49 protein-coding genes and 2 pseudogenes (1 of these 51 running past the window's edge) are annotated in these 56,423 nt (G+C 71.6%); 27 read left to right on the top strand and 24 right to left on the bottom strand.

Features of this window, described 5'->3' with window-relative positions; genetic code table 11:
- Positions 1-130: 130 nt before the first annotated feature.
- The 3 genes and pseudogenes from U8525_RS16075 to U8525_RS16085 all read right to left on the bottom strand — a co-directional run.
- Positions 131-259, bottom strand: a pseudogene (locus U8525_RS16075) (IS3 family transposase); the annotation flags it as partial.
- Positions 260-580: 321 nt separating this feature from the next.
- On the bottom strand, positions 581-2,524 hold the full coding sequence (locus U8525_RS16080; protein WP_374266526.1) for a serine/threonine-protein kinase: 1,944 nt from the start codon (positions 2,522-2,524) through the stop codon (positions 581-583).
- A gap of 203 nt (positions 2,525-2,727) precedes the next feature.
- Positions 2,728-4,572: a serine/threonine-protein kinase gene (locus U8525_RS16085; RefSeq protein WP_374266528.1), complete on the bottom strand. Its 1,845-nt coding sequence runs from the start codon at positions 4,570-4,572 to the stop codon at positions 2,728-2,730.
- A gap of 385 nt (positions 4,573-4,957) precedes the next feature.
- Here U8525_RS16085 and U8525_RS16090 point away from each other — a divergent pair, with 385 nt between their 5' ends.
- The 4 genes from U8525_RS16090 (at position 4,958) to U8525_RS16105 (ending at position 11,024) form a co-directional block, all read left to right on the top strand.
- Positions 4,958-7,318, top strand: coding sequence for a GMC oxidoreductase (locus tag U8525_RS16090; protein ID WP_374266530.1), 2,361 nt, complete (start codon positions 4,958-4,960; stop codon positions 7,316-7,318).
- 12 nt (positions 7,319-7,330) lie between these two features.
- Positions 7,331-8,878 (top strand): FAD-dependent oxidoreductase, encoded by a 1,548-nt coding sequence (locus U8525_RS16095; protein WP_374266532.1) that lies wholly within the window; start codon positions 7,331-7,333, stop codon positions 8,876-8,878.
- On the top strand, positions 8,868-9,974 hold the full coding sequence (locus tag U8525_RS16100) for an alpha/beta fold hydrolase (RefSeq protein ID WP_374266534.1): 1,107 nt from the start codon (positions 8,868-8,870) through the stop codon (positions 9,972-9,974). Before U8525_RS16095 ends, U8525_RS16100 begins: the two co-directional genes overlap by 11 nt.
- Before the next feature lie 141 nt (positions 9,975-10,115).
- On the top strand, positions 10,116-11,024 hold the full coding sequence (locus tag U8525_RS16105; RefSeq protein ID WP_374266536.1) for an NADP-dependent oxidoreductase: 909 nt from the start codon (positions 10,116-10,118) through the stop codon (positions 11,022-11,024).
- Between the two features lie 9 nt (positions 11,025-11,033).
- Here the strand turns inward: U8525_RS16105 and U8525_RS16110 are convergent, their stop codons facing one another.
- Positions 11,034-12,665: an RluA family pseudouridine synthase gene (locus U8525_RS16110; protein WP_374266538.1), complete on the bottom strand. Its 1,632-nt coding sequence runs from the start codon at positions 12,663-12,665 to the stop codon at positions 11,034-11,036.
- Positions 12,666-12,959: 294 nt separating this feature from the next.
- Between U8525_RS16110 and U8525_RS16115 the strand changes: the two genes are divergently transcribed.
- Entirely contained in the window at positions 12,960-14,276 is a 1,317-nt protein-coding gene (locus tag U8525_RS16115) for a glycoside hydrolase family 2 TIM barrel-domain containing protein (protein WP_374266540.1), read from the top strand.
- A gap of 263 nt (positions 14,277-14,539) precedes the next feature.
- Here the strand turns inward: U8525_RS16115 and U8525_RS16120 are convergent, their stop codons facing one another.
- The 3 genes from U8525_RS16120 to U8525_RS16130 form a co-directional block, all read right to left on the bottom strand.
- A complete protein-coding gene (locus U8525_RS16120; protein WP_374266542.1) occupies positions 14,540-16,678 on the bottom strand; it encodes an FUSC family protein in 2,139 nt (712 codons plus the stop codon).
- Positions 16,679-16,845: 167 nt separating this feature from the next.
- Positions 16,846-17,922, bottom strand: coding sequence for a hypothetical protein (locus U8525_RS16125; protein WP_374266544.1), 1,077 nt, complete (start codon positions 17,920-17,922; stop codon positions 16,846-16,848).
- 133 nt (positions 17,923-18,055) lie between these two features.
- Complete coding sequence (locus U8525_RS16130) at positions 18,056-18,616, bottom strand: DUF2378 family protein (protein ID WP_374266546.1); 561 nt, start codon at positions 18,614-18,616, stop codon at positions 18,056-18,058.
- A gap of 237 nt (positions 18,617-18,853) precedes the next feature.
- Between U8525_RS16130 and U8525_RS16135 the strand changes: the two genes are divergently transcribed.
- From U8525_RS16135 to U8525_RS16145, 3 genes are all read left to right on the top strand, one after another.
- On the top strand, positions 18,854-20,296 hold the full coding sequence (locus tag U8525_RS16135) for a hypothetical protein (protein ID WP_374266548.1): 1,443 nt from the start codon (positions 18,854-18,856) through the stop codon (positions 20,294-20,296).
- 94 nt (positions 20,297-20,390) lie between these two features.
- Positions 20,391-21,257 carry an ATP adenylyltransferase gene (locus U8525_RS16140; RefSeq protein WP_374266550.1) on the top strand — a complete coding sequence of 289 codons (867 nt, stop codon included), beginning with the start codon at positions 20,391-20,393 and terminating at the stop codon, positions 21,255-21,257.
- Positions 21,258-21,369: 112 nt separating this feature from the next.
- Positions 21,370-22,182: an SAM-dependent methyltransferase gene (locus U8525_RS16145; protein ID WP_374266552.1), complete on the top strand. Its 813-nt coding sequence runs from the start codon at positions 21,370-21,372 to the stop codon at positions 22,180-22,182.
- Here the strand turns inward: U8525_RS16145 and U8525_RS16150 are convergent.
- Positions 22,163-23,377 (bottom strand): MFS transporter, encoded by a 1,215-nt coding sequence (locus U8525_RS16150; RefSeq protein ID WP_374266554.1) that lies wholly within the window; start codon positions 23,375-23,377, stop codon positions 22,163-22,165. The two genes, U8525_RS16145 and U8525_RS16150, sit on opposite strands and share 20 nt — an antisense overlap.
- A gap of 13 nt (positions 23,378-23,390) precedes the next feature.
- Positions 23,391-23,933, bottom strand: coding sequence for a hypothetical protein (locus U8525_RS16155; protein WP_374266556.1), 543 nt, complete (start codon positions 23,931-23,933; stop codon positions 23,391-23,393).
- A 144-nt stretch (positions 23,934-24,077) separates the two neighbouring features.
- Here U8525_RS16155 and U8525_RS16160 point away from each other — a divergent pair, with 144 nt between their 5' ends.
- The 4 genes from U8525_RS16160 (at position 24,078) to U8525_RS16175 (ending at position 27,761) form a co-directional block, all read left to right on the top strand.
- Positions 24,078-24,590: an RNA polymerase sigma factor gene (locus U8525_RS16160; protein WP_374266558.1), complete on the top strand. Its 513-nt coding sequence runs from the start codon at positions 24,078-24,080 to the stop codon at positions 24,588-24,590.
- Positions 24,583-25,299, top strand: a complete 717-nt coding sequence (locus U8525_RS16165; RefSeq protein WP_374266560.1) for a hypothetical protein — start codon at positions 24,583-24,585, stop codon at positions 25,297-25,299. The genes U8525_RS16160 and U8525_RS16165 overlap by 8 nt, the downstream gene beginning before the upstream one ends.
- Before the next feature lie 113 nt (positions 25,300-25,412).
- On the top strand, positions 25,413-27,158 hold the full coding sequence (locus U8525_RS16170) for a caspase family protein (RefSeq protein WP_374266562.1): 1,746 nt from the start codon (positions 25,413-25,415) through the stop codon (positions 27,156-27,158).
- Between the two features lie 42 nt (positions 27,159-27,200).
- Positions 27,201-27,761 (top strand): sce7726 family protein, encoded by a 561-nt coding sequence (locus U8525_RS16175; RefSeq protein WP_374266564.1) that lies wholly within the window; start codon positions 27,201-27,203, stop codon positions 27,759-27,761.
- Here the strand turns inward: U8525_RS16175 and U8525_RS16180 are convergent.
- Positions 27,739-28,839: a beta family protein gene (locus U8525_RS16180; protein WP_374266566.1), complete on the bottom strand. Its 1,101-nt coding sequence runs from the start codon at positions 28,837-28,839 to the stop codon at positions 27,739-27,741. The two genes, U8525_RS16175 and U8525_RS16180, sit on opposite strands and share 23 nt — an antisense overlap.
- Before the next feature lie 194 nt (positions 28,840-29,033).
- Complete coding sequence (locus U8525_RS16185; protein WP_374266568.1) at positions 29,034-29,411, bottom strand: DUF1304 domain-containing protein; 378 nt, start codon at positions 29,409-29,411, stop codon at positions 29,034-29,036.
- A 92-nt stretch (positions 29,412-29,503) separates the two neighbouring features.
- Here U8525_RS16185 and U8525_RS16190 point away from each other — a divergent pair, with 92 nt between their 5' ends.
- Together U8525_RS16190 and dbpA are read left to right on the top strand one after the other, a co-directional pair.
- A complete protein-coding gene (locus tag U8525_RS16190) occupies positions 29,504-30,097 on the top strand; it encodes a TetR/AcrR family transcriptional regulator (protein WP_374266570.1) in 594 nt (197 codons plus the stop codon).
- Positions 30,098-30,183: 86 nt separating this feature from the next.
- Entirely contained in the window at positions 30,184-31,569 is a 1,386-nt protein-coding gene (gene dbpA / locus U8525_RS16195; RefSeq protein ID WP_374266846.1) for an ATP-dependent RNA helicase DbpA, read from the top strand.
- 41 nt (positions 31,570-31,610) lie between these two features.
- Here dbpA and U8525_RS16200 read toward each other — a convergent pair whose 3' ends face one another.
- From U8525_RS16200 to U8525_RS16210, 3 genes are all read right to left on the bottom strand, one after another.
- Positions 31,611-32,297: an abortive infection system antitoxin AbiGi family protein gene (locus tag U8525_RS16200; protein ID WP_374266572.1), complete on the bottom strand. Its 687-nt coding sequence runs from the start codon at positions 32,295-32,297 to the stop codon at positions 31,611-31,613.
- 142 nt (positions 32,298-32,439) lie between these two features.
- Positions 32,440-33,732, bottom strand: a complete 1,293-nt coding sequence (locus tag U8525_RS16205) for an APC family permease (RefSeq protein ID WP_374266574.1) — start codon at positions 33,730-33,732, stop codon at positions 32,440-32,442.
- A gap of 51 nt (positions 33,733-33,783) precedes the next feature.
- Entirely contained in the window at positions 33,784-34,242 is a 459-nt protein-coding gene (locus tag U8525_RS16210; RefSeq protein ID WP_374266576.1) for a hypothetical protein, read from the bottom strand.
- 73 nt (positions 34,243-34,315) lie between these two features.
- Here U8525_RS16210 and U8525_RS16215 point away from each other — a divergent pair, with 73 nt between their 5' ends.
- On the top strand, positions 34,316-35,560 hold the full coding sequence (locus U8525_RS16215) for a hypothetical protein (protein WP_374266578.1): 1,245 nt from the start codon (positions 34,316-34,318) through the stop codon (positions 35,558-35,560).
- On the opposite strand, the gene U8525_RS16220 is transcribed toward U8525_RS16215, so the two are convergent.
- Positions 35,544-36,593 carry a GNAT family N-acetyltransferase gene (locus tag U8525_RS16220; protein ID WP_374266580.1) on the bottom strand — a complete coding sequence of 350 codons (1,050 nt, stop codon included), beginning with the start codon at positions 36,591-36,593 and terminating at the stop codon, positions 35,544-35,546. The genes U8525_RS16215 and U8525_RS16220 overlap by 17 nt on opposite strands.
- A gap of 240 nt (positions 36,594-36,833) precedes the next feature.
- The gene (locus U8525_RS16225) at positions 36,834-37,832 is read right to left on the bottom strand and encodes an endonuclease/exonuclease/phosphatase family protein (protein ID WP_374266582.1); all 999 of its coding nucleotides are present in this window, start codon (positions 37,830-37,832) and stop codon (positions 36,834-36,836) included.
- A gap of 302 nt (positions 37,833-38,134) precedes the next feature.
- Here U8525_RS16225 and U8525_RS16230 point away from each other — a divergent pair, with 302 nt between their 5' ends.
- Positions 38,135-39,661 carry a DUF4153 domain-containing protein gene (locus U8525_RS16230; protein ID WP_374266584.1) on the top strand — a complete coding sequence of 509 codons (1,527 nt, stop codon included), beginning with the start codon at positions 38,135-38,137 and terminating at the stop codon, positions 39,659-39,661.
- A gap of 33 nt (positions 39,662-39,694) precedes the next feature.
- A complete protein-coding gene (locus U8525_RS16235) occupies positions 39,695-40,579 on the top strand; it encodes a DMT family transporter (protein ID WP_374266586.1) in 885 nt (294 codons plus the stop codon).
- A gap of 69 nt (positions 40,580-40,648) precedes the next feature.
- On the opposite strand, the gene U8525_RS16240 is transcribed toward U8525_RS16235, so the two are convergent.
- A complete protein-coding gene (locus tag U8525_RS16240) occupies positions 40,649-41,116 on the bottom strand; it encodes a hypothetical protein (protein WP_374266588.1) in 468 nt (155 codons plus the stop codon).
- The gene (locus U8525_RS16245; protein ID WP_374266590.1) at positions 41,116-41,316 is read right to left on the bottom strand and encodes a hypothetical protein; all 201 of its coding nucleotides are present in this window, start codon (positions 41,314-41,316) and stop codon (positions 41,116-41,118) included. The genes U8525_RS16240 and U8525_RS16245 overlap by 1 nt, the downstream gene beginning before the upstream one ends.
- Positions 41,317-41,445: 129 nt before the next feature.
- On the opposite strand from U8525_RS16245, the gene U8525_RS16250 reads away from it, so the two are divergent.
- The 5 genes and pseudogenes from U8525_RS16250 (at position 41,446) to U8525_RS16270 (ending at position 44,640) form a co-directional block, all read left to right on the top strand.
- A complete protein-coding gene (locus U8525_RS16250) occupies positions 41,446-41,760 on the top strand; it encodes a transposase (protein WP_374266592.1) in 315 nt (104 codons plus the stop codon).
- Complete coding sequence (locus tag U8525_RS16255; protein WP_374266594.1) at positions 41,744-42,058, top strand: IS66 family insertion sequence element accessory protein TnpB; 315 nt, start codon at positions 41,744-41,746, stop codon at positions 42,056-42,058. The genes U8525_RS16250 and U8525_RS16255 overlap by 17 nt, the downstream gene beginning before the upstream one ends.
- Positions 42,059-42,061: 3 nt before the next feature.
- The gene (tnpB, locus tag U8525_RS16260) at positions 42,062-42,427 is read left to right on the top strand and encodes an IS66 family insertion sequence element accessory protein TnpB (protein WP_374266596.1); all 366 of its coding nucleotides are present in this window, start codon (positions 42,062-42,064) and stop codon (positions 42,425-42,427) included.
- A gap of 109 nt (positions 42,428-42,536) precedes the next feature.
- Positions 42,537-43,976: pseudogene (locus tag U8525_RS16265) on the top strand (IS66 family transposase).
- Entirely contained in the window at positions 43,870-44,640 is a 771-nt protein-coding gene (locus tag U8525_RS16270; protein WP_374266598.1) for an IS5 family transposase, read from the top strand. The pseudogene U8525_RS16265 and the gene U8525_RS16270 overlap by 107 nt, the downstream one beginning before the upstream one ends.
- Before the next feature lie 1,575 nt (positions 44,641-46,215).
- On the opposite strand, the gene U8525_RS16275 is transcribed toward U8525_RS16270, so the two are convergent.
- Entirely contained in the window at positions 46,216-46,437 is a 222-nt protein-coding gene (locus tag U8525_RS16275) for a hypothetical protein (RefSeq protein ID WP_374266600.1), read from the bottom strand.
- A 38-nt stretch (positions 46,438-46,475) separates the two neighbouring features.
- Positions 46,476-47,090, bottom strand: coding sequence for a CAP domain-containing protein (locus U8525_RS16280; RefSeq protein ID WP_374266602.1), 615 nt, complete (start codon positions 47,088-47,090; stop codon positions 46,476-46,478).
- Between the two features lie 180 nt (positions 47,091-47,270).
- Between U8525_RS16280 and U8525_RS16285 the strand changes: the two genes are divergently transcribed.
- Positions 47,271-47,717: a putative toxin-antitoxin system toxin component, PIN family gene (locus U8525_RS16285; protein ID WP_374266604.1), complete on the top strand. Its 447-nt coding sequence runs from the start codon at positions 47,271-47,273 to the stop codon at positions 47,715-47,717.
- A gap of 1 nt (position 47,718) precedes the next feature.
- Here U8525_RS16285 and U8525_RS16290 read toward each other — a convergent pair whose 3' ends face one another.
- The 3 genes from U8525_RS16290 to U8525_RS16300 are packed head-to-tail and all read right to left on the bottom strand — an operon-like array spanning position 47,719 to position 49,616.
- A complete protein-coding gene (locus U8525_RS16290) occupies positions 47,719-48,546 on the bottom strand; it encodes a hypothetical protein (RefSeq protein WP_374266606.1) in 828 nt (275 codons plus the stop codon).
- On the bottom strand, positions 48,543-49,049 hold the full coding sequence (locus U8525_RS16295; protein ID WP_374266608.1) for a hypothetical protein: 507 nt from the start codon (positions 49,047-49,049) through the stop codon (positions 48,543-48,545). The genes U8525_RS16290 and U8525_RS16295 overlap by 4 nt, the downstream gene beginning before the upstream one ends.
- A 3-nt stretch (positions 49,050-49,052) precedes the next feature.
- Positions 49,053-49,616: a hypothetical protein gene (locus U8525_RS16300; RefSeq protein WP_374266610.1), complete on the bottom strand. Its 564-nt coding sequence runs from the start codon at positions 49,614-49,616 to the stop codon at positions 49,053-49,055.
- 197 nt (positions 49,617-49,813) lie between these two features.
- Here U8525_RS16300 and U8525_RS16305 point away from each other — a divergent pair, with 197 nt between their 5' ends.
- The 3 genes from U8525_RS16305 to U8525_RS16315 are packed head-to-tail and all read left to right on the top strand — an operon-like array spanning position 49,814 to position 52,840.
- On the top strand, positions 49,814-51,211 hold the full coding sequence (locus tag U8525_RS16305; protein WP_374266612.1) for a penicillin-insensitive murein endopeptidase: 1,398 nt from the start codon (positions 49,814-49,816) through the stop codon (positions 51,209-51,211).
- A gap of 15 nt (positions 51,212-51,226) precedes the next feature.
- The gene (gene deoD / locus U8525_RS16310; protein ID WP_374266614.1) at positions 51,227-51,940 is read left to right on the top strand and encodes a purine-nucleoside phosphorylase; all 714 of its coding nucleotides are present in this window, start codon (positions 51,227-51,229) and stop codon (positions 51,938-51,940) included.
- 12 nt (positions 51,941-51,952) lie between these two features.
- A complete protein-coding gene (locus U8525_RS16315) occupies positions 51,953-52,840 on the top strand; it encodes an alpha-ketoglutarate-dependent dioxygenase AlkB (protein WP_374266616.1) in 888 nt (295 codons plus the stop codon).
- A 594-nt stretch (positions 52,841-53,434) separates the two neighbouring features.
- Here U8525_RS16315 and U8525_RS16320 read toward each other — a convergent pair.
- Positions 53,435-55,570: an RIO1 family regulatory kinase/ATPase gene (locus U8525_RS16320; RefSeq protein WP_374266618.1), complete on the bottom strand. Its 2,136-nt coding sequence runs from the start codon at positions 55,568-55,570 to the stop codon at positions 53,435-53,437.
- Between the two features lie 295 nt (positions 55,571-55,865).
- Here U8525_RS16320 and U8525_RS16325 point away from each other — a divergent pair, with 295 nt between their 5' ends.
- Positions 55,866-56,423, top strand: partial view of a murein L,D-transpeptidase family protein gene (locus tag U8525_RS16325; protein ID WP_374266620.1) — the 5' portion only. The gene runs 180 nt beyond the window's last position; 558 of the gene's 738 nt are visible here — the first part of the coding sequence; it begins with the start codon at positions 55,866-55,868; the stop codon falls past the right edge of the window.

The raw sequence follows: 56,423 nt of genomic DNA on the forward strand, positions 1-56,423 counted from the left end.
CGGGGCGTGCTCGACTTCCTGACGGACTCGCTGCGCGCGCACCGCCGAGGTTTGCAGCCACCCTCACTGCTACCTCTCGCGGAGGCCCCTCAGCTCGCGCACGCAGCGTGAGCCGGTGAACGGTTACGTGGTGACGCTCCAGCAGCCCGTGCTCGTTGTACTGGTGAGCCCACAGCAGCAGGGCCCGCCGGAGTTCTTCCACGATGGAGAAGGTGTGTACCCAGAGCAGCTGCTCTTTGAGCGTGCGGATGAAGCGCTCGTTGAGCAAGCCCAGCGCCAGTTGGCCAGGGTTCCTCACAGGTTCCGTACTGCGAACTCCCAACCCTGAGCTGTCCGATTTGACGGGGGCAACTCCACGCTAGCTGAACGAGTGCGGGAGTTGTTGGACGGAGCGGGGTTGTTGAAGCCGATCCAGCCCCAGGGGCAGGCGCGTGGAGGGCCGAGCAGCGGGCGACTCGGCCCTCCATCGCAAGATTGCTCTGCTCCCCGATACGACGGACCAGTTGAAGCGTGAGAGCGTCCTTGCGGCCAAGTGTCCTGGCCCCGGAGTGGGTTCAAGTCTCCACAAGCAGGCTTCCGCTCAGGGCGGGAACCGTACCGTCAACCGCCCCTGCCACGCATCCAGCGCCTGATGGAGCTCCATGCGCTCGGTGGCGGTCTGGGCCTTCGCGGCCTCGGTGTAGAGGTCCACCAGCTGCTTCGTCAGTTCCGGCGCGATGTCCTGGTTCTGGGTGCGCTTGCGCAGCTCCGCCACCAGCTTGTCCATGCGCTGGGCCAGCCGCTGCTCGGAGGCATTGCCCTGGGGCAGGGTGGGGAGCTTGGGAATCACGAGCGCCGGGACCTGGGGCGGCTGTGGCGCCGCCGGGGCGGCGACGACCGTGACGGGAGCCGGGGGCGCGTCGTGCAGCGCGATGCGCTGGGTCAGCTCCTTCTCGATGTCATCCAGCGTGGCGTGGATCCTCGCGCGTTCCGCGTCGGTCTTCGCGTCCGCGGCGGCCCGGTACTGCTGGATCAGCTTGGCGCGCAGCGCACCCTCCGCGTCCACGTCCTTCACCCTCGCCAGCTGGAGCTTGAAGAGCCCTGCCAGCCGCTGCTCCAGCTTCTTCTCGGCGGCAGTCCCCGTCGGCAGCGGTGGCAACTTCGTGGACTTCGCCTGGGTTGCGGTCTCCGCTTCCGCCGGGGCTTCCTCTCCGGAGGGAGCCGCGAGCTCCTCGGGCGGCTCCTCGACCGGGGGCTGCGTCGCAGTGATCGGCGGGGGTTCCGCCACCGGAGGCGCGGGCCTCGCGTCCACCATCACCGGCTCGGGAGGTCGCGGTGGCGCGAGCGCCAGCGGCTGCTCCGCCTTCCCCGCCTGCGCCCCCCACCAGTAACCCACCCCCAGCAGCGCCACCCCGGCGACCGCCGCCACCGCGAGGGACACGGCCCTCGGGCGACCCGGCACGGCCACCGCGGGCGCCGGAGCCACGAGGGCCGTGGGCTCTTCCCGCTTGGGCACCTCCGGGGCTGCCTGCGATGCCGGCACCTCCGAGGCCGCCTGCGATGCCGGCACCTCCGGGGCCGCCTGCGATGCGACACCCGGCGGAGCTTCCGCCTCCTGCCTCACCGCCGCCTCCGCCTCGGGGCCCCCGGATGGCGCCGGCGGTCGCGCCAGCCCCCGGAGCTTCAGCCGCACGGCCGCCGCGGACGCGGGCCTCCTGGCGGGCTCCTTTTCCATCAACTGGAGCACCAGGTCATCGAGCTCCGGCGGGATCTCCTCCACCCGCGATGACACCCGCGGCGGGACCTGCTCCACGTGCGCGAACATCACCTGCACGTTGTCGCCCTGGAACGGCCGGGTGCCCGTGAGCATCTGGAACGCCATCACGCCCAGCGCGTACAGGTCCACGGCCGGGCCCACCTCGCCGCCGCGGATCTGCTCCGGGGCCATGAAGTCCGGCGTCCCCAGCGTGGAGCCGTCCGCCCGCGCCAGCGCGTCCTGGGCCTGCATCAGCTTGGCGATGCCGAAGTCCACCAGCTTGATCAGCGGCGCCGCGTCCGGCTGCTCCATCAGGAACACGTTCGCGGGCTTCAGGTCCCGGTGCACCACGCCCGCCCGGTGCGCGGCGCCCAGCGCGGCCAGGACCTGATCCAACACCCAGGCCGTGGTCCCCACGTCCATCCGGTCCTGCTCGCGCATCCGGTCCGCGAGCGACTGGCCCTGGAGCAGCTCCATCACCACGTACGGCCGGCAGTCCGGCAGCGTCCCGAAGTTGAAGATGTCCAGCACGCCCGGATGCCGGATGGCGTTCACCGCCCGCGCCTCCACCAGCAGCCGCTGCTCCTGCTCCGCGGACACCAGCTCCGCGCGCATCACCTTGATGGCCGCGTGCTTGCCGATCAGCGGGTGCTCCGCCCGGTAGACGACCCCCATCCCGCCCGCACCCACGCGCTCCTGGATGACGAACTCGCCGATCTTCGACCCCACCAGCGGATCCACCGACGGCGGCGTCGCCGCCAGAGCCGCCGGGAGTTCTTCGTCCGTCACCACCTCGCGTTCCTCCGCCTCTGGCAATCGTCCGTCGTCATGGAAGCGCCCATCGCGCACCGATGGTACCGGGCCGAGGCGATGCCGTCGCGTGTCCAGGCGAGCCACCTGCCCGCTCGCCCGCCGTTATATCCACGCTGCTCGGAGAATCCCGTGCTCCGAGGACGAACGAGGCAGGGACCGGCGGGGGCCGGGCTCCCTGCTCACTTCGGGAGGCGGGCGTTCAACTGCGCCTGCCACGCATCCAGCGCCTGATGGACCTCCGTGCGCTCGGTGGCCGTGGTCGTCTGCGCCGCCTGGGCGTAGAGGCTCATCAGCTTCCGCGTCAGGTCCGGCGCGACGTCCTGCCCATGGGTGCGCCTGCGCAGCTCCGCGATCAGCTTGTCCAAGCGCTGGGCCAGGCGTTGTTCGGACGCGTTGGTTCGAGGCAGCGCCAGCAGCGTGGGCAGCGTGAGCGGCGGGACCTTGGGCAGCTCCGGGACGATCGGCGCGGGCGGCGCGTCATGCTCCGCGATGCGCTCGGCCAGCGCCTTCTCGAAGCCATCCAGCGCCACGTGGATCCGCGCGCGCTCCGCGTCGGTCTTCGCGTCCGCGGCGGCCCGGTACTGCTGGATCAGCTTGCTCCGCAGCGCGCCCTCCGCGTCCACGTCCTTCGCTCGCGCGCGCAGCTGCCTGGACAATCCCGCCAGCCGCCGCGCCAGCTTCTTCGCGGACGCCGTCGTGAGCGGCAGCGAAGCGTGTCCCGAGGCCCTCACTTCCGGCTCTGGCTCCGGCTCCGCTTCCGTTCCGGCATGCTCCACCGGCACGGGCTCGGGCTCCACGACGGGAGCAGGGGCTGGCTCCACTGGAGCTGGCGCTGGAGCCGGCGCTGTCACCATGGGAGGGGGCGGCGTGGGGAGCCGCTCCTCCATCGTCGGAGGTGTCTCCGTGGGCCGTGCCAGCCACCAGAGCCCGGTGCCCAGGAGCACCAACCCCGCGCTCGCCGCCGCCGCGAACGGCACCCCCCGCCGGCGGGCCGAGAGCATCGCCGCGAGCCCCGGTGGCCGTGGCGCCGTGGGAGCCGTGGGCTCGTCGCGCTTCGCCTCCATCGGCGCGGAAGGCACCAGCCCCCCGGGAGCCCGCTCCAGCGACAGCGCCTTCAACCGCTGACGCACGGCCTCCGCGGAGGCGGGCCGCTTCGCCGGATCCTTCTCCAGCAACTGGAGCACCAGCGCGTCCAACTCCGGAGGGATGCCGCCCATCCTCGACGAGGGCGGCGGCGGCGTCTGCTCGACGTGCGCGAACAGCATCTGCACGCTCTCACCCTGGAACGGCTTCGCGCCCGTGAGCAGCTGGAACGCCATCACGCCCAGCGCGTACAGGTCCGTGGCCGGCCCCACCGTGCCGCCGCGGATCTGCTCCGGGGCCATGAAGTCCGGCGTCCCCAGCACCGAGCCGTCCGTGTGGGTCAGCCCCTCGCTCGACTGCAGCACCTTGGCGATGCCGAAGTCGACCAGCTTGAGCATGGGCGCCGCGTCCGGCCGCTCCACCATGAACACGTTCGCCGGCTTCAGATCCCGGTGCACCACGCCCGCCCGGTGCGCCGCCCCCAGCGGCGAGAGGATCTGATCCAACACCCAGACCGAGGTCCCCACGTCCAGCGGACCTCTCGCGCGCAGCACGGCCGCGAGCGACTGGCCCTGGAGCAGCTCCATCACCACGTACGGCCGGCCGTCCGGCAGCGTCCCGAAGTTGAAGATGTCCAGGATGCCCGGGTGGCCGATGGCGTTCGCCGCCCGCGCCTCCACCACCAGCCGCTGCTGCTGCTCCGCGGACACCAGCTCCGCGCGCAGCACCTTCACCGCGGCCTGCTTGCCGATGATGGGGTGCTCCGCCCGGTACACCACCCCCATCCCGCCCGCGCCAATGCGCTCCTGGACGATGAACTCGCCCAGCTGCGCCCCCAACAGCGGATCCGCCTTCGGCCCCGTCGATGCCAATGCCGCAGGCACCTCCTGCTCCGTCAGCGCCCGGTGTGCCCCCGTCTCCGGAATTTTTCGAGTCTTCATTGCAAATCTAGATTTTCTAGACAGTACAGCGAGACCTGGGGCGCCGTCGCGTGCCCCGAGGGGCAGCCCTCCGTCCGCTCGTCCAGCAGGCAACGCGGGTTTCCCCGTACTCCCCGGGAACAGCTCCCTCGCCGTCCCCCTCGTGTCACTCGCCGGGATGCCGCGTGACGCTGTCCGCCAAGGGCCTCCAGCGGGTTGGGCGCCGGTGGATACACGCTGTTCGGGGAATGCCTGCCTCCAGAGCGAAAAATGCTGATCCGCGGAGGGGGTGGGGCCTCAAGGAAACGGGGGCCACCCGTTGTAGAGTCAGGTCCGTCCTTTCCTGGACGTTCCCGGGTCGCGCTTCCGGATCCCTGCTCCCCAGGGATCGCACCCGAGGGGGAACATGGCACCGGCATACGACGCCCTGGTCATCGGCACGGGGTTTGGCGGCGCGGTGGCGGCCTGTCGGCTCGCGCAGGCGGGGCTGTCCGTGCGCGTGCTCGAACGTGGCCTCCGCTACCCGAAGGGCAGCTTCCCGCGCGACTTCGAGGACCCTCGCAACGGCTGGCTGTGGCAGCACCGGCAGGGGCTCTTCGACATCAAGCTCCTGAAGGGGATGAGCGTCGTGCAGGCGGCGGGGTACGGCGGCGGCTCGCTCATCTACGCCAACGTGCACCTGCGCCCGCCGCCGGACGTCTTCGCGTCGGGGTGGCCGGAGGGCTACAGCCGGGAGGCGTTGGATCCGTACTACGACCTGGTCGCGCACATGCTGGACGTGCAGCCCATCACGGCCTCCGCGCGCGGCCTGCCGCCCAAGACGAAGCGGATGCAGGAGGTGGCGAGGAAGCTGGGCCGCGAGGCGCAGTTCTTCTACCCGAACCTCGCCGTGCGCTTCGCCCCCGCGGGCGAGCCCCTGCCCAACAAGTTCGGCGTGCTCCAGGAGGGCTGCAGCTACTGCGGCGAGTGCGACATCGGCTGCAACCGCCGCGCGAAGAACACCCTGGACCTGAACTACCTGGCCGTCGCGGAGCAGCGCGGCGCGGAGGTCACCACCCAGGCGGAGGTCACCCGCATCGAGCCCCTGTCGCCGGGCTACCGCGTCACCTTCACCGACCACGCGAACGCCGGCATGCAGCGCACCGTGGACGCCCGCCGCGTCTTCCTGTGCGCGGGCGCGGTGAACACCACGGAGCTGTTGCTGCGCAACCGCGACGTGCTCGGCACGCTGCCGGACCTGAGCGCGCGGCTGGGGTCGCGCTACTCGGCCAACGGGGACTTCCTCGCCTTCGCCTTCGACACGAAGGAGCCGTGGGACCCGGCGGTGGGCCCCACCATCACCACCGGCATGGTGGTGGATGAAGGGGAGGGCAAGGACAAGACCTGGTTCCTCTTCCAGGAGGGCGGGCACCCGGTGCAGGCGGCGGGGCTGATGATGGCCATGGACCCCGACCGCGCGATGACGCTCCCGGCGGACCTGCTCCAGCGCGAGCTGGTGAAGGTGCTGCGCACGCGCTCCAAGGAGATGGCCTCCATCGAGAACGAGCGCGGCCGCTTCCAGGCCGTGTTCCTGGCCATGGGCCGGGACAAGTCCAACGGCCGGCTGACGCTGTCCCCCCTCACCCGCGAGCTCCAGGTGCAGTGGGACGTGCCCGCGAACCTGCCGCTCTACCGCACGCAGGAGCAGCTCTGCGAGGACGTGGCCCGCGCGCTGGGCACGCGCGCCGCCTACAACCCGCTCTGGGAGCGGCTGCACCTGCCGGTGTCCGTGCACAACCTGGGCGGCTGCACGATGGCGGAGGAGCCCGCGTACGGCGTGCTCGATCCCCACGGCGAGGTGCACGGCCATCCCGGCCTGTACGTCATGGACGGCGCGGCGCTCCCGGTGGGCGTGGGCGTCAACCCGTCCTCCAGCATCGCGGCGGTGGCCGAGCGCAACGTGGAGCAGGTCATCCGCCAGGTGAAGGACGCGCCGGGCTGGGTGGCGCCGGAGCGCACCCCGGTGCAGCCCGCGCCCGCGTACCCGCCCCGCGTCAGCATGCGGATGATGCCGGAGGTGGAGACGGCGGCCTCGCCGGTGGTGCCGGGGACGGATCCGCTGGGCGACGTCGTGATTCCGCCCGGCGGCACGGTGGCGTCCCCCACGCCGGTGGTGGGCCTGCGCTTCACGGAGCGGATGAAGGGCTTCCTCCAGCCGAACCCCGCGTCGCCGGAGGACTTCACCGGGGCGGCGAGGGCGGCCCAGCGCGCGGGGCAGACGGCGGAGTTCGTCGTCACCATCACGCTGCCGAACCTGGACCGCTTCCTCGCGCAGGAGTCCCACGGCGGCATCGTGCAGGGCACGCTGACCGTGCGCGGCTTCACGCCGCCCGGGGGGGCGCCGGTGGAGAACGGCGTCTTCAACCTCTTCGTGGGCACGGAGCGCTTCTACGAGCGGCGCATGCTGTACCTGCTGCCCTTCACCGGCGTGGACGGCCAGCCGTACCTCCTGGATGGCTACAAGGAGGTCAACGACGACGCGGGCTTCGACGTGTGGAGCGACACGTCCACGCTCTACACCGTGCTGCGCAAGGGGCACGAGCGCACCGGCCCCGTCGTCGCCGCCGGCATCATCCGCCTGCACCTGCCGGACTTCCTCCAGCAGCTCACCACGTTCTCCGTGCTGGGCACGTCCTCGCCGCTGAAGCAGGCGGACGCGATGCGCCGCTTCGGCGGCATGTTCATGGGCACGCTCTGGGACGTCTTCGCCCGCGCGAAGTTCGACTAGGGGGAACACACCATGGGCATGGCGAAGCGGTACGACGTGGTGGTGGTGGGCTCCGGCTTCGGCGGTTCCATCACCGCGCTCCGGCTGGCGCAGGCGGGCCGGTCCGTGGCGGTGCTGGAGCGGGGCCGCCGCTATCCCCCCGGCCAGTTCCCCCGGGACGTCACGCGCGCGAACGCGCTGCTCTGGAACCCGCCGGTCCGCCCGGAGGCGCGGGGCCTGTACGACGTGCGCTTCCTGTCCGGCATCGGCACGGTGACGGCGAGCGGCGTGGGCGGCGGGTCGCTCATCTACGCCAACATCCACGTGCGGCCGGACCCCATCGTCTTCGACCACCCGCGCTGGCCCCGGGGCTTCAGCCGCGAGGCGCTGGACCCGTACTACGACAAGGTGGCGCACGAGCTGGACGTGAAGCCGTTCCCCGCGTCCATCCCGCTGCGCAAGCGCGACCTGTTCCAGCAGGCCGCCGCGCGCATGGGGCGCCAGACGTTCGACCCCGACGAGGCCGTCTCCTGGACCGAGCCCTCGGCGCCCGGCCGCAAGGCGTGCCAGCGCTGCGCGGAGTGCGAGTTCGGCTGCCAGCACGGCGCGAAGAACACCCTGGACCTCACCTACCTGGCGCGCGCGGAGAAGCTGGGCGCCACGGTGTGGCCCGGCCTGTCCGTGTCCCACGTGCAGCGCGTGGCGGGCGGCTACCGCGTGCACTTCACGGACCTGGCCACCGGGGAGAAGGCGTCCGTGGAGGGCAGCCGCGTGGTGCTGTCCGCCGGGGCGCTGGGCACGGTGGAGCTCCTGCTGCGCAGCCGCGACCGGGCCCGCACGCTGCCGCTGGTGAGCGAGTGGCTGGGCAGGGGCTACTCCGGCAACGGCGACTTCCTGGGCTCGCTGCACGGCAGCCGCGAGGAGATCCTCCCGTGGGAGGGGCCGGACGTGGCCACGGTGATGCGCTTCTTCGACGCCGCGCCGCGCTTCACGATGGTGACGGCCACCTTCAACCAGCCGGCGACGGCGGTGCTCGCGGGGATGGGGCAGCCGCGGCTGGGGCCGCTGGGCGGCCTCGGCGCTCCGCTGTGGCCCAAGCTGTGGCCGCTCTTGCACGGCGCGTTCTCCAAGGGGCTGTTCAGCCAGCCGCTGGGCACGGGCGTGGACCCCTCGCGCACGAGCAACCTGTTCGCCATTGGCCAGGACAACGCCAACGGGCACATGGTGCTCAAGGGCGACCGGCTGGACATCGAGTGGGACTACGCGAACGAGAACCACGCGCTGGTCCACCGCATGACGGCGGCGATGCACGAGCTGGCGTCGCAGTACGGCGGGACGTTCGCGCCGCTCGTCACCTGGGAGGTGTTCCGCCGGCCGTTCACGGTGCACTCGCTGGGCGGGGCGCACCTGGCGGAGTCCCCGGCCCGGGGCGTGGTGTCGCCCGAGGGCGAGGTGTTCAACTACCCCGGACTGTACGTGGCGGATGGCTCCGTCATCCCCACGTCCATCGGGTTCCATCCGGTGATGACCATCAGCGCGGTGGCCGAGCGCATCGCGGAGGCGGTGGCCCATGGCTTTTGATTACCGAAGCGGCGCGGCGGTGTCGCGGACGCTGTCCCAGGACATGCGGGTCAACGGCCTGCCCGTGGCGGAGCGGTATGACTTCCTCTCGGGCGACGGCGTGCCCCTGCGGCTCACCCGCTACGTGGGGGGGACGAAGGGGCCGGTGCTGCTGGTGCACGGCGCGGGCGTGTGGAGTGGCATGTTCATGCTGCCCACGCTGAAGGAGAACTTCGTCCAGCACCTGGTGCGCCACGGCTACGACACGTGGCTGCTGGACTGGCGCGCCAGCGTGCAGCTGCCCCTGCGCCAGTTCACCCTGGATGACGCGGCGGACCACGACATGCCGGCGGCGGTGCGGCGCGTGCGTGAGATCACCGGCGCGGAGTCGGTGCAGGCGGTGGTGCACTGCGCGGGCTCGGCGGCGTTCTTCATGTCCATGGCCGCGGGGCACCTGTCGGACGTGCGCACCGTGGTGGCGTCGCAGGTGGCGCTGCACCACGACACGCCGGCCTCCACGCGCCTCAAGGCGCTCCTGCGCGTGCCGGAGCTGCTGGACATGGGGCTGGACTCGCTGACGCCGGATGACGCGTCCCGCACGCCGCTGTTCCAGGCGGCCTTCACGAAGGTGGCGGGCTTCCTGCGGATGGAGTGTGACAGCCCGGTGTGCCACCGGCTGTCGTTCATGTACGGCCGGCTGTACCGGCACGCGCGGCTCAACGCGGAGACGCACGCGCGGCTGGAGGAGCAGTTCGGCAAGTGCAACCTGCTGACGTTCCGCCACCTGGGGCAGATGGCGCGCGGCGGTCGCGCGGTGAAGTTCGACTTCGGCCGCGCGGAGAACCTGCGGCGCTACGGGCAGGCCCGGCCGCCGGACTATCTGGATCCGCAGCCCTTCCGGCGCCCCATCACCTTCGTCTCCAGCGAGCAGAACCGCACCTACCTGCCGTCGTCCACGGAGCGCACGTTCCAGTGGCTGCGCGAGGCGAACGGCGCGCGCTACTACCAGCGCCGCACGCTGCCGGGCTACGGGCACCTGGACACCTTCATGGGCAGCACCGCCGCGGAGGACACCTACCCGGTGCTGCGCGAGGCGCTGGAGTTCCAGCCCCGCTGACGGGCGGCTGCCTGTCCGTGCGCCGCCAGGGAAGCAGGAGGCGGGGCGACCGCCCGGCGCCGATGGCGACCCTCCTGCCGGTGCTTACCGTTGGGCCGACGGTGGAGTTCTCTTTCCTCGCTCGGCGACGTGGAGGCCCGGATGAAAGCGGTCGTGCTCAAAGGCTATGGGGACGTGGACGTGCTCGCGGTGCAGGAGATGCCCGAGCCGAAGGTGGGGCCGGGCGAGCTGAAGGTCCGCGTCACCGCCGCGGGCATCAACCCGGTGGACTGGAAGATCCGCCGCGGGGACATGAAGGGGCGGATGGAGCTGAAGTTCCCCACCATCCTCGGGCGGGACGTGGCCGGGGAGGTGCTCGAGGTGGGCACGGGCCTGGAGGACGCCTTCGAACGAGGCGACCGCGTGATGGGCCTGGTGAACGCGGGCTACGCGGAGACGGTGGTCGCGCCCGCGGAGTGCTGGGCCAAGGTGCCTGACAACCTGGAGCTGCAGGACGCCGCCGCGCTGCCATTGGTGACGCTGACGGGCACGCAGCTCATCGAGGAGCACGTGCGGCCCTCGAAGGGGGACACGCTGCTCGTCACGGGGGCGTTGGGGGCGGTGGGGCGCTCCGCCATCTTCGCGGCGCGGGCGCGGGGCGCGAAGATCTGGGCGGGCGTGCGGAAGAAGCAGGTGGAGGAGGCCCGGAAGCTGGGCGTGGAGGGCGTTGTCGCGCTGGATGACCCGAAGGACCTCGCGAAGCTGCCCACGCTGGACGCGGTGGCGGACACGGTGGGCGGTGAGGCCGTGGCGGCGGTGCTCGACAAGGTGAAGCACGGCGGGACCGTGGGCAGCGTGCTGGGTGAACCGAAGGGCGCGAAGGAGAAGGGCCTCGTGGTGCGCAGCTTCATGGCGCATCCGGATGCGCGCCGGCTCACGCAGCTCGCGGAGAGCGCGGCGAAGGGCGACCTGGTGATTCCCATCGGCCGGACCTTCAAGATGGACGACGCGCGCGAGGCCCAGAAGGTCGCGGAGCAGGGCGGCATGGGCAAGGTGCTGCTCGTCAACTGACGCGGCCCCTCAGAACGGGGCGGCGCGGGTGAAGGACACGCGCTGCCCCGTCGCCGGGTGCACGAAGGCCAGCGTCTCGGCGTGCAGGTGCAGGCGGAGGCCCGCGTGGCCGTACAGCGGGTCGCCCACGATGGGGGCGCCCAGGCCCTGGGGGTGGGCCGCGTGGACGCGGAGCTGGTGGGTGCGTCCGGTGCGCGGATGGAGGGCCACGCGCGTGTGGCGCGCCTCGCGGTGGAGGACCTCCCAGTCGGTGACGGCGGGCTTGCCGTGCACGGGGTCGACGATCTGCCGGGGACGGTCGTCCAGGTCCACGCGCAGGGGCAGGGTGATGGTGCCCGCGTCGCCGCGCACGGGGCCGTCGATGAGCGCGACGTAGCGCTTGGTCACGTCGCGGTGGAGGAACTGGCGTTGAAGGGACGCGTGCGTGCGGCTGTCCAGCGCGGCGACGAGCAACCCCGAGGTGTCCAGGTCCAGCCGGTGCGCGAGCAGCGGCCCCGTGGCGTCGGGGTAGCGCGCGCGCAGGCGGGTGAGCACCGAGTCCAGGAGGGCGGCATCCCGGCCCGGCACGGACAGCAGGCCGCAGGGCTTGTCGATGACGACGAGCCACGCGTCCGCGAAGACGATGGACAGCTCCGGTGTGGGCGCGGGCGGCGGGACGAAGACCCGGGGCGCGGAGACCTGGAGGCCCTCCAGCATGAACGGGAGCAGGGGGCCGCACTTGTCGCGGCACGCGGGATAGAACGCGCCCTGGATGCGCCCACCGGACGCGGGCGGCGCGCCCCACCAGAACTCCGCGAGCGCCACGGGCTGGAGTCCATGCGTGAAGGCGCAGGCGAGCAGCTTCGCGCCCGCGCAGTCACCGGCTCCCGATGGAGGCTCCGCGCCTCCGTAGAGGGAGCGCAGGGGACGGACTCCTCCTCGGGCGTTGGTGATGGCGTAGGTGTCGTGGAGCTGCTTCATGAAGCCGCGGGAGACGATGCGCCGCAGCCGGTCCAGGGCTCGCAGGCGACGCTCCGCCTTCGCGCGGGCGGGGGCGAGCAGCCGTCGGGCCTCTTCCTGGGCTGCGTCCCACCGGCGCTTCTCCGCCTTGTCGCCACGGCTCTCCTGGTCGAGTGCGTGGAGTGCCGCTGCGCGGTCGGCCTCTGGAAGCCCTGGCATGGCCATGATGGCGGCGCGGCGCTCATGCCGCTGACGGCGGCGGGCCTCGTGGCGCAGGCGCATGGCTTCGCGCTCCGTGGCCTCGCGTGCCTGACGGGCGTCATCGTCCTCGCGCAGGCGGCGCAGTTCTTCGGAGGCGCTCCAGGCTTCGGCGCGGGCCAGCAGGGCCTTCACGGTGGCCTCGGCCACTGGCTCCACGCGGGCACGCGCCTCGCGGTCGAAGACGGGGGGGACGAAGCCCGGCACGTCCCAGCGGCCCGCGAGCATCGCGGAGAATGCGCGCAGCACGCCGAACGTGCCGTCCGGCTGCCGCACCACGAGCACGCCGAACATCTTCCCGCCGTCCGGCCCCTGGAGGACGTCGCTGGCCAGCCCTGGCGCGATGAAGCCCTCTCGCAGCGTGGCCTGCAGCGACTCCGCGGCCCGGCGCGCGAGGGCGTGCGGGCCCAGGGCGTCGAAGGGGCTCGGGAACGAACCCGGCACTTCGTCCGCGTGGGGGGCGGGTTCGAGGGGGAGGACAAGCGGGGCCACGGCTTCGGGGTAGCACGAAACCCGGCGGCTGGGGACGTGGGGCTCCGGCGTGACGGTCGGCTGGCGCGGGAGAGGGCGACACCTCGGCCCATGCACCGCTGGACCTCGTCTGGGGCTCTTCGTGACGCCCTGCCTCGCCGTGCGCCATGAACGTGCTGCGCCTGGAGGGAGCCTGTTGGGTGAGCACGGGGCTGGAGCTGTCCCTCGCCCCGCTCCGGCGGAAGGCGTTCTAGACTTTTCGCCTCCATGGCCACTGCCCGCCCCGTCGCCGCAGGTTTGCTGCTGTTGACCGCGCTCCTCCTGCCCACCGGGGACGTGGCGGCCCGCACCGCCATCCTGAAGGCAGGGGAGGGATGGACGCTGGAGGTGGACGGCCAGCCCTACGTGGCGAAGGGCGTCACGTTCAGTGGCACGGGCGGGCCCGCGAGCTTCGACAAGGATTGTGAGCGGCTGCGCTCCCTGGGCGTGAACACGCTGCGCACCTGGGGCACCGGCGATGAGACGGCCGCGCTGCTCGACGCCGCGCACAAGCAGGGCCTGCGCGTGCTCGTGGGGCTGTGGCTGCGGCCGGGCCGCGCGGGCATGGAGAATGACGACGCCTTTGACTACGTGCGCGACGCGAAGGGCCGTGAGGCGCAGCTCCAGGCCACGCTCGCGCAGGTGCGCCGCTTCAAGGACCATCCGGCGGTCCTCGCGTGGGGCGTGGGCAACGAGGTCATCCTCAATTCGCCGGACGAACCCTCGAAGGTCGCCTACGCGCGCTTCCTGGAGAAGGTCGTCCGCGCGGTGAAGAAGGCGGACACCGCGCACCCGGTGCTGTCCGTGGACGCGTGGACGCTGGGCATCCCGCTCTGGGAGAAGTACGTCCCCTCGCTGGATGCGTATGGCTTGAACGTCTATGGCCGGGGCATCCACGCGCTGGCGGACGCGGTGAAGCAGGCCGGTGGGCGCAAGCCCTGGTTCATCACCGAGTTCGGGGCCCAGGGGGAATGGGAGGTCCCCAAGGACGCTCGCGGCGTGCCCCAGGAGCCGGGGGACGTGGAGAAGTACGACGTCATCGTGGATGGCTGGCGCAACGCGCTGGCGCCGCACGTCCAGGCGGGCCGGTGTCTGGGGTTGTTCGTCTTCAACTACAGCGCGGCGCTGGACCACACCGGCCTGTGGTTGGGGATGCTGTCCGGCACCTCCACGCGGCCGGCCTGGCACGCGGTGCGGGAGGCCTACACGGGCACGAAGCCGGTCCCCGCGCTGCCCGTGCCGGTCCGGCTGGTGGTTCAAGGCGTGGAGAAGGACGGCACGGCCACCTGGGCGAACGTTGCCTTTGACGTCACCTCCACCACGCCGCTGGACGTGTCCTTCGCCTACAACTTCCGGGGCGCGCCGACCCGCGCGGAGCGCGACCGCGTGACGGTGCTGGAGTCCCAGAAGGGGGCCACGCCCGGCACGTGGCGCGTCCGCCTCCCTGCCGTGACGGGCGCCATCAAGCTGTATGGTCTGGCGAAGGACGGCGCCGGGAACCTGGTCGCCGCGACCACGTCCGTGGCGGCTTCGGCTCCTCCCTGAAGCGTCGCGCTAGAGCCAGACGCCATGCGTTGGCCTCTCTTCGTTCTGTCCCTTGGGGATGGGGTGACGGGGCAATCGTCCACATCAGCGGGTGCCGCGGCGGCGCGTTCAGGGCCCACATGTCCGTGCGATTGAACGACGCCACCTCGTCCGGGGGGCCTCCTCCAGGCCCATCTGCGGGACCAGCTCGTCCTGCATGAAGCAGCGTAAGAACGCCGTGGGAGGCCAGGTCCGGCGGGAGGACGTGGCCATGCCCGGGGCCGTCAGCGCAGCGATGGGTCCTCGCTGATGCGCGCCACCGCGCCGTGCAGGATGCCCAGCTGCCGGGGCACGCGCTCCAGCAGCGCTCCCAGCACGGGGTCGTCGCTGGTGCGCGGCAGCGCCAGGGCCGGCAGGGGCGGGGGCTCGCGCCGCTCCTGCAACGCCCGGGCGAGCAGCTCCAGGCTGTCGCTGGCGCGCTGCGCGAGTTGCTGGGGCAGCACCGAGGTCGTCCTTCCCTCGAACCGCCCCGTGCCCAGCGCCGTCACCGCCAGCGCGAACCTCCTGGCGTAGGTGAGCAGCGCCATACCCGGCTCCAGGTGCCCTGGCGGGCCCCGGTACTCCGTCATCAACCGCTGGAAGGACGACTCCGCGTCCAGGAGCGCCTGGTCCAGGCGGCGGCGCTCCTCGTTCACCTCGGGGTCCGTGCCGCTGCGGTGCGTGACCAGCTGTTGCAGGTACCTGCCGTCCGCGCGCAGGGCGGAGGCCGCCGCGTCCGGGAAGCGGCGGCGCTCCGGGCTGGGCCACAGCGTCCACGAGCCCACCAGCGCCAGCGTCCCCGCGATGAGCACGCCCAGCGAGCGCTGCGACGCCACCGTCCAGTCCCCGGAGCTGAGCGTGGCCATCAGCAGGTAGTCCGGCGTGAGCAGCACCTGGAACGCGCCGAAGTTCAGCGGCAGCAGCGACACGGAGACGGCCGTCAGCCCGCTGATGACGCCGATCATCAGGGGCGGCGTGTGCACCGTGGTCGCGATGAGCGCCGCCAGGCTCGCGCCCATCAGCGTCCCCAGCGTGCGCTGGAGCACGCGCTCCTCCGTGCTGCCCGCGTAGGGCTGGAGGATGGAGATGACCACCAGGCTGACCCAGTGCGCGTCGCCCACCTGCAACGCCCGCGTCAGCCCCAGCGCCGCCGTGGCCACCATCCCCGTGCGCAGCGCGTGCCGCAGCACCACCGAGTCCCGGTGCAGGTTGTCCCGGATCGGCTGCCACACCGAGAACCCCGGCGCCTGCTTCGTGCCGCCCACCGTGCCCCTGCCCCGCGCCGACACCGGGTCGCCGAAGAGCAGGCCCGAGGCCGTCTCGTGCGCCACGCCCGCGTACTCGCGCAGCCGGTCCAGCAGCGCGGCCACGTGCGTGGACAGCGGCCCCTCCGCGCCCCGGCGCACGGGCGGCGCGGCCATCCTCGCGGGCTGCCGGTGCCGGGGCCTCAGCGCCAGCCGGGGCGGCGTGCGCATGCCCTCGTTGCGTTCCTGCTGGAGCGCGCGGGTCACCCACTGGTCCATCGCGGCGAAGGCCTCGCACAGCCGGGCCACGCGCTCGCGCGTCGCGTGCATGTGCGGGTCGCGCCCCACCACCTGCATCGCCTCCGCCAGTGCGCTGAGCAGCGCCATCATGGGCTCCGCCAGCTCCACCAGCACCAGCAGGTGCTCGCCGCGCCGCGACTCGTCCGGCCTCCCTCGCCGCGTGGCCGCGAGCACGTCGCGCGCATGCTCGATGTCCGGGCGGATGCTGGCATGGCGCCTCAGCCCCTCCGCCCAGGCCTCCGGCGAGGCCCCTTCCAGCGTGGCCCTCCGCAGCTCCTCCGCCGCGATCCCCAACCTCGCGTACACGAGCGCCACCGCCCTGCGCGCGGGGCGGTAGGGCCTGAGCGGCCACAGCAGCAGCGACAGCGTCATCGCCCACACGCCGCCCAGCAGGAGCGAGGCGCCGCGCAGCGCCGCCTCCCGGAGCGAGGACGCGGGCGCGCCCAGCGAGACGACGAAGATGACGGCGAGCTGCCCGCCCACGGAGCCCGCAGTCTCGCCATAGCAGCGCGCGAAGTTCGCCGCCGTGACGCCCAGGAGCAGCAGCGTGGCGTCCACCGTGTACGTGTGCCCCGCGGGCGCGGCGAGCATGCCGACGAGCGCCCCCAGCACCGTCACCGCGCCCATGACGCGCGCCCGCGCCCGGTAGGAGCCGCCCTTGTCCGCGAGCGTGACGAGCAGCCCGGTGAGGCCCGCCCAGCCGGCCTCCGACACGGTGAGCAGGTACGCCAGGCACAGGGGCAGGGCCGTGGCGACGGCGGCCCGGATGCCCGCCCACAGGGCCGGTCTTCCGGGCTCCACGCGGAGAAGCGACTGGAGGTGTCTCAGCAGCCGGTGCATGGGGATTCAGGGGAGCGGCGGGCCGTCACCCCAGAGGGTGGTCACGCCCGGCTCCATCCACAGCCCGTGCCCCAGGCTCGGGCGCCGCCCGTGCGGCACCCCGGGCCCCGTCCCCCAAGCCGCTCCCTCCCGGGAGGCGGGGGCAGGCGGCCCGGCCTCCCCTCGCGTCAGCCCGTGCCCAGGGCCGGTGCGCCCTCAGCTGCGGCGTCCTCGTCGAGCGCCGTCCCGTCCCAGGGGATGTACCGCACGCCCGGCATGGGCGCCGGGCCGTGGAACTCCAGCGCGCCCACGGTGGAGGTGAGCAGCCCGGCGGGCCTCCACGCCGCGAACGGGTGGGGCCGGGAGAACCGCCGCACCTCGCACCGGGCCACGTCGCTCTGGGCCACCAGCACGTCCCAGCCCTTGGGGTCGCGGTACGCGTAGCCCACCAGCGTGCGCGGGTCGCACCACGCGCGGCCCTCCACGGCCACGGTGGCGGAGGTGGCGCGGAAGGCCAGCTCCCCGGCCGACGGCGACGTCACGCGGCTGAGGAGCAGGTGGGGCACCTCATGGAACGTGTGCTCGGCGTCGCGCGTGCGCAGGTAGATGGGCGCCAGCCGCGGGTGGCCCCGCCTGCGCTTCGCGCGCACCGCCATGATCTCCAGCCGCGCGTCGGGGTCCTCGCGGAAGCGCGGGCAGTACAGCCACGTGAGCTCCTCCAGCCGCCGGTGGCCCCACAGGTGCTTCTGGAGGCCCGGCGCGCCCCTCACGTCGATGCGCTCGCCGTCCACCGTCACCGTGCCCTCGAAGGTGACGTCGTCGTGCACGTGGGCGACGCGCGTGGGCAGGGGCAGGAGCGCGGTGCCTCGCGGCTCGCGGCGCACCGGCCCGCGGTGCCCGCCCTGGAAGCGCAGGTCCCACGCGATGGCGTGCCCCCCGTTGGCCACCTGGCCGTGGCAGCGGCCGGGCGTCAGCTCCGAGTCCGCGATGCGCACGCCACCAGACGGCAGCGCGGTGAAGGCGGAGGCCGGATGGATGGCCTTGAGCGCCACCGCGGGCCGGTCCTGGGACGCGCAGTCGAACGCCGCCGCCCACATCGTGGCGCGAGGCTCGCCAGGGCTGCCCGGCGCCGGGGTGAACAGGGTGTAGCGCAACCACCAGGCGCGGTCGCCGCCCGGGTCGAGCACCACCAGGAACCAGATCTCGAAGAATCCCCGCTGTTGACCGTTCCAGCGCGGCAGGTTGGCGCGCTCGCTCGACGGCATGATGTGGCCCCCTCTTCGCGCGGCCGTCCACGGCCCGGACGCCGCGCGCAGGTCCTCACGCTGGCAGATGGGGCCCGGTGCGGGCAAGGGTCCCCGGGGTCGCGGATCCGCGGGGCAGGGCCTTTTCGCCGGCTCAGGAGCCGGGGGCGCCCCAGGACACGCGGTAGGTGACGCTCTCGTCGTCGAACTCGACGACGTCCACCTGCGTGGCCGGGCCGCTGGCGGCGCGCACCGTGGCCAGCATCACGCCCTGCTTGAAGTAGCGCAGCAGGCCGGGCTCGTTGAGCCAGAGGTCCGCCTCGCGCTCGCCGCGCTCGGTGATGCGCACCTCGGTGTAGTTGTTGCCGGTGCGGAAGCTGTGCTGCGTGCGGTGCAGCATCCGCTTGGGCCCGATGAGCCGCAGCACGCCCAGCAGCGCGCGGCCCACCATCGTGTCGCGGTAGCCGTCGATCATCCGCTCGCCCAGCATCCGCCACGCCACCGCGTCCGGCTGCTCCGGGTGGAGCGTCTTCGCGGTCAGCGCCACGCAGCGCGTCCACGTGGCCAGCGAGTACGCCGGTTGCAGGGGGCGGTCCAGGTCCAGCCCTTCCTTGCGCAGCTGCTCCTTGAGTGCGAAGGGCACCCTCCCGGACAGGCCCCGGACGAAGAGTCCTTCGACGATGGTCGGGAATACGAGTTTCTCGGCGGTGGCCATGGCTGCCATTCCGCCCAGCACCGCGCGTTCTGGTCAAGACCTACAGCCCGGGCGAAGTCCGGCGCTCGAAAGCGAGGTCGTCCCGCCGGGTCATCGGGCCCCGCTCCGACGCCGTGAAACATCGCATGCATCCATGGAATTCACGCAAGGTGTGGAATCGCTCCGTGGCGTCGCGAGGCGCGGGCATCTGGTAGCGTCCGGGGGCCCTGGCTCCTCCCTGGCTCCTCCTGGGTCCTGATGACGTCCCGAGTCCTGACGTGCCTGCTGTTGTCCGTGCTGTGCGCGCTCCCGGCCCGGGGCGCCCGTCCGGTGCCCGCGCCGGCCGCGGAGGGCATGGCGATGCTCCAGCGGATGGACACGGCGCGCGTGCAGGGCAGCCCCAGCACGCTGCGCACGGAGCTGGACGCGCAGCAGGCGAAGGCGCCCAGGGACCCGATGCCCCGCGTGTACCGGGCGTTCCTCGCGCTGCCGTCGGAGGAGAGCTTCAGCGAGTTCAAGGCGCTGGCGGTGGTGTACCCGGAGAACCCGTGGCCGCACGTGGGCATGGGGCTCGTCTACGTGCGGTGGGGCATGTTGAAGGACGCGGCCGCGCCGCTGGAGGCCGCGCGCAAGGCGTCGCCCGACTTCGCGCCCGCGCTCTGGGCGGACGGCCTGCGGCTCCAGGCGGAGGGCAGGGCCGCGGAGGCGGAAGGCCGGCTGCGCGCGGCCCTGGCGAAGCTGGACATCCCGCGCTTCCGCACGGACCTGGCGCTGCTCCTGGCGGGCCGACCCGGGGGCGCGGCGGAGGCGCGGGCGCTCCTGGTGCGCTCGGTGAAGGACTGGCCGGAGCAGCCGGAGGCGCTCCAGGTGCTGTCGCGGCTGGCCCGCGAGGCCGGGGACGCGAGGGCGGGCGCGGAGGCCGGCGCGCTGCTCGTCGCGCTCCAGCCGCATGACCGCGAGGCGCACCGGCGGCAGGCCGAGGCGTGGCTCGCGGCCGGAGACAAGGCGCAGGCGGTGAAGATGCTGGAGCGCTACGCGACGCTCGGGGGCGCGGAGCCGGCGGCGCTCGCCTCGTGGGTGAAGCTCAACGTGGAGCTGGACCGCCCGGAGGACGAGGCGAAGGCGCTGGTGCGCCTGGCCGCCGCGACGCCCAGGGATCCGGAGCCCCTCTTGCGGCTGGCGACGCTGGCCGAGGCGAAGCAGGACGCGGCCGGGACGGAGGCGCGGCTGGAGCAGGCCGCGGCGCTGGCGCCGGAGCGCGCGGACATCCAGGCGCGGCGGGCGCGGCTGCTGCTCAAGCAGGAGCGCTACTTCGAGGCCGTGGCGGCGTACCGCGCGGCGCTCGCGGCCCCGGAGCACCCGGTGCCCGAGGCGGCGGAGGAGGCCGCGCAGTTGAACAAGAAGCTGCGGCTGCCCGCGACGCCCGCGAAGGGCTCCTTGGAGCAGATCTACGACCGCGTGTCGCTGGCGTTGGTGGCGCTGTACCTGGAGCACCTGACGGAGAAGCCGGACCTCAAGGGCAATCTGAAGGTGCGCGTGGACCTGGACCCCACCGGGAAGGCCACGAACGTGGTGGTGCTCTACGACAGCCTCCAGGACGTGCTCATCACCCACCACGCGCGCGTGGCCTTCATGGACGCCCAGTACCCGCCCGGCAGCGAGTCGCCGGTGTACCAGTACGTCTTCCGCCCTCCGCGCTGAGGTGGACATCCTGAGCGCGTCCCTGGCGGAGGCCGGTTGACGCTGGCGTCTCCGGGCGGCACAGACTCAGTGGCCTCGCGCCAGGAGCCCCTCCGTGAACGCCGCGCCGCTGACGTCCGCCGCCCTGTGGTCCCGCACGCTGGCCGTGACGCGCCACGCGCTGGAGACCGGGGCGCTCCAGCCCATCGCCACGGAGGCGCGCACGGTGCCGGTGGTGGGCACGGCGTTCCAGGTGCGCGTGCTGGGGAAGGTGGCGCTCAAGGAGCGCAGGCGGCCCGCGCCGTCCTCCTCCTCGGAGCCGTTCAACCCGTTCGCCAACCCGGAGCCGGACCTGGTGCTGGGGGACGTGCCGCCCGCGCACGTGTGCCTGCTCAACAAGTTCAACGTCGTGGAGCACCACCTCCTGCTGGTGACGCGCGCCTTCGAGCCCCAGGACGCGCTGCTGACGCTGGCGGACTTCGACGCGCTCTCCACGTGCCTGGAGGGGCTGGACGGGCTGGCCTTCTACAACGCCGGGGAGACCGCCGGTGCGAGCCAGCGGCACAAGCACCTCCAGTTGGTGCCGCCCCTGGGGCCGGAGCGCCTGCGCGCGCCGGTGGAGGCGCTGCTGCCGCTGCTGCCGGGACCGGGCCACGTGGTGGCCGCGGAGTCGCTGCCGTTCGCGCACCTCCTGGCGGGGCTGGGGCCGTGGGGGGCGCCGGGGGCGGGCGCGCGGATGCTGGCGGCCTACCGGCTCCTGCGGGAGGCCCTGGGCCTGGCGGAGCGCGCGCCTTACAACCTGCTCGTCACCCGGGACTGGATGCTGCTCGTGCCCCGGCGCCGCGCGGAGCACCTGGGGGTGAACGTCAACGCGCTGGGCTTCGCGGGCTCGCTGCTGGTGCGCACGCCCGAGCAGTTCGACGCGGTCGCCGCGCTGGGGCCGCTGGAGTTGCTGCGCCAGGTCGCGGGCGTCTCGCCGTAGGGGCCGTGCAACCGCGCGAGCGGACCGGCACAATGCCCGGGCAGCAAGCTCACCCGTCGGCAGGGACGTCACGCGACGCGGGTGGGGGGCCCGAACCGATGGAGCGACCACCATGGATGTGAACGAGCTGGCCCGCGTGCCGGGCGTGAATCCCCACGTTCCCGACGCGGCACGCATCTACGACTACACGCTGGGCGGCACCCTCAACTTCGAGGCGGACCGGCAGGCGGCGGAGTTCATGTTCTCGCTGCTGCCCTCCACGCGGAAGTGGGTGCGGATGCTGCGCGCGTGCCTCCAGGCCGCGGCGAAGCGGCTGTCCGCGGAGGGCCTCACGCACTGGGTGGACTTCGCGTCCGGCCTGCCCACCAACGACCACGTGCACGGCGTGCTGCCGCCGGACGTGAAGGTGCTCTATTCGGACATCAATCCGCTGACCATGGCGCAGGCGCGCGTGCTCCTGGGGGACGACCCTCGCGTGCGCTACCTGGAGTGCGACATCCGCCAGGCGAGGGCCTTCCTGGAGCGCCCGGACGTGCGCGACTTCCTGGGCGGCGAGCGCGAGGTGGCCCTGGGCGCCAACGGCATCACCGTGTTCCTGAAGGCGGAGGAGAACCGGAGGTTCTTCCGGGACCTCTACGACTGGGCCGCGCCGGGCTCCAGGCTCTTCACCACCTTCGAGACGAAGGACCCCGCGAAGACGACGCCCCAGTGGGAGCAGTTCGTGGGCATGTTCCAGAAGATGGGGGAGAGCTTCGAGCTGTTCTCCCTGCCCGAGTACCTGGACCTCTGCCAGCCGTGGACGCCGGGCCCCGGCGGCGTCCAGACCGTGAGCCGGTTCCTGGGGCTGCCGGATGACGCCATCACCGAGGCGGACCGGCAGGGCGTGGGCATCGAGTTCTACGCGGTCATCCTGGAGAAGAAGTAGCGGCCGTCGCGCGGTAGCGAAGCCCGATGAGCGCCGCGACGAAGCCCGCCGCGGCGCCCACGCCCAGCGCCTGGCGCGGGCCGAACGCGTCCGCGACCCACCCGACGATGGGGGCTCCCAGCGGCGTGCCGCCGAGCGCGATGGCCAGGAGGATGGCGAGCACGCGCCCGCGCATGGTGGGGGCCGTGGACAGCTGCACCAGGCTGTTCGCGGTGGTGGTGAAGGTCTGCGCCGACACGCCGATGACCACGAGCATGGCGCCGAAGAGGGCGTAGGCTGGCATCAGCGCCGCGAGCGCCAGCCCGGCGCCGAAGACCGCGGCCGCCGTCACCAGCAGGCCGATGCGCGGCTGCGCGCGCCGGGCGGAGAGCAGCGCGCCCGTCACCGACCCGATGGCCATGATGGACGTCAGGAGCCCATAGCCGCTCGCGCCCTTGTCAAAGACCCGGACGGACATGGTGGAGATGAAGATGGGGAAGTTGAGGCCGAAGGTGCCGATGAGGAAGAACATGATCAGCACCGCCTTCAGGTCCGGCCGCCTCCAGACGTAGACGAAGCCCTCCAGCAGCCCCCCGCGCGTGGGGAGCGCCCGGTCCCTCACGTGCAACTCGTTCACGCGAAGCAGGCTCAGCGAGCAGAGGACGGCGCCGAACGAGACCGCGTTGAGGATGAACATCCACCCGGAGCCCACCCAGGAGATGAGCACCCCCGCGATGGCCGGGCCCAGCATGCGCGCGGCGTGGAACGAGGTGGAGTTGAGCCCCACGGCGTTGGAGAGGTCCTCCTCGCCCACCAGCTCCGATACGAACGTCTGGCGCGCGGGGGCGTCGAAGGCGGTGACGCAGCCCAGGAGGAACGCGAACACGTCCACGTGCCACAGCCGGATGTGCCCGGAGAGGGTGAGCAGCCCCAGGCCCAGCGCCAGGGTGCCCAGGGACGCCTGCGTGGCGAACAGGAGCTTGCGCCGGTCCAGGCGGTCCGCCGCGAAGCCCGTCAACGGCAGGAACAGCAACTGCGGCGCGAACTGGAGCGCCATGACCACGCCCACGGCCGTGGCGTTGTGGTGGGTGAGGTCGGTGAGGACGAGCCAGTCCTGGGCGGTGCGCTGCATCCACGTGCCCACGTTGGACACGATGGCTCCGGCGGCCCACGTCCGGTAGTTGTAGCCGCGCAGCGAACGGAACGTGCCCTTCATTCCATCGGGTATCTCACCCGCACGACTCTCCCGCCAGCGCGCACCGGCTGGAGGCACAGGGGGTGAACGGAGGGGTGGAGCCACAGCCCGAGGCCGCGCAGACGCAGGTGGTGACGCGGCGGGTGACGGGGTCGCAGCAGGGCTCGTAGCTGGAGGAGGGCCCTGGGCCCGCGTCGACGCCGCCGTCCACGCCCGCATCGGTGCCGGCGTCACCGGGGACGCCGCCATCGGTGCTGGTGCCCGCGTCCATCTCCGTGCCCGCGTCCACCTCGGTGCCCGCGTCGGTCGACGTGCCTCCGTCGGTGGGCATGCCGCCGGCGTCTTGCGTCGAAGGGCCCGCGCAGCTCTCGTTGCGGGACGTCGTGCAGGTGCCGGACGCGCAGGCCCGGAAGGAGGTCTCGCAGCCGTCTTCGCCGCCGCAGGGGCAGGTGTCCACCTGGCCGCTGACGCAGCAGACGGCCCAGGACACGTCACCCAGCAGGTCCGGGTCCTCGTAGAGCGGGTCGAAGCACGCGCCCAGGAGCGCGACGAGGGTGGCGAGGGCGAATCGTTTCACGGCGCTTGGACACCCGGTGCGGCGGGCCTGGGACATGCCGCCGGGTGCGACTAGTATCCCACAGCCCATCGCGGACGCGATGCGATGTCCCAGGCCGCCGGGGCCGGGTGTCTCAAGGACGAAAAGGAAGGTCGGACCAGGCGGATGGGGAGCGGGCTCGACGCGGAGGAGCTCAGGCGGCTCTACGAGCGCTTCGCGCCCGTGGTGCACCGCCGTGCGCTCGCGCTGCTGGGGCGCGATGCCGATGCGTGGGACATCGTGCAGGAGGTCTTCGAGCGCATGCTGACGGCGGGCGCGCGGTTCCGACGGGAGGCCCGTCCGATGACCTACGTGTACCGCGTCACCACCAACCTGTGCCTCAACGCGCTGCGCTCGCGCCAACTGCGGGAGCCGGTGCTCCCGGAGGCCCCGGAGGCCGCGGCGCTCACCCCTAGCCAGTGGGAGGCCGCGGACTTCATCCGCCACCTCGTGGGGCGGATGGGTGAGCGCGAGCTGGAGGTGGCCACGCTGCACTTCTTCGACGGGCTGACCCAGGAGGAGATCGCCGGGATGCTGGACGTGTCGCGAAAGACCGTCGTGCGCGACCTGGACTCCATCCGGAAGAAGGCGGCGGAGCTGGGGCGGCTGCCGGATGCGTTGGAGGCGGGGCGTGGCTGAGCACCTGACACGGCTGGAGCTGGACGAGTGGCTGTCGGGGCTGGACGCCTCGGGGCGCGCGGAGCGGCACGTGGCCGCGTGCCCGGCGTGCGGGACGCTGGCCGAGCGGATGCGGCAGGCGCGCGAGTCGAGCCTGGCGCAGCCCCGCGCGAAGGCGGTGCTGGCGAGGCTGGAGGCGCGGCGGGCCCGGTCTTCGAGGCCGCGCTGGAGCTGGGGCGTGCCGCTGGTGGCGGCGCTGGCGGTGGGGCTCGCGTTGGTCGTCTATGTGCCGCGAGGCGCGGACGACGGCGTGCGGCTGAAGGGCAACGTCGCGCTGCGGCTGTTGTCCGCGCAGGGCGCGCCGGTGCTGGACGCGAGGCCCGGTGAGCAGGTGACGCTGGCGGTGGGCACGGGGCCGTACCGGAACGTGCTGGTGCTCGCGGTGGACGAGGCGGGGACGGTGGAGCCGCTCTGGCCGAGCGAGGGCGCGACGAGCGGCACGGTGGAGCCGGGGGCGGAGGTGAAGCTGGCTCCGCTGGAGGTGACGCCGGGGACGGTGGCGCTGCATGCGTTCTTCGCGGAGGCGCCGCTGGACGTGGCGTCAGCGCGTGAGGCGCTCGCGTCGAGCGTCGCGGAGGCCCGGGAGAAGGGGCAGGGGCCGCTGGACGCGGCGACGCCCGGTGGCATCGGGAAGGCGCGGGCGCGCGCGTTGCTGAGGGTCATGCCGTGAGGCGGGCGCCGGCGTTGGGGCGGCGGGTGCTCGCGGCGTTGAGTCCGCACCGGGAGGCCGCGGCAGAGGTCTCGCGTCGCTGGACACTGCGCCTGGGCATGAAGGCGCTCGCAATGCTGAGCTTTCGTTGGGCGGCTTCGGAGGAGGCGTCGCGTCGCTGGATGCTGGGCCTGGGGTTGCCGGTGCTCGCAGTGCTGAGCTCTCGTTGGCCGACTTCGGAGGAGGCGCCGCGTCGCTGGGCGCTGGGCCTGGGGGTGCCGGTGCTCGCACTGCTGAACTCCCGTTGGGCGGCTTCGGAAGAGGTGTCGCGTCGCTGGGCATCAGGTCTGAAGATGCGGGTGCTCGCGGTGCTGCTCCTGGTGGTGGGGCCGGCGCGGGGGCTCGCCGCGGAGGAGGTGCCGCGCCGCTGGGCGCTGGTCGTGGGGGAGAACCAGGGCCTGTCCGGCGAGGAGCGGCTGCGCTTCGCGGAGGCGGATGCGCAGCGGATGCGCGAGGTGCTCCAGGACGTGGGCACGGTGCCGCCAGCGCGGACGATGACGCTGCTGGGCACGGATGCCGCGACGCTGCGCGACGCCCTGGCGCGCTTCCGGGCACGGCTGGCCGCGGAGGCTTCGCCGAGGGATTGGTTGCTGCTGTACGTGTCCTCGCACGCGGGCGACGGCAGCCTGCACCTGCGCGGCACCGAGCTGCCGATGCGCGAGCTGGTGGACTTCCTCAAGGGCGCGCCGGTGGGGGTGGGGCTGCTCATCCTGGACTCCTGCCGCTCCGGGGCCGCCACGCGGATGAAGGGCCTGAAGCCGGTGGCCGCGCCCGTGACGATGGAGGCCTCGGACCTGGAGGGACGCGTCGTCATCAGCGCGTCGGGCGCGGACGAGTACGCGCAGGAGTCGGATGCGTTGCAGGGCTCCTTCTTCACGCATCACCTGATGGTGGGGCTGCGAGGCGCGGCGGACGCATCGCGCGACGGGCGCGTCACGCTGGAGGAGGCCTACCGCTACGCGTATGCGAGGACGTTGGAGTCGACGCTGGTCTCGCCGGGCGGCATGCAGCGTCCCACGTTCCGCATGGACCTGCGCGGACGCGGAGAGCTGGTCCTCTCCGAGCCCCAGCGCGCGCGAGGTCGGCTGACGCTGGACGTGAAGACGCCGGGCCGCTGGCTCGTGCTGGCGTCGGAGAGCGGCGCGCTGGTGGCGGAGCTGGAGAAGGGCGAGGGCCCGACGACGCTGGCCGTGGCGCCCGGCGCGTACCGGCTGCTGTTGCGCGCGGATGATGGGTATCTGGAGCGGTCGGTGCGGGTGCCGCTCGACGGCGCCGTGTCGGTGGGCGGCGAGCCCCTGGAGCAGGCCGCGCGGATGCGGCTCGCGCGCAAGGGTGGGGCGGGGGCGTCGATGCTGCTCGCGGTGGGGCCGTCGTTGACGTCGGGCATCGTGGCGGGCCTGTCGTCGCTCGCGGGCCTGGACGTGCGCCTGCTGCGCGAAGGGCGGCTGTTGCCCGGCGTGGACACATCGAGCCTGGGGCTCGTGGTACGGCGCGGGACGGGACGCGGGGTGGCCTTCCAGCAGACGGAGCTGGAGCTGAGGTTGGGGGCCGGGCCTCACTGGAGGTTCGGAGCCTGGACGTTCAGCGGGGCGCTGGAGGCCGGGGCGCTGGCCGTCTTCCAGTCGCGCATCCCGAACGAGGACGCGCGCTTCGGTCTGGAGCCGCTGGCGCTGCTCACCGGGGGCGTGCGGCTGGACGTGCGAAGCCGCCTGTCGATGCTCCTCAGCGCCTCCGCCGGAGGCGTCATGGCGAAGCGGGACCTCGGAACGTCACTGGTGCCCAGGGCCTCCGCGTCGCTGATGGTCGGGTACGCGCTCTGACCTGTCGCGTTCGCCGTCCCAGGCCCGTAGACTTCGCGCGCCATGCGTGACTTCGACGTGCGACAGGCCCTCACGGCGAGCCTCAAGGCCACTCACGCGAGTGACCCTGGAACCCTCATCCGTGAAGAGCTGGGCTTGGAGCACGGCCAGGTCTTCGTGGATGTGGCCGTCATCAACGGTGAGCTCCACGGCTACGAGCTGAAGAGCGAGCGGGACACGCTGGACCGGCTTCCACGGCAGGTCGAGGCGTACAGCGCGGTGCTGGACCGGGCCACGCTCGTCGTTGGCGCCCGTCATGTGCAACAGGCCCTGGGCCTCATCCCCGCGTGGTGGGGCGTCAAGACGGCCACGACCCAGCGAGATGGCTCGGTCAAGCTCCGGCCCTTGCGCAAAGGCCGACGCAATCCCCAGCAGCAGCTGTCGGCCCTGGTCCGCTTGCTCTGGCGCGACGAAGCACTGGCGCTTCTGGAGACACTGGGGGCGGCCAAGGGGCTGCGGAGCCGGCCCCGGAAGATGCTCTACGAGCGCCTGGTGGAACAGGTGCCTGCTGAAGCGCTGCGCGCGGACGTCCGGCGCCTGCTCAAGGCGCGTGAAGACTGGTGAGCTGCTTCAGCACCTTCGCGATGTGGTGATTGGTCCCCACCCTGCGCCACACCGCTGGGCTTCCGGGCGTCTCGGCACCCCCGGCACATCCGAAAATGTAGTCGTCACCCCGGCTGAACGTGCGCCCGGCGTAGCACTCGTGCGCCACCAGGAACTGGGCCAGCGCCGCGTATTGCTCAAACCCGTGGAGCTTGAGGGCGAAGCCACGCAGCACCAGCCAGTGGTCATCGGCTGTGTAGCGGATGTTGGGGCTGCCGGAATGGAGCGCCGCATTCGGTGAGGGTGGCTGTGCTCCCTGGATGGCGTAGTCACCGTAGGTGGGCATTCGCACGAGCGCCGACTCCTTCTGGGCAAGGCCCTGCCACAGGAGCCAGTCCGCCCTGGGAATCTTCGTTGGCTGTTGGATGTGACTGATCGACGGCGGAAAAGCACCCGCGGCAACCGTCAGGGTTCGAAACGCCTTCACACCATGGAGGGCATTCAGGACTCCGGCGATGCCCTTCGAGAGCATGTTCACGTCATCGGGTTTGATCTCTCCGAGATCCAGCACCAGGTCGGTCGATTCAGGAGTTGTCCCGATTGACCGCAGGACTGACGAGAGCACCTCGTCAAGGTTGTCCCCGAACAGCTCCTTCTTGCGAACGCGAATGCAAGCGCCGCGCTTGTCTTCGGCGACGGCGTCCCTGACAACCGCCTGGTATTCGGGTGTGCGCTCGGGACCTGTCGCAGGGACAAGGGCGACACCGGACTCCCTCGCTCTCGCGAGGACGTATGCCAGGGGGGCTTCTCCCGAGGTCATCATCTGGGCCGGCGTCAGGTGAAGACCGTCGATGAAGGCACGGCCTTCCGGAATCGCCTTCGCGAGCTGGGGCCCTATCCTCCCCAACACTTCCTCCATCGTCTCCATCCGGAAGGACTTCCGCCTGCTCTTCACGGGTTTGGATTTGGGTGGCCGAATTTCGAAGAGCGGAGTCACGCGCCTGCGTTGGCCAGCCTCAAGTTGCGCGAGGGCTTCGCGCTCTCCCATCATGACCTTGAGAATGGGAACGTAGTCCGTTCGGTCGAAGCTTTGAATCACCTGGATGGGGCCCCCTGGGATGCTGGATCCCGTACCGCGTGGTTGAGAGTGGTGCTGCCTGGCGCAACCGTGCCCTGGTCCAGCCGCAACGTGGCGGTCCCAAAGGAGGTATTGCGTCAGCGGCCACTCTGCCATCCAGCACTGACACGCCCGTTGGGCGGAGGCCTTGCTGTCTCAATGGAAGGTCCGCGTACTCAGAAGACGACGAGCGAGAGGGCCAGGGCCGGCAGGGCGCCCTGGATGAGGCTGGCCCGCAGGAAGCTCCGGTTGCTGCTCACCAGCACCACCGCCGCCAGCAGCATGCACGCGCAGCCGAACACCACCGCCGCCACGCCCGACGCCACCGCGCCCGTGTGCACCAGCACCACGCCCGCCAGCACGCCCAGCGCGAGGAACAGGTTGTAGAAGCCCTGGTTGAGCGCCATCGGCTTCACCACGTCCGCGTCCGCCTGCGACCTCAGCCCGAAGCGCCGCCACACCTTCGGCCGCGAGAAGACGATGCTCTCCATCACGAAGAACAACACGTGGATGAGCGCGGCGATGACCGCGCAGACCTGCGCCAGTGGCGACATGATGACTCCCCCTCCGGGGTTGGGATATTCTGAACCAGTCAGTTCCGAATCGATATTGAAACGGTCAGTTCAGAATTGTCAAGGAGCGTGGCGTGGCGCGGACGCGGGCGTTTGATGAGACAGAGGCGGTGCGGGCGGCGCTGGGCGTGTTCTGGTCGCGCGGCTACGAGGCGACGTCGCTGTCGGACCTGGAGTCCGCGACGGGGCTGAACCGCTCCAGCCTGTACCAGGCGTTCGAGAGCAAGCGCGGGCTGTTCGCGCGGGCCATCGCGCTGTACCTCCAGGAGGTCATCACGCCGCGGCTGGGCGTCTTCGCGAAGGACGCGCCGGGCCTCGTGCAGGTGACGGAGTACTTCGAGTCGCTCGCGGCGACCATGGCCACCGCGCCGCCCGCGCTGACCCGGCGCGGGTGCCTGCTGGTCAACACGGCCACGGAGCTGGGCCCGCATGACGCCGAGGCGAAGCAAGCGGTGGAGGACTACCGGGCGCTCCTGCGGGGCCACCTGACGCGGGCCCTGGAGGGCGCGGCGCGGGCGGGCGTCCTGCCGCGCAAGACGGTGGCCCGGCGGGTGGAGCTGCTGCTGGGCGCGGTCATCGGCGTGCTCGTCACGGCGCGTGTGGACCCGGCGGCGGCGGCGAAGCTGGCCCAGGCGACGGCGAGCGAGGTGGCGGGCTGGGCGGGGTAGGGGCGCCGGGCTTGTCCGCCGTGCGAAGGCTGCTACAAGGGCGCGTTCTCCCGAGGCGCCCCGTGCCTCCGTCCCCCGAGGCCATGATGGAATTCGCCGCGCTCGCGCTGTCGCCCCCGCTGCTCCAGGTGCTGGAGGAGCTGGGATTCAAGACGGCCACCCCCATCCAGGCGCAGAGCATCCCGGTGCTGTTGCAGGGGATGGACGTGGTGGGGCAGGCGCGCACGGGCAGCGGGAAGACGGCGGCGTTCGCGCTACCCATCCTGCAGAAGGTGAAGCTCACGCAGGACCGGCGGCTCCAGGCGCTGGTGCTCTGCCCGACGCGCGAGCTGTGCGCGCAGGTGGCGGGGGAGATCCGACGGCTCGCGCGGCGGATGCCGGGCGTGCAGGTGCTGGTGCTCGCGGGAGGGCAGCCCGTCCGGCCGCAGGTGGAGGCGCTGGAGAAGGGCGCCCACCTCGCCGTGGGGACGCCGGGTCGCATCATGGACCTGCTGGACCGCGAGGTGCTGGACACGCGGCACCTGGCCACGGTGGTGCTGGATGAAGCGGACCGGATGCTGGACATGGGCTTCCGCGAGGACATGGAGCGGGTGCTCGGGGCGACGCCCGCGAAGCGGCAGACGGTGCTCTTCTCCGCCACGTTCCCGGACGACATCGAGGAGCTGAGCCGCGCGTTCCAGAAGGACCCCGTGCGGGTGTCGCTGGCGCAGGAGGAGGCCGCGCCGGACATCCAGCAGGTGGCGTATGCGTGCCAGCCCGAGGAGAAGCCCGCGCTGCTGCTGAGGCTCCTGCGCCAGCACCAGCCGGCCTCCGCCATCGTGTTCTGCAACTTCAAGGCGGTGGTGGTGGAGCTGACGCGGGCCCTGGTGCAGGCGGGCGTGAGCGCGGACGGCTTGCAGGGGGACCTGGAGCAGTTCGACCGGGACCGGGTGATGGCGAAGTTCCGCAACCACAGCACGCGCGTGCTGGTGGCCACGGACGTGGCGGGCCGGGGCATCGACGTGGAGGCGCTGGACGCGGTGGTGAACTACGAGCTGCCGCAGCAGCCGGAGGCGTATGTGCACCGCATCGGCCGCACGGGGCGCGCGGGTCGCCGGGGACTGGCGCTGTCGCTGGTGACGCGCTCGGACAGCCGCAAGGTGGAGGACATCGAGGCGACGACGGGCGTGAAGCTGGAGAAGGGAGACGTGGACGCGCTGGTGCCGGAGCACGCGCCGGGCGTGTCGCTCATCTCCGGTTGGGAGACGCTGTCCATCTCCGCGGGGCGCAAGGACAAGATGCGGCCCGGAGACATCCTGGGCGCGCTGACGGGCGAAGCGGGCGGCCTGAAGGCGGAGGACGTGGGCAAGATCGAGATCCACGACCGCCATGCCTTCGTCGCCGTCTCCAAGCGCGTGGTGAAGGTCGCGTTCCAGCGGCTGAGCGAGGGCCGCATCAAGGGCCGCCGGCACCGCATCGAACGCGTGCGGTGACGAGGGCGTTGCCGGAGCCTCGGCCGCGGGCCGCGCTGTCCTCAGCCCTGCACGCGCTTGCGCTCCGCCATCGCCGGAGGCGACTCCGCGTGCTCCTCCAGCGCCTCCTGGATCTGCTCCTCCTTCCAGCCCGGATCCAACACGGGGCAGAAGTAGCCCGGGCCCGCGCGCTCGCGCACCGCCCAGGCGAAGAAGTCCCGGGCCAGGGTGTGGACCTCCTCTGGGAGGAAGAGCGCCGCGACGTCGTACTCCGTGAAGCGCAGCAGGCCCGGGACGCGCCACTCCCGCTCCCAGTCGAAGCGGTAGCTGTAGGGCGCGTTGTGCGCGTCTCCCTGGATGTCCACGAAGGGCGTCACCGCCCACACCGGCTCCTTCTGCGGCTCCTTCGCCGCCAGGGCCTGGTCCAGCTGGTGCTTCATCGCCAGGTGCGCCGGTGAGCCGTACTGGACGTACCAGACCGGGCCTCCTCCCTGTGACAGGATGAAGCTCTTGCGGAACGCGATGCCGTACAGGCTCCGGCGCTGCACCAGCCTCGCGAGCTGATCCAACGGGATCTCGCTGAAGCACACCGAGCGGTGCCGGTCCGCCACCACCGCCTCCCGCCGCGCGATGCCAAACCCCTCCGCGCCCGGGATGAGCGTGCGCGCCCCCAGGATGCTCATCATGTTCTGGTAGGCGTCGTGGTACGGCGGCCCGGGCCTCGTGAAGTGCACCACGAAGTCGGACATGTCCCGCCACTGCGCATTCGCCTGATACCCGAGCATCGCCTCGCAAAGACCCCCGCGCGAGTCTCCCGGGCCCGTCCCCCCTTCGCAACACAACGCGCCGCGGGGGCCCCAGGCCCGCCCGCCCTGCTGACGTGCGACAGCGTCAGGGCAGGCGGACGGGCGCTGGCTCCCTCGGCCGCGCCAGCCGCATCAGCGCCAGCCCCGCGAGCACCGTCACCGACGCCACCGCGGCCTCCCGCGCGCTCGCGCCGAAGCCCACCAGCGTCAGCCCCAGCACCAGCGTGGGCGCCGCGAGCAGCGCGTGCACCGGCCGCAGGTCCCGCTCCCGCCGCAGCGACAGCACCGCGAGCGCCGCCGCCGTGACACCGAACTGCATCAGCACCGCGATGGCGGAGAGCGCGAAGAGCTCCGACAGGTCCCCCAGGTTCACGAACCCCAGCACCAGCACCCACGTCACCGCGAGCGCTCGCATGGGCACGCCCGACGCCGACATGCGCTCCAGCCCGAACAGCGACCGCTCCCCGGCCGCCAGCGCGGAGAGGTAGCGGGGCGTCGTCACCATCATCCCCACGCAGATGCCCAGCGCGGACACGCTCGTCCCCGCGGCCACCAGGCGCTCCAACCTCGCGCCCCCCCACGCCCCCGCGGCCTGCGCCAGGGGCGCGTCCGCCTGCGCCAGGGCCGGCAGCGCGACGACGCACGCCCACACGAGCCCCACGTACAGCAGCGCCGCCACCAGCAGCGAGCCCACCGTCGCCAGGGGCACCGTGCGCTCCGACGCGCGCACCTGCCCGGCGATGACCGGGACGATCTCGAAGCCCTGGTACGCGAACATCACCGTCAGCCCCGCCTTCAGCCACGAGGCCCCCGTGGCGGGCAGCGGTGGCGGCACATCCGGGTGGGGCAGGAGGACGCACGCGCCCAGCAGCGCCGCCAGCGGCACCAGCTTGAGCACCGTGAGCGCCGTCCACGTCCTCGCCGACACGCGGATGCCCGACGCCACCAGCGCCGCCAGCCCCGTCACCAGCGCGGAGGCCAGCAGCCGCTCGCCGACGGGCCCGCCCAGGTTCACGGACGGCGCCACCGCCCGCGCCAGGCCCGCCATCACCGCGGACGTGCTCAGGAAGGCGCTGACGTAGGCCACCCACCCGACGAGGAAGGACACGCGCTCGCCGAACGCCGCGCGCGCGAACACCACGGGCCCGCCATCCGAGTCGAACCGCCGGCCGAGCACCGCGAACGCGAACGCCACCGGCACCAGCGCCAGCCCCGTCAGCGCGAAGGCCCACACCGCGCCCAGGCCCGGCGCCAGCGCCGCGACCTCCGCGGGCGCGAAGAAGATGCCGACGCCCACGATGCCGTTGACGCCCAGGGCCAGCAGTTGGAACGGCCCGATGGTGCGCTCGGGCGCGACGCCGGAGGAAAGGGTGGACACGGCGTGGACTTCACTACACCCGCGCCCTGCGCACCATCGCCCTGCGCGTCCTCAGGGGTGGGAGAGCAGCACGCTGAGCGCCGCCATGCGCCCGGACGCGGACTCCTTCTCCAGGGACTTCGGGACGGCGACGAACACGTTGCTCTCTCGCTGCTCGCCGCAGGCGCGCGTCCCCCGGTAGTGCTTGCGGTTGCGGTCCATGATGAGGTTGTAGCCGCAGGCCCCGACCTGCCCCGTCAGCGCGTCCGGCGCGAGCGTCAGCGACGACGGCTGGCCCGCGAACGTGCCCACCGTCTCCACCACGTCCGGCCGCTCGGTCACCGTGAGGTCCACCGGCTTCTGGTCCACGGTGCCCTGGATGCGCCGGTCCGACAGCTTCAGGTCCACGGGGCGCTGGAAGGCCTGCCCCTTCAGCGCGCTGTCCGTCATCCGGAGCTGCATGTCCGCGCCCTGGAGCCCCTGCGCATCGACGGTCGCCCGCACGGTCGTCCGGGGGGTGGTCAGCTCCACGGTGTCAGCGTCTTTCGCGACAGCGGCTCCGCCCGCGAGCAGGGCGGCAACGGTGAGGATGCGAGCGGTTCTCATGCCCCAAAGCTGGGGCGTCGGGCCGCGCGCCACCAGGGCCGCGCCCCGGCTGCTCGGCGGGCCGCACCCGCCGGCGCGCCTCCCTCCCGCGAGCGGCCTTCGTGATATCCGTCCGCCCGTGTCCCGCGCGCGCCTGCTATCCCTCCTCGTCGCACTCGTCGCCCTGGTGGTCGCCGGCTGGCAGCGCGCCCGGGCGGTCGAGCGGCTGGGCCAGGACTTCGACGAGGCGACCTACCTGCCCATCGCCTTCACCTACGCCGGGATGATGGAGCAGGGGCAGTGGGGCGCGGTGGGCGAGCTCCGGGAGAACTTCGAGCACCCGCCCCTGGTGAAGCTGCTCTACGCCGAAGCGGTGCGCGTGGCCGGCGCTCCCGAGCCGGACTGGTCGCACGTCCCCATGGGGCGGCCCATCCCCGGGCCCGCGCGCCCCGCGTTCCACGTGACGCGGGGCCTCTCGGCGGTGGCCGGGGTGCTCCAGGTGGGGCTCGTCGCCTTCGTGGATCCGCTGGGGGCGCTCCTGCTCGCGTGGGACCCGTACCACACGAAGTACACGTCCCAGGCCTACCTGGAGGCGGTGCCGGGGCTGTTCGCGGTGCTCGCGCTGCTGGCCTTCGAGCGCGCCCGGCGCGCGGGCTTCGCGCCGGGGTGGACTGCGGTGTCCGGCGCGCTGCTGGGGCTCGCGGCGGCGGGGAAGTATCCGTATGGCCTCGTGGGCGGGCTCACGTTCCTGCCCTTCCTGGTGGCGGGCGCGCGCACGCGGTGGCGCCCGTGGGCCGCCATCGTCGTGTCCACGGCGGCGGTGTTCCTCGCGGTGAACCCCGCGCTGTGGTCGTCTCCGTTCGCGTCGCTGTGGGAGTCCGTCACCTTCCACTGGGGCTACTCGCACGGCGAGCACGTGCGCCGCAGCGCGCTGCCCTGGTACCAGCCGCTCGCGTTCCTCACGGACACGTGGCTGTCGGCCTCCGACCCGGGCATCTACCTCACGCACTTCAACGCGCGCGCCCTGCTGCCGCTGGCGGTGCTGGGCTGGCCCCGGACGTGGCGCGAGCGGCCCGTGTGGGCGGTGGCCGCCGTCGTGGGGCTGGTGTTCCTGCTGCTGTGGAACACCAAGTGGCCGCAGTACCTGCTGCTCGTCCTGCCCGCGCTGTGCGTCTGCGCGGGCGGGGGCGTGCGCACCGTGGCCAGCGGGGCCGCGCGGCTGTTGCGCAAGCTCCAGGGCTCGCGCGTCAGCGCAGGTGCGTGAAGACGCACGGGTCCGCGGGCAGGTCCATCTCACAGGTGGGCATCAGGCAGGTCAGCCTCGCGCGGCGGGGCAGGGGCACCCAGCCCGAGCGCAACAACAGACAGGCCGACGTGCCGGGCCCGCGCAGCATGCCCCCGCACGCCACGCCCCGGCGCTCCATGTCCTGCATGGCCACCTGGAGCAGCCGCTGCCGGTCCTCCTGGGACACGGAGGCGTCGAAGGCCATCAGGTCCACCACCTCCGCGGTGAGCTCTCCCACCCCCGTCATCAGCCGGCTGTGCGAGCTCACCAGCCCGCGCACCTCGCCGTCCTGCTCCAGCACGAAGGTCCGGGGCACGTCCCGGTACTGGAGCTGGGCCGCCAGCTGCTCCGTCGTGTACGTGTAGCCCAGCGTCACCGGGCGCAGCATGTCGTGGACCAGCGTCATGCAGCGGCCCAGGTCCGTGGGCTGATAGAGGCGGATGCCCCGGGGATCCGCCTCCCGGAAGCGGTGCCGCAGGAGGGGATGCGCCAGCGTGAACAGCCTCCGCTCGTTGTGCGTGAACGACCAGCGGGCGAGCGCGCGCGCATCAAAGGCATACATCCACAGCGCCAGGCCTCCGAAGAGGCGCGTGCTCCACGCCCGCTGCCAGAAGCCCTGCGGCCGGGAGGCCGCCGTCGTGCAGCCCAGGGTGAGCCGCGCGGACCGGTCCTGGTGCCGCCGCAGCAGCTCCTGCGCGAGCTTCGCGCCAATGCCCTGTCCCCGATGGGAGTTCGTGACGGTGGCCCGGAGTCCATAGCTGCCGTCCACTTCCAGGCGCCCCAGGCGCAGCCTCGCGGGCTCCGCGAAGAGGGTGCCCACCAGGTGCCTTCCCTCGTACGCCGCCAGCAGGTAGTCGCGCGGCGCCTGACCGCCCCGGAACAGCCGCCAGTCGCAGAAGCGCTTGTCCCAGACCGGCAGCGGCGCCGTCCTGCCGTAGGTGGACTGCCAGACGCGGTTGAGGAACCAGGACGCCTCGGAGGCGTCACCCTCGAAGGTGCGCACCTCGATCATGGCCTGCCCTCGGGGACGGGATGCCGGAGCGCCCGGGGATGGCGAAGGGCATGCATGCGCCATGAGCTTGCTTTCATGGCGAGGAAGGTAGGGAGGGGGGCCGGGCTGGAAAGCGGTCGCCGTGAATGGCTCCACCCTGGCTGTCATTGCCGAGTCAATGACAGCCCCTCCGCGTGCGGTGGTCCACAGGCGCCGGGCTGACAGGGCGAGGGAGTGTGCGGAGGCGGGCGTCCCGGCGGCTCAGGGCGCGGTGAGCGCGAAGTCCGCGTACACCGCGCCGTGGTCGGAGCCGCCGTAGCCGGTGCCGTCGCGGGCCACGCGGAAGGAGCCCGGCACATACGCGCCGCCTCCGCCGGGCGCGAGGTAGAGGTGGTCGATGGCCTGACCCCTGCCGGAATAGAAGTACGACCACGTCTCGCTCTCCGGCCGGTCCCTGGCCACGCGCAGGAGGGCCTCGTCCAGGGCGTTGATGGGCCCCGAGCCGGGGACGTCATTGAGGTCCCCGCCGAGCACCACCAGCGCGTCCGGGAACTCCTTCGCCGAGTCGAGGAGGATGGCCCGCGAGGCGTTGGCCTCCGCCATGCGGCGGTCCGGATCGTCATTCACCTTGGAGCGGAAGTGCGCGGCGAAGACGATGACCCGCTTGCCGTCCACGTCCAGGTGCACCTCGAGCAGGTCGCGCGAGAAGCGGGTGTACGAGCCATCCGGCCTGGCGATGGATTGGTTGCGGTGGCTGCGCACTTCGAGGATGGGGTGGCGGGAGAGGACCGCCACGTCCACCGACGCCTGGGTGTACGTCTCCCCCAGGTGCGATTGGGGGAACTGAGGGACCTTCCTCAGCAGCCCATCCAGCGACTGCTGCGTCTCGACCTCTTCCAGCAGCACGATGTCCGCGTCGAGCGCGGTGATGGCCCGTCCGAGCCGGTCCACCTGCGCCTCGAACTCCGCCTCGGTGGGGAGCTCCTCGTAGTTGGTGCCGCCGCAGGAGCCCGAATCGCAGACGGTGTCGAACAGGCGGTGCACGTTGAACGCCGCGATGCGCACGTGGGGGCCGGAGGGGTCCGGCGCCGTTCCGCTGTCGGGTTGCGGGCAGTTGCCCTGGACGCAGGGCCCCGCGTCCGGCACCGACAGGGGCTGAGGAGACAGGCCATCACAGCCCGAGACCGCGAGCAGCAGCCCTCCCAGGGCGAGGGCCGAGCGGAGACGGGAGCGGAGGGGGAGCCGCGGCAGGGGTGACATCGGGGCGGCAACCTAACACCGGGCATCCCCCGGTGCCGCTCGGATGGGCCCGAGGTGTCCGCCGACGCGGCGCGGCTCGCCCCTTTCGTCATGGGTCGCGGACTCCAGGTGCCGGCGGGGTGGACATGGGGTGGGGGCCGTGGAGGGCCGACCGGCCACGGGAGGGGTGGCGCCGTTCGGCGTGGCTCCGCGACCGCTCGGCCCCGAGGCCCCCAGCCGTGCCGGCGGGCGTGTGCATCCTGCCGTCATCCCGGGCGCCGACGCGCCCGCGAGGTGCCGACGCCATGAACCCGTCCGTTCGCATGTCTCCGCTTCCTCCGTCTTCCGCTCCTTCCCTCGCGGCGCCGGCCCGGCCGCTCCTCCCGTGGGTCCGCGCCCCGCGCCAGACGCTGGCGGCATCGCTGGCCCTGGGCGTGCTGGCGGAGGTCCTGCTCGAAAGGGCGCATTGGGGGCTGGGCTTCCCGCTGGTGGTGGCGGCCCTGGTCGGCGCGCTCGCGTGGCTGGGTGGCCGCGAGGGCTGGCAGCGCGCGCGGCCCAACGCGTGGCTGCTGCTGCCCCTGGGGCTGGTCAGCGCCTTCGTCGCCGTGCGGGACAGCGCGTGGCTCCTGGTGCTCAACGTGCTGACGGCGGCCGTGCTCCTGATGCTGCTGTCGCACTTCTGGGCGGCGGGCCGCGTGGAGCGGCTGGGGTTCAAGGGCTACGTCGCCGTCTTCTTCGGCTCCGCCGTGCAGACGCTGCTCTATCCGCCGGCCATCGTCCGGGAGAGCGTGGACGTGCGCGGCCTGAAGACGCACTCGCGCCTCGTGGGGGCGCTGTCGCGGGGGCTGCTCCTGACGCTGCCGGTGCTGCTCGTGTTCGGGCTGCTGCTCGAATCCGCGGACGGCATCTTCTCCTCCACCATGCAGCGGGTGTTGTCGTTCGACCTGGACCTGGGGCAGCTGGTGGTCCGCGGTGTGGGCGTGGCGTTCAGCGCGTGCGTCGCGGCGGGCGTGCTGGGCCACGCGCTGCGCCGCCGCGCCGTCACGGAGCTGGGCGACGCGGAGCTGGCCCCCGCCACGCCGCGCCTGGGCCTCATCGAAGCGCTCACGCTCATCTTCGCCGTGAACGCGCTGTTCTTCGTCTTCGCGGCCTTCCAGGTGGCGTACCTCTTCATCAACGAGGCGTCGTCGCCCGCGTCCGGGTACTCCTTCGCCGAGTACGCGCGGCGCGGGTTCTTCGAACTGGTGGTCGTCTCGACGCTGACGCTGGTGCTGGTGCTGGCCCTGGAGCGCTGGACGCGGAGGGAGACGCGCGCGGCGCAGGCGGTCTTCCGCGCGGGCACGTCGCTGATGGTGGTGCTGACGCTGCTCATCCTGGCCTCGGCGATGCGGCGCCTGTCGCTGTACGAGGACGCGTTCGGCTACACGCTGCTGCGCGTGCACACGCACGTCTTCATGGTGGCGCTGGCCGCGGCGCTGGCCTGGCGCGCGGTGACGCTGTGGTGGAGGCCGGAGCGCTTCGCGGTGGGCGCCTTCGCCACGGCGCTGGGCGCGGTCCTCGCGCTCAACCTCCTCAACCCGGAGGCCTTCATCGTCCGCCACAACCTGGAGCGGTATGCGCGCACCGGTTCGTTGGACACCGAAATGTTCTACTTCCTGTCCGCGGACGCCGTGCCCGGGCTGGTCCAGGCGGACGCCGCCCTCGCGGAGGGCTCCCACGGGCGGCTGGCGCACGTCCTGAAGGAGCAGCGGGAGCGGCTGGAGCAGGGGGACCCGTTCCCGGAGTGGAATGTCTCCCGGTTCCTCGCCCGCCGGGCGCTGCTGCGGGCGGGGCCTGGAGCGCGCCCGTGAATCCGTGAGCCACCCTGGCTAGATTCCGGCGCCATGAGCGAAGTCGCCGGACGCCGTGTCCCCGCCCTGCCTCCCATCCCCGCGGTCCTCATCGCCGTGGTGAGCGTGCAGGGGGGCGCGGCGCTCGCGAAGGGGCTCTTCCCCGCGCTGGGGGCGGTGGGCGCCGCGGGCCTGCGGCTGGTGCTCGCGTCGGTGATGCTGCTGGCGTTCTTCCGCCCGCCGCTCCTTCGCTACACGCGGGCGCAGTGGGTGGCCGTCGTGCCGTATGGCGTGGCGCTGGGCGTGATGAACCTCACGTACTACCTGGCCATCGCGCGCATCCCGCTGGGGCTCGCGGTGACGCTGGAGTTCGTGGGGCCCTTCGTGCTCGCGGTGGTGGGCTCGCGCAAGGCGCTGGACTTCGTGTGGGTGCTCTTCGCGGCGACGGGCATCGTGTTGATCACGCCGTGGACGGCGAAGCCCGGCGGGTTGGATCCGCTGGGCGTGGTGCTGGCGCTGACGGCGGGGGCGTGCTGGGCCCTCTACATCCTGATGGGCGGGAGGCTGTCGCGCCGGGTGCCGGAAGGGGAGGGCGTGGCGGCGGGCATGGTGGTGGCCATGCTGACGGTGCTGCCCTTCATGCTGCGCGAGGGCCACCTGGAGCGGCTGACGCCGGGCCTCTTCGCGGCGGGCCTGGGCGTGGCGCTCCTGTCCAGCGCGCTGCCGTACACGCTGGAGATGATGGCGCTGGGGCAGCTCTCCAGCCGCATCTTCGGCATCCTGATGAGCCTGGAGCCCGGCGTGGCCACGCTGGTGGGCTGGGTGTTCCTGCGCGAGCACCTCACGCCCCTGCAATGGCTGGCGGTCGCGCTGGTGAGCGTCGCGTCGGCGGGGGCGACGCTGACGGCGAGGCGGCCCCCTCCGCCCGTGGAGGCGTGAGGTGTTGACGCCGCGCTCCGGTGAGGATGCGCGGAGGTGGAGGCGCGTCAGCCCCTGGCGCGCTCCTGTTCAGAAATCGTGGACGACCAGGTCGAACCGGCAATGCCGCGCGAGCAGGTCCAGCAGCTCATCCAGCGGCGCGTCCAACCGGTGCCTGTAGACATCCAGCCCCACCAGGGATTGGTCCTCCTTCGGTGCGTCCGTGGCATCGGCCATGGGCCGCAGGTGGCCCGCCAGCCACCAGCGGGTCCACGCGCCCTCGGTCCGGGCCAGGAGGGGACGCCGGTCCTTCACGACCAGCTCGACATACAGGTGCCCTGACGTCTCCAGCGTGGAGCGGAAGCCCTTGGGCAGGAAGGTGTATGTCTTCTCCCGCCAGCCCTCGGGCTGTCGCTCCATCGCGGGCGTCAGGCAGACGAACTCCACCTCCGGCCACGCGATGAAGACCGCCTTCGCGAGCAGCGGCCGCAAGGTGACACCTCGCACGTCGAAGTCGGCGCGCAGCGGGAGGCCGTGATGGACGATGACGCCCAACATCAGGGAAGTGAATCCAGCGCTGCGTCCAGCAGCAACTGCTCCAACTGGACGATGCGCTGGACGGCTCGCTTCAATCCCTCGCGCCCCAGCTGGCCACTGCCCCGCACGTCGTGCAGGTAGCGCGGCGAGTCCAACCACCCGGCCCAGCCTTCGTGGTTCGCCGTGCCCGGCACGAACTTCTGCGGACCGTCATCCTGCATGAACCCCAGCTTGTCCGCGGGAAGCCCCGCCAGCAGCTCGCGCCGCGCATACAGACAGCCCAGGTGCGGGCCAAAGACCTTAGAGCCTGTTGAAATGGAGCGAAGGGGCCTGTTCGTTGAACGAACAAGATGCCCGACCTCGCAATACCCGAGCGCACGCCGTATCCGAGCGACCTGACGGACGAGCAATGGGCCCTCATCGAGCCATTCGTCAGCGCGGTGGGGGGAGGCCCCAAGGAGCAGGTGCACCCGAGGCGCGAAGTGGTGAATGCCATCCTCTACGTGACGCGGACGGGCGTGCAGTGGCGCTTCCTGCCGCACGACCTGCCCGACTGGCAAAGCGTCTACCACTCCTTCCGTAACCGTCCGGCGAGCGACGTGGCGGGAGGGATTGCCGGGGTAGCCGTCGTGGTGGACCCTGGCCGGAATGTCGAAGCCGGTTGAGAAGCAGGAGTGGTTTCAGGTCGCCGAAGCCTTCGAGGCGAGCGGCCTGACGCAGAAGGAGTTCTCCGCGCAGCGAGGGTTGAGGTTGAGCACACTGCAGTCGTGGGTGTACCGGCGCCGGCGTCAGCGCGCAGGGAAGACTCCGGCAGTTCGCCTGCTGCCGGTGGAGGTGGCTACCGTCGCGCAGGTGAGTCCTGTGCCGCTCGAGGTGTTGCTGGTGAGCGGGGCACGGCTGCGATTCCCCGCGGGCGCAGACGTCGACTACGTCGCCCGGCTCGTCACTGCGCTGGGCAGGTGAGGCGTGTTCACGCTTCCCTCGTCGGTGCGCGTGGTGCTGGCCACCGAGGAGGTGGACATGCGCAAGTCGATTGATGGCCTCATGGCGCTGGTGAAGTCTGCCTGGGGTGAGGACGTCTACTCCGGCCACCTCTTCGCCTTCGTCTCAAGGCGGGGGGACCGCATCAAGGTGCTGACGTGGAGTCGGGGAGGCTTCGTACTGCTGTACAAGCGGCTGGAGACGGGCCGCTTCCGAATGCCGAAGGTGGACGCGGACGCGAGCGCGGTGCACCTGGACGCGACGCAGTTGGCGATGCTGCTGGACGGCATCGACGTCACCGAAGTCAAACGCTCGCCCGCCTGGACGCCGCCCGGGCGCACGCCTTCGTAGCGCGCGGGCACGCCGCTGGGTGGCGAGGTGTTGGCACCAGGTGCCACGTGAGCTGCCCCAAGACCACTTCTGTCCCTGGCGCGAGGAAGCCGAAGAGCTTCGCGAGCGGATGACGTCGCTGGAGGCGAAGATGGCGGCGCTGGAGCGGCGCGTCTTCGGAAGGAAGACGGAGAAGCTGCCTCCGGTGGCCAAGGAGCTGAAGCCGTCGTCCACCAGCCCGGAGGACGAGGCGGCCCGGGCCGCGAGCGCACTGCAGACGCGGCGCGAGCGCGCGGCCCGTAAGGCCGCCGGGGCCGTGGAGCGCGAAGTCCCGCACGAGGTGCCCGCGGGGGAGCGGCGCTGCCCGGCGTGCGGCGGTGAGGCGCTCAAGCCCCTGGGCGAGGGGAGACGGACGGTGGTGTACGAGTACGTGCCGGCCCTCTTTGAGAAGCAGGTGCACGTGCAGGAAGTCCTGGCGTGCGCGTGTGGCCGAGGCGTCGTCACCGCGCCCGCGCCGCCCAAGGTGGTGGACAAGGGCGAGTATGGGCCGGGTCTCCTGGCCCACGTCGTCGTCTCCAAGTGCGCGGACGCCATGCCCCTGCACCGGCTGGCTCAGCGGATGGAGCGGGGCGGCGTCCCGATGAGCCGCAGCACGCTGACGGACCTCTTCCACCAGTCGGCCGAGGTGCTGCTGCCCTTGTCCTCGCACCTCCTGCAGTGCATCGCCTCGGCGGAGGTGGTGTGGGCCGACGAGACACCGCTGCGCGTGCTGGACGTGAAGAAGACTCGTCGGGGCTACCTCTGGACGTTTCTCACCCAGACGCCCTAGAGGGAGTGGCTCATCGGCTACCGCTTCAGCCTGGGCCGCGCCGGCAAGACGCCCAAGGACGTGCTGGGCGGCACCAGGGGCGCGCTCGTGGTGGACGGGTACACCGGCTACAACGCGGTGACGCTGCCGGAGGGCCGCACGCGCGTCGGCTGCTGGGCCCATCTGCGTCGTCGCTTCTTCGAGGCGCTGCCCACCGCGCCGGAAGCCCGGGAGGCAATGGACCTCATCCTCGAACTCTACCGCGTGGAAGCCGAGGTGCGGGACGCGGACCTCGTGGGCACCGCGGCGCACCGAGCGCTGCGCCAGGAGTCCAGCACTCGCATTCTCGCGCGACTCTGGACGTGGCTCGCAGTCCAGACGCCGCGCCACCCGCCGAAGAGCCCCATGGGGCAGGCCCTCTCCTATGCGACGAAGCAATGGGACTCGCTGACTCGCTTCGTCGAGGACGCGCGACTGCCTTTGGACAACAACCGCTCGGAGGCGGCGCTGAGAAAGGCCGCCCTGGGCAGGAAGAACTTCCTCTTTGTCGGGCACGAGGCCGCAGGCGAGAACCTCGCGGGCCTCTACGCCCTGGTGGCGACCTGCGAGGCCAACGGCGTCAACCCCGAGGCGTACCTGGCTGACGTCCTGCTCCGTGTCCAGACGCATCCCAACTCGCGCATCGCGGAGCTGCTGCCTCACGAGTGGAAGCGTCGGCAGACCACCGGTCCGCCCGAGTCACACCTCCAACCCTCTCTCTGAACCCTCCTGCGGTCGCGGTGTCCGTTGCGCACGGACCTCGTCCGTCTTCAACGGCTTACACCACGTCACTGACCGGACGGATACCTCCTTCCGATTGTGGATGAAGGACGGCACCTGGAAGCGCGTGCAAGATGCGCTGCCAAGCAAGGTGCGCCAGGCGCAGGGGCGTGAGCATGAGCCCACCATTGGAATCATGGACAGCCAATCCGTGAAGGCGTCCGAGGAGGCTGACAGGCGGGGCTACGACGCGGGCAAGCAGATGAAGGGCAGAAAGCGCCACCTGCTCGTAGCTGTGCTGGGGCTGGTGCTGGTGGCCTGGGTGACGACCACTGATGTGCAAGACCGGGATGCCGCGGCGGGTGCGGTGCTGCCACGTGCCTCCGAAGACTTTCCCTCGCTGAACAAGGTGTGGGCGGATGCGGGCTACCAGGGGCCTGTCGTGGCGGACGCCGCGAAGCAGGCGGGACTGGCGGTGGAGATTGTCCGGCGTGCCGAGGAGGATACGGGCTTCGTTGTGCAAAAGCGCCGCTGGGTGGTGGAGCGGACCAACGCGTGGCTGACGCGCCAGCGGCGCCTGGCTCGCGACTACGAACGTCACGAGCACTCGTCCGAAACCTTGATCCACATCGCGATGACCGGCCTCATGCTGCGCCGTCTCGCGTGATGGACCAATTCAACACGCTCTCAGAGAACACACCGCACTGCTGTTGCCGCGAGGAGTAGTGCACCTCCGCCTTCAGCGCGAACTTCACCTGGACCTTCTTGGCAAAGTCAGGGATGAAAAATCGAAGGCTCCGACGCGGACAATCCGGGCAGGAATGTTTGCCACCATTGGCCGCGCAACCCCGGCAACTATCGGGGACGTTTGACCTGCGACCAAGGCCCCACCAAGCGTCCCCTCTATGTCTCGCATCCAAGAAACTCCGCAACCCTCGCTAGAAACCTAAGTGACGCCTCTCGATGATCCCCCCCTGCCTCAATCAAGAATTTCCGATGCCAACCTTCCGGCGGAAACTCCCCCCTCACATCACGAAGCCAATCCCTGAATTTCACATACTCCAAATCTGGCGTCCCTCCGCGCAACGCAGCCGCCTCCAACCCCAAGACAAACCCCCAAAGCTTATCAACATTTGGCTCCCCAATATACGGAAGAAAATTGCTACGATGACGTCCCTGCCAAAGCACCTCCAACGCGCCCAACACCACCCCATTGCGCCCACTTGCCATTACGCCTCTTCCTTGACGAACAACAAAACTTCACCTGAAGTCCCTTAACAACAGCATCAGCCAATGCATAGCAGCGACCTGTAACTTGATTAGCCGCGCTAAATGCCGCCGAAAAGTTCGTCAACCATTTGCTAGGGCGGCAGCTCCAGGTACGCTCCAGCGAAGCTCCGGACGAGTTGCACGAATCGCATGGCCGGCCTACGGAATGGGTGCCCCCTGCATAAGCAGCGACCAGGCAGCAGGAGCCACGGACTCCCCCACCAATTCATACGTCTCGTGCTTCCGCCGAGTGGGAGCAACCCACAGGTCACGGAAGAATCGCTCATTTCCCCAGACTGCACCAAACCCTTCGTGGCTGCAGACGAACAGCTTCAACTTGGACCCTTCGTACAACTGGAGATCATCCCGGCCATCGACTCCCGTCCAGACACTCTCGTCGTTCAACGGCAGGCGCACTCCACCGTTCGTCTGGCATCGCACCCACAACGCGGCACTTGAGCCACCCGTCGTCCCAGGCCACGACGAAACCCACAGCGCCTGCACCGCCGCCGCCCGGATCCACCCGAAGTTACGCTGAAGGCGCTTCAACTACGGTGTGGGCACGACGACATCCGCACCGTCGACCCGCACCGTCCCCGCCGGATGAGCGCGAAATGCGTGGACGACCGCCAGGCACGCGCGAACAAGGCTTCCAGGCGCTGCTTCTTGTCCAACGGGAGGCACCACTCCCCCGCCAGATCCAGGCCTTCTCTTCTCACTGAGGCCATGACCGGTACCCTCACCGCACTCCGCCAGCAGCAGCCACGATGAGCCCCCCACGTCCACCGCCATCAAGGCAGCGTCTCCCCGAGCGAGAAGATCGGCCCCCATGACTACCAGCAGTGCCATGGAGTATGCCTCACATGAGGTCGGCGAGACACCAAATGAGTGGAGACGGCAGCAAGAGGAGAGGCAGAGATCCAGACCAGAGCGGATACGACCATCTGAGCAATCCCCTCGTTTGAAATTTCCCCTAGGAGAACCCGTGAGCAGCCGAGCAGGCGAGCTCAGAGGGAGAAATGAGAATGAGGGGATGCTTCAGGGGATAGGGCTGGCCCACGTTGCTGCTGCCACCCATCAGGAACTGATGGATGGCGTCGATGCAGTGCGTGGGCACCTGCGCCCCCGCCGCGTTGTCCAGGTAGCTGAAGCCGGACCTGAGCGCGGGGAAGTGCTCGGCGAAGGGGGAGGACATGATGCGTGGAGCATAGCCCTCCCCCCCCGTGGCCGGGACTACGGCGTGCCGAAGTCCTGCGTCCAGTACGCGCGGTACGTGCTGGACGGCGCGTTGTAGTAGCCAATGCCCGTCTGCTTCAGCGCGCCATTCATGATGTTGTTGCAGTGACCCGTGCTCGCCATCCAGCCGTCCACCACCGCCTGGGCGGAGCCGTAGCCCGCGGCGATGTTCTCCGCCGCCGTCCGGTAGCTGTAGCCCGCGGACGCCATGCGCTGCCACGGCGTGGAGCCGTTGGAGCCCGTGTGGCTGAAGAAGTTGTTCGTGCCCATGTCCTTGGAGTGCTTGCGCGCCGCGCAGCGGAGCTTGCTGTCGAGCGTGAGCGCGCCCACCGCCGGCTTCACCACCCCGCCACAGGTGGCGCCCGCCGCGCGGCGCTGGTTGATCCGCGTGAGCACGTCATTCTCGAACGTCACCCAGGCCGGATCCCACGTCGTCACGTCATCGCAATACGCCGCGCTCGCGCTCAGCCCGTTGCCGGCGACCTCCGTCTGGACCGGCGGCGCGATGACGCCTTCTGCCTCCTGCGTGAGCGCCTCCTCGCCTCCACAGCCACCCAGCAGGGCGGCGGCGCTCAGCAACGTCAGACACAGCGAACGGGACGAGGGCTTCATGGACGGACCTTTCACCGGCGGGGCCAGTCAGGGAAGGAGTTCATCGAGATGCATCTTTGTACATGAATCCTTGTTTGCGCCATGGACCCTCCGTGCATTGGAATTGACGCGTGAAACGGCGCGGTTGTGTCAGCGGTGTTGGTGACGGAAAGTTCTTCCACCGTGAAGACGCCTTCCGCTGTGCCTGCCATTCGTTCCGTGGTGTTGGACACCAACGTGGTGCTGGACGTGTTCGTCTTTGATGACGTCTTCACCCGGCCGCTGAAGCAGGCGCTGCATTCAGGCGCGGTGACGGCGTGGGCGGACCGGCACACGCTCAAGGAGCTGGCGCTGGTGCTCGCCTATCCCTCGTTCAAGCTGGCGGCGGAAGCGCAGCGGGCGGTGCGCGATGCGTATGGCGCGCTCGTGCGGGTCTCGGACGGGGAGGGGGCTCCGGTGGCGCTGCCGCCGTGCCGGGACCGGGATGATCAGAAGTTCCTGGAGCTGGCGGCCCGCGCGGGGGCGTCCTGGCTGGTGAGCAAGGACCAGCGCGTGCTGTCGATGGGCGGCGGCCGGCGCCTGCCCTTCGAGATCCTGTCGCCCCGGAAGGCCGCCGCGCTCCTGGAGGGCGGGGCGGCCGGGGCCTGATTCAGGGCAGCCGGACGCCGTGCTCGGCGCAGTAGAGGATGGCGGGGTAGGTCGCCGCGAACGCGAAGAAGAAGGAGTTGAGGCCCATCACCAGCGCGTTCGTCGCGTGGAACACCACGCCCCAGGCGACGAAGGCGAGCGCCACCGTGGGGCCTCCCGCGAGCGCCAGCGGGAAGAGGAGCTCCACGCCGACGACCGACCAGCTCAGGAGGCGCGTGAGCCACGGCTGGCGCGCGAGCATCGCGGCCATGGGCCGCGCGCCGTTGGTGCGGGTGTTGAAGACGAGGAACACGGCCTGACCGTCGCGCCACCTGGGCCCGAGGGCCTTCCAGAAGCCCGCGGTGAAGTAGGCCAGGCAGCCCTGGAGCGCGATGAAGGCCAGCCCCGCCTCCCGCACGTGCGGTTCGCCGGGCGCCAGCGCCACGAGCAGCAGCGCGACGTTGATCATCCGCACCATGCGGTCCGAGCCCTCCTTGCTGAACAGCAGGCGCATGGAGACGAGGAGGTCCGTGACGAAGAGCAGCGCCAGGGCCGTGAGCACCGCCGGGGCCGGCAGCGTGGGCACCAGCAGCGCCGCCGCGCAGCCGCCGCGCAGGTACAGCCAGCCCTCGAAGCGGCCGGGGGACACCAGCGACACGGCGAACCGCAGGAGGGGGCCACCCCTGTGCCGCTCCAGCATCTGGCGCAGCAGCCGCCAGCCGGAGAAGCCGTCCTCGGCGTGGTCGCGCCAGTTGGCCAGCAACTCGCCCGTGACGACGAGGATGCCCAGCGCCATGAGCGCGCGCACGGCGTACAGCGCCAGGTCGGGGGCGTTCGTGAAGGGGGTCATCGCGGGTGCAGCTCCGACACGAGCACCATCCGGGACGGCGTCCGGGTCTCGTAGCCATGGGACTCGGCGATGGCGAACTGGAACCCGCGCGTGAGCGGCGTCCCGCCCTGGGACGTGATGAGGGCCAGGACGGCCGCGTAGCCATCGGTCTGGGTCAGGGGCACGCGGCGCCGCGCCCGGGCCTGCTGCACCAGCCGGGTCACCGCGGCGGCCACCGCGTAGCGATGACGCCGCTCCGGATTCCAGACCGCGCTCACCAGCGAGCGCCGCACGGCCAGCGGAACCTCCCGCCACTGCGTGAGCGTCCCGTCACACAGGGCCTCGCGGTAGAGCAGGTGGTAGTCGGACGAGGCGAACGACGGAGAGAAGAACATCCACCGGGGGATGAGCCCGAACACGTCCAGGGCGCGCAGGAGCCCCTGGAGGCGCATGGGGAGGAACTGGCAGAGGAAGGACACCGCGAACCAGGCCACCAGCAGCCAGGGAATGAGCTGGATGAGCATGGCCTAGTGTCCCTGCTCCGGCCACGGCTGCCGGGCGGTGGGCGCGGACGGCGGGAACTCCCGCTGCGCGAGCGCCTCGACGTCGTTCAGCGCGGGCGGGGTCAGCAGGACGCTCGCCTCCAGCGCGAAGCCCGCCTCCGCGGAGCGGGTGCGCAGCGAGAGCCTCGCGGCGTCCAGCGCGGCGCCGGGAAAGGGCTGCACACTCCAGGCGAAGCCCGCGTCCGCGTCCAGGACGAGCCCCGTCATCCACGGCTCGCCCGCGTAGCAGAGCTCCGCGACGTGCGCGGGAAAGGGCGTCCGGGCGGAGGCCTCGCGCCAGGCCTTCCGGCGCGCGTCGAGCACCTCCCGCGCCGAAGCGGACGTCGCCGCGAGGGCCGCGGACAGCTCCGCGTGAAGCGCATCCCCGGCCACGGTCAGCAGCAGCGCGATGCTCCCCCCGGGCGCGAGGGGCGCGGAGGGAGCGGGGAGGGTGAGCAACCGGGGACTGGAGTCGGTGGAAGGCCACGCGTCGTGCGCCAATCGCGCGTCGTGAGGGCGCACCGCCGTGGCCACGGATGGGCGAATCACTCGCGTCATGGGAAGGGGGCAGGCGGGGGGAAACAGGTGGAGCCAGCAATAGATGTGAGCCGCTCGACTCCTGTCAATTTCGGCAAAGCCTGCTTACCTGGCGCCGAGCGGGCAGGCGCCCAGGGGGGAAATCCGGAGCGGATGCTTGGACTCATCCGCGTCTCGGGTCATCCTCGCCCCCGGTGCGTTCCTCACTCTTGATCCTCCTGTTCTGCGCCGGCTGCGCCGCGCGTGTCGTCACCCCCGTCCCGGCGTCCGCGCCGGCTCCGGCCGAGGCCGCCGCGCCCGCGCCGTCACCGGAGGCCCCGGCCTCGCCACCGCCCGCGCAGCCCGGTGCCGAGGCTCCGGCGCCCGCGCAGGCCCCGGCACAGGCCCCCTTGAGCGCGTCCGCCGCGCCCGCCGCGATGCCGTCCCCCGCGGAGGTCGCCGCGGTCGTCACCGACGCCGCCGTGCGGGAGAACCCCTGCCCCGTGGACGCGGAGGAGGACGACGACGAGGCCACCGCGGCCACCGATGACGAGGGCGTGAGCGAGGAGGGCGAGATGCAGGCGCCGCTCGCGCCCGCCGCGCCCGCGGGGCCGCTCTACACCGCGGACCTGTCCGACGAGGCGCTCACCGAGGCGTGGAAGAAGGACCCGGCCACGCTGGGCTCCATGTCCATTGGCTTCGTGGAGAGCGGGCGGCAGATCAACAGCGTGCGCGTGCCGGATGACAAGGATTGGCTCGTGGTGTCGCCGGACATCGCCTACGGCACGCAGGAGACGGTGGACTATGTGGTCGCCGCCATCCGCGCCGTGCGCGCGCAGTACCCGAACGTGCCCCCGCTGCGCGTCAACCGCCTGTCCACCAAGGACGGCGGCTACCTGCGCCCGCACAAGAGCCACCAGAACGGCCGCGACGTGGACCTGGGCTTCTACTACCCGACCGCGGAGCCGGTGCGGGAGCGCGAGCGGGAGCGCTACATCGACGTGGCCATGAACTGGGCGCTGATCCGCTCGCTGGTGGTGAACACCGACGTGCAGATGATCCTCGTGGACAAGCGCGTGCAGAAGGTCCTGTACGACTACGCGCTGTCCATTGGCGAGGACAAGGCGTGGCTGGACTCGCTGTTCAACGCGGGCTTCAACTCGCTCATCAAGCACGCGCGCCGGCACCGCGACCACTTCCACGTGCGCTTCTTCAACGGCCGCGCGCAGGAGCTGGGCCGCCGGGTGGCGCCGCTCCTGGCGCTCCAGCCGGACCAGAACCTCATGATGTACAAGGTGCGCAACGGGGACACGCTGGGTGCGATTGCGCTGCGTCACAACTCCAGCGTGGTGGCCATCAAGAAGGCCAACCGGATGCGCAACACGTTCCTGAGCATTGGCCGGCGGCTGGTGATCCCGCTGAAGGGGCCGTGCACGCACTGCCCCATCCCCCCGCCGGTGCAGCTGCCCCCGCGCCGGCTGCCGCCCCAGGCGCAGGCCCCCGCTTTGGTGAACACGGCGCCCGCGGCTTCGGGCAAGCTGTCCAACCCGTGCACTCCCGCCGCGCCGGCACCGACGCCGGTGGCCGTTCCCACGGGTGTTCCGTCCGGTCTGTCGACCGGCCGCTGAAAGGCTTCAGGTTCCATGGCAACTCCGCACATCTCCGCGTCCCCCGGTGACTTCGCTGAAGTGGTCCTCATGCCGGGAGACCCGCTCCGGGCGCGCTACATCTCCGAGCGCTTCCTGGAGAACGCGCGCGCCGTCACCTCGGTGCGCAACATGCTGGGCTACACCGGCACCTTCCGCGGCAAGCGGCTGTCGGTGATGGGGCACGGCATGGGCGTGCCCTCCATCTCCATCTACGCGACGGAGCTGGTGAAGACCTATGGCGCGAAGGTGCTCATCCGCGTGGGGAGCTGCGGCGCGCTGCGCCCGGACGTGAAGCTGCGCGACGTCATCGTGGCGATGGGCGCGGGCACCGACTCCAACGTGAACCGCATGCGCGTGATGGGGCACGACTTCCCGGCGGTGGCGGACTTCACGCTGGCCCGGCGCGCGGTGGAGGCGGCCGAGAAGCGCGGCAAGCCAGTGCGCGTGGGCAACGTCTTCTCCTCCGACCTCTTCTACCACCCGCAGGAGGCGCTCAACGCGACGCTGGAGAAGATGGGCATCCTGGCGGTGGAGATGGAGATCGCCGGCCTCTACGGCGTGGCCGCGGAGTTCGGCGCGCGGGCGCTGGCGCTGCTCACGGTGTCGGACCACATCCGCACCGGCGAGCACCTGTCGCCGGAGGACCGGCAGACGACGTTCGACGAGATGATCGAGCTGGCGTTCGACGTGGCCGCCTCCGAGGCGTGAGGACCTGAGCGCATGGCCTTGCCACCCCGCAGGGGCCCGGGCTCCCCGCTGGCGCGCAAGGCCGCGCAGCGCACGCCAGGTCACCACTACAACGCGAGCTTCCTGAACTCGGCGGACCGCGCGGAGATATTGGCGTGGCTGGGCACGCTGCACCCGCTGTGGGAGGAGCGCTATTCAAAGCACTTCCCCCCGCCGGAGGGCCAGCAGCAGCGCCGGCTGCTGCGGCCCGTGTACTGGCTGGGCAACTGGCAGTTCGCGTGCCTGGACTACTACCGCCCGCCGAAGGGTGTGAAGGACCGCTGCGTGAAGGCGGAGCCGTTCCCGGCGGTGCTACAGCGGCAGATCGAGAAGGTGGAGGCGCTGGCGCGGCGGATGTTCCGGGGCCCGGACATGCCGCAGGGCTGGCACCTCAACACGTGCCTGGTGAACTTCTACGGCAGCCGGTTGGAGGACGGGCGCTGGGTGGACACCGCGCGGGTGGGCGAGCACAAGGACTTCGAGCCCGGCCCGGTGGCGTCGCTGTCCCTGGGCGAGCGCGCGCTCATCCAGTTCGTCACGTCCACGCGGCCCGGCGAGCGGGACGCGGTGGTGCTGGAGCAGTGGCTGGATGACGGGGCGCTCCAGCTCTTCGGTGGTGCGCAGTGGAAGGACCAGACGTTCCACCGGGTGCAGCGCGTGGACACGCGCGCGGGCCACTCAATGCCGCCGGAGCTGCCGGACTTCCGCACCCGGCGCATCAACCTGACGTTCCGCTACGTGCCGGACGTGCACGTGACGCCGTTCGCGAAGCTGAGCCCGGAGGCTCGCGAGGACGTGCGCCCGTACATGGAGACGCTCGCGAAGGGCAGTCGCTTCTTTCGCGAGGAGCTTGCGCGCGAAGAGCGGGTGAAGGCGGAGTAGGGCGCGGCGCGCTCCTGCCCGGCGCGGTTCAAAACCTGTCCGACCGTCGGACGGGTTTTCGCTGGGCGCGCTGGAGCGGGAGCCCTCGTCCACGGCGGATGTCGAGGCCAGAGGTACGCAGGGGCGTGACCTCGGCATCGGCATGGTTCGAACCTGTCCGACAGTCGGACAAGTTTCGCCAGCCCTGCCGGAGCGGGAGCCCCTGTTCACGTTGGGCATCGAGGCCGGCGTAAGCAGGGGCGTGACTTCGGGGCCGGCATGGTTCGAACCTGTCCGACAGTCGGACAGGTTTCGCCAGCCCTGCTGGGCCAGGAACCCGCCCACCCTCGGCGGGGATTGGGGCCAGTGTCAGGCAGGGGCGTGACCTTGGGGCCGGCGCGGTTCGAACCTGTCCGACAGTCGGACAAGTTTCACCAGTCCTGCTGGAGTGGGACCGCCTGTCCACGTTGGGTGTCGAAGCCAGGACATGCCGGGGTGTGGCCCCGGGGCCGGCGTGGTTCGAACCTGTCCGACAGTCGGACAGGTTTGCCGGGCGCGCGCCCCGGGTGGGGGTTCGTCACCTGGGCCGCGGAGAACGTGGCCAGGTCCGACGGCTCAGGAGGAGCCGGTCTCGGTGTTCGAGGACGGGGCCGTGGCTGGACGGGCCACGTAGCTCACCTGGGGGCTGGGGCTCCGGGGCGGACGTCCCGCGCCGCGCTCCGGGCCCTGACGGGGCATCCGGGGACCGTTGTTGGGCAGGTTGCCGCGCGCTTCGCGGGGACCGCGGTTGTTCTGGCGCGGCTCGCTGTTCTGCTGCGGACCGCTGTCCTGGATGGATCCGTTGTTGCGCGCGGGCCGGCCGTTCATACGCGCCTGCGCTCCGGATCCATCCTGGCGGGGCCCACCGTTCTGCTGCGGACGCCCGTTCGCGCGCCACTCGTTGCGAGGAGGCCGGCCATTCTGCTGTGCCGCCCGGTCGTTCACACCCGCCTCGCTCGTGTGCGGCTGGCCGTTCAGGCCCGGCTCGCCACCGGATTGCTGACCGTTCTGGCGGGGCTGGCTGTTCAGGCCCGACTCGCCACCGGATTGCTGCCCATTCTGGCGAGGCTGGCCGTTCATGCGCGGCGGCCTGCTGCTCCGCTGCGGGGCCTGTCCGTTGTCGGCATGCGGCTGGCCGTTCATGCGCGGCGGTCGGCCGTTCTGCTGCGAAGCCTGTCCGTTTTCGGTGTGCGGCTGGCCATTCATGCTCGGCGGCTGGCCGTTCTGAGGCGCGGCCCGGCCATTGTCGCCGTTCCGCTGGCCGTTCATGCGCGCCTCGCCATTGGGCGGACGCGGCGGACGACCGTCGCGCCGCTGCTCGTCGCGCGGGCCGCCCCGCTGCGGTCGGCCATTCATGCGCGCCTCGCCCTGCGCATTCGCTCCCTGCGCCAGAGCGCCGTTGCGTGGGCCCCCCTGCTGGGGATGGGGACGTCCGTTCGCGCGCGCCTCACCCTGCGCATTCGCCCCCTGCGCCGGGGCGCCGTTGCGCGGGCCCCCCTGCTGGGGATGGGGACGTCCGTTCGCGCGTGCCTCGCCCTGCGCATTCGCCCCCTGCGCCGGAGCACCGTTGCGCGGGCCGCCCTGCTGCGGACGCCCGTTGTTTCCGTTGGGCCGGTTGTTGTTGCCTCCACCCTGCGGCGGACGCGCTCCCGCGTTCTGCTGCGGCCCCGCGTTCCCTGGCCGGGGCGCGTTGCCGTTGCGCGGCGGCGGCTTGCCACCGAAGCCTCCGCGCCGACGCGTGTCCCGCGGGCTCGCCGTGACGATGGGACGGCCGCGCTCGCCGCCGCCCTGGCGCAGCACCAGCGCCTCCAGCGCTCGCAGCTCCGCCTCCTCCGCGCTGATGCCTTCCTCCACGACGGGCGCCGGGGCCGGACGGGCCTCGTTGCGCCGGGCCTCCTCCTGCTGGAGGAACCGCTCCTGCCGGAGCGCCTGGCGGCCCGCGCCTCCCTGCCTGCGCGGCGCCTCGCGGAACGTGCCGGACGGCACGTAGTCCGGCGTCAGCTCGCGCCGCACGTACGCGTTCCAGATCTCACCCGTGTCACCCGAACGGCCCGCCAGCCGGGTCGAGAAACCCGCCAGGTACTGGCGCACGTTGTCCAGGTCGCGGCGGAAGTAGAACTCCGCCTGGCTGTTGCGCGCCGCCGCCACCGTCTGCGGAAAGTCGATGATGGTCGGGCCGTTCCCGCTCATCAGGATGTTGTAGGGCGACAGGTCCCCGTGAATGAGGTCCGCGCACAGGGTGCGAATCACCTGGGCGCGCAGGTCCAGGTAGAGGGCCTCGGCCTCCTCGGGCGTCTGGGGCGGGGCCTCCACGAGCCGGGGCGCGGGCTGGCCTTCCGCGTCCAGCACCAGCTCCATCAGGAGGATGCCCTCGTAGAACATCACCGGCGTGGGCACGCGCACGCCCTGTGCGTGCAGCTTGTAGAGCGAGTCCGCTTCCGCGTTCTTCCACGCCTCTTCCGCGGCGGCCTGCCCGAAGCGGCTGCCCTTCTCCATGGCGCGGCGCGTGCGCGAGTTGCGCACCTCGCGGCCTTCCTTGTAGCCGGCGTTGTTGCGGAAGTTGCGCTCGTGGCGCTCCTTGTACAGCTTCGCTGCGACCACCTGGCCGGCGTGCTGGACGAGCCACACCTCCGCCTCCTTCCCCGTCTTCAGCTGGCCGATGACGGCGTCGATGATGCCGTCGGCGAGGAGGGTCTCGAGGGAGTCATTCATTCTTAGGCAAAAGGCCGGAACGGCACGGGGCGGGGAGCTTCATTGGCGGCGCGCACCGGCGGCCCCTGCTCGCCATGATGCACGGTGGAGATGAGAACACCGGGCCCCCCGGGTTTCCATCGCCGTCACGCTGAACGTCATTCAGAAGGCCCACGAACCGCTTGCTAGCAGCTTGAGGAGCAGGGGGCCAGGGGTGCCCCCGTGCCGATCTCCTGTTCTCCGCCCACCCCTGCCCGGGGACCGGATTGACGTCCGCCAGCGTCCAACCGGCTTTCACCCGAGGAGCATTCCGCCCATGAAGACCCTGCTGACCTGGGGTGTCCTGCTGGCCTCGCTGTGCGCGCACGCCGAGGACCGGGTCGCGGACGCCCGGAAGCGCCAGACGGCTGGCCTTGTCCAAACGTTCAAGGAGGCGGGGCTGGCCTGGCCCCCGGAGGAGCTCTACCTGAGGGCCTTCAAGGTCGAGCGCGAGCTGGAGGTCTGGGCGGGCCAGCAGGGCCAGCCGCTGGTGAAGGTGCGCACCTGGCCCATCTGCGCGGCCTCCGGCGACGTGGGCCCCAAGCGGGCCCAGGGCGACTCCCAGGTCCCGGAGGGCTTCTACACGGTGGACCTCTTCAACCCCAGGAGCGCGTACCACCTGTCCCTGCGGGTCAGCTACCCGAACGCGCTCGACCGCAAGCTGGGCGCGGCGAAGCCCGGGGGCGACATCTACATCCACGGTGACTGCGTGAGCATCGGCTGTCTGGCCATCGAGGACGGCCCCATCGAGGAGCTGTACGTGATGGTGTCCGAGGCCCGCGCGCGCATGGGCCGCGACGTGCCGGTGCACCTCTTCCCGCGCCGGCTGGACGCG

Source organism: Corallococcus sp. RDP092CA, from assembly GCF_041903675.1.
Classification (GTDB): domain Bacteria; phylum Myxococcota; class Myxococcia; order Myxococcales; family Myxococcaceae; genus Corallococcus.

Excerpts from the sequence above, each read along its gene's own strand:
- dbpA (WP_374266846.1), top strand. The coding sequence starts at position 30,184 with ATGGAATTCGCCGCGCTCGCGCTGTCGCCCCCGCTGCTCCAGGTGCTG.
- U8525_RS16275 (WP_374266600.1), bottom strand. The coding sequence starts at position 46,437 with ATGTCCTCCCCCTTCGCCGAGCACTTCCCCGCGCTCAGGTCCGGCTTC.
- U8525_RS16230 (WP_374266584.1), top strand. The coding sequence starts at position 38,135 with ATGTCTCCGCTTCCTCCGTCTTCCGCTCCTTCCCTCGCGGCGCCGGCC.
- U8525_RS16135 (WP_374266548.1), top strand. The coding sequence starts at position 18,854 with ATGACGTCCCGAGTCCTGACGTGCCTGCTGTTGTCCGTGCTGTGCGCG.
- U8525_RS16120 (WP_374266542.1), bottom strand. The coding sequence starts at position 16,678 with ATGCACCGGCTGCTGAGACACCTCCAGTCGCTTCTCCGCGTGGAGCCC.
- U8525_RS16315 (WP_374266616.1), top strand. The coding sequence starts at position 51,953 with ATGGCCTTGCCACCCCGCAGGGGCCCGGGCTCCCCGCTGGCGCGCAAG.
- U8525_RS16170 (WP_374266562.1), top strand. The coding sequence starts at position 25,413 with ATGCTGAGCTTTCGTTGGGCGGCTTCGGAGGAGGCGTCGCGTCGCTGG.
- U8525_RS16280 (WP_374266602.1), bottom strand. The coding sequence starts at position 47,090 with ATGAAGCCCTCGTCCCGTTCGCTGTGTCTGACGTTGCTGAGCGCCGCC.
- U8525_RS16100 (WP_374266534.1), top strand. The coding sequence starts at position 8,868 with ATGGCTTTTGATTACCGAAGCGGCGCGGCGGTGTCGCGGACGCTGTCC.
- U8525_RS16175 (WP_374266564.1), top strand. The coding sequence starts at position 27,201 with ATGCGTGACTTCGACGTGCGACAGGCCCTCACGGCGAGCCTCAAGGCC.
- deoD (WP_374266614.1), top strand. The coding sequence starts at position 51,227 with ATGGCAACTCCGCACATCTCCGCGTCCCCCGGTGACTTCGCTGAAGTG.
- U8525_RS16320 (WP_374266618.1), bottom strand. The coding sequence starts at position 55,570 with ATGAATGACTCCCTCGAGACCCTCCTCGCCGACGGCATCATCGACGCC.
- U8525_RS16215 (WP_374266578.1), top strand. The coding sequence starts at position 34,316 with ATGCCCCAAAGCTGGGGCGTCGGGCCGCGCGCCACCAGGGCCGCGCCC.
- U8525_RS16105 (WP_374266536.1), top strand. The coding sequence starts at position 10,116 with ATGAAAGCGGTCGTGCTCAAAGGCTATGGGGACGTGGACGTGCTCGCG.
- U8525_RS16130 (WP_374266546.1), bottom strand. The coding sequence starts at position 18,616 with ATGGCCACCGCCGAGAAACTCGTATTCCCGACCATCGTCGAAGGACTC.
- U8525_RS16200 (WP_374266572.1), bottom strand. The coding sequence starts at position 32,297 with ATGTCCGACTTCGTGGTGCACTTCACGAGGCCCGGGCCGCCGTACCAC.
- U8525_RS16295 (WP_374266608.1), bottom strand. The coding sequence starts at position 49,049 with ATGCTCATCCAGCTCATTCCCTGGCTGCTGGTGGCCTGGTTCGCGGTG.
- U8525_RS16150 (WP_374266554.1), bottom strand. The coding sequence starts at position 23,377 with ATGAAGGGCACGTTCCGTTCGCTGCGCGGCTACAACTACCGGACGTGG.
- U8525_RS16235 (WP_374266586.1), top strand. The coding sequence starts at position 39,695 with ATGAGCGAAGTCGCCGGACGCCGTGTCCCCGCCCTGCCTCCCATCCCC.
- U8525_RS16185 (WP_374266568.1), bottom strand. The coding sequence starts at position 29,411 with ATGTCGCCACTGGCGCAGGTCTGCGCGGTCATCGCCGCGCTCATCCAC.
- U8525_RS16115 (WP_374266540.1), top strand. The coding sequence starts at position 12,960 with ATGGCCACTGCCCGCCCCGTCGCCGCAGGTTTGCTGCTGTTGACCGCG.
- U8525_RS16290 (WP_374266606.1), bottom strand. The coding sequence starts at position 48,546 with ATGACCCCCTTCACGAACGCCCCCGACCTGGCGCTGTACGCCGTGCGC.
- U8525_RS16225 (WP_374266582.1), bottom strand. The coding sequence starts at position 37,832 with ATGTCACCCCTGCCGCGGCTCCCCCTCCGCTCCCGTCTCCGCTCGGCC.
- U8525_RS16095 (WP_374266532.1), top strand. The coding sequence starts at position 7,331 with ATGGGCATGGCGAAGCGGTACGACGTGGTGGTGGTGGGCTCCGGCTTC.
- U8525_RS16255 (WP_374266594.1), top strand. The coding sequence starts at position 41,744 with ATGTCGAAGCCGGTTGAGAAGCAGGAGTGGTTTCAGGTCGCCGAAGCC.
- U8525_RS16125 (WP_374266544.1), bottom strand. The coding sequence starts at position 17,922 with ATGCCGTCGAGCGAGCGCGCCAACCTGCCGCGCTGGAACGGTCAACAG.
- U8525_RS16250 (WP_374266592.1), top strand. The coding sequence starts at position 41,446 with ATGCCCGACCTCGCAATACCCGAGCGCACGCCGTATCCGAGCGACCTG.
- U8525_RS16085 (WP_374266528.1), bottom strand. The coding sequence starts at position 4,572 with ATGAAGACTCGAAAAATTCCGGAGACGGGGGCACACCGGGCGCTGACG.
- U8525_RS16090 (WP_374266530.1), top strand. The coding sequence starts at position 4,958 with ATGGCACCGGCATACGACGCCCTGGTCATCGGCACGGGGTTTGGCGGC.
- U8525_RS16240 (WP_374266588.1), bottom strand. The coding sequence starts at position 41,116 with ATGTTGGGCGTCATCGTCCATCACGGCCTCCCGCTGCGCGCCGACTTC.
- U8525_RS16160 (WP_374266558.1), top strand. The coding sequence starts at position 24,078 with ATGGGGAGCGGGCTCGACGCGGAGGAGCTCAGGCGGCTCTACGAGCGC.
- U8525_RS16220 (WP_374266580.1), bottom strand. The coding sequence starts at position 36,593 with ATGATCGAGGTGCGCACCTTCGAGGGTGACGCCTCCGAGGCGTCCTGG.
- U8525_RS16145 (WP_374266552.1), top strand. The coding sequence starts at position 21,370 with ATGGATGTGAACGAGCTGGCCCGCGTGCCGGGCGTGAATCCCCACGTT.
- U8525_RS16245 (WP_374266590.1), bottom strand. The coding sequence starts at position 41,316 with ATGCAGGATGACGGTCCGCAGAAGTTCGTGCCGGGCACGGCGAACCAC.